Source organism: Mycobacterium gordonae (genome assembly GCF_017086405.1).
Lineage (GTDB): Bacteria > Actinomycetota > Actinomycetes > Mycobacteriales > Mycobacteriaceae > Mycobacterium > Mycobacterium gordonae_D.
This window is the reverse complement of record NZ_CP070973.1, coordinates 4,318,964-4,376,634: the sequence shown is the minus strand read 5'-3', so window position 1 is coordinate 4,376,634 and position 57,671 is coordinate 4,318,964. Positions and strand designations below refer to the sequence as shown.

49 protein-coding genes, 1 other RNA gene and 2 pseudogenes (2 of these 52 running past the window's edge) are annotated in these 57,671 nt (G+C 67.1%); 29 read left to right on the top strand and 23 right to left on the bottom strand.

Annotated elements, in window-relative coordinates:
• The 4 genes from JX552_RS18700 to JX552_RS18685 form a co-directional block, all read right to left on the bottom strand.
• On the bottom strand, positions 1-225 hold the beginning of the coding sequence (locus JX552_RS18700; protein WP_205878538.1) for a nitroreductase. The gene continues 441 nt to the left of window position 1, outside the view; the window shows 225 of its 666 coding nt (coding positions 1-225); the start codon lies at positions 223-225; the stop codon falls past the left edge of the window.
• A gap of 17 nt (positions 226-242) precedes the next feature.
• Complete coding sequence (locus JX552_RS18695) at positions 243-1,001, bottom strand: SDR family oxidoreductase (protein ID WP_205873458.1); 759 nt, start codon at positions 999-1,001, stop codon at positions 243-245.
• A 60-nt stretch (positions 1,002-1,061) separates the two neighbouring features.
• Positions 1,062-1,976 carry an MBL fold metallo-hydrolase gene (locus tag JX552_RS18690; protein WP_205873457.1) on the bottom strand — a complete coding sequence of 305 codons (915 nt, stop codon included), beginning with the start codon at positions 1,974-1,976 and terminating at the stop codon, positions 1,062-1,064.
• Between the two features lie 187 nt (positions 1,977-2,163).
• Positions 2,164-4,797, bottom strand: a complete 2,634-nt coding sequence (locus JX552_RS18685; protein WP_205873456.1) for an FAD/NAD(P)-binding protein — start codon at positions 4,795-4,797, stop codon at positions 2,164-2,166.
• A 375-nt stretch (positions 4,798-5,172) separates the two neighbouring features.
• Between JX552_RS18685 and JX552_RS18680 the strand changes: the two genes are divergently transcribed.
• Together JX552_RS18680 and JX552_RS18675 are read left to right on the top strand one after the other, a co-directional pair.
• Positions 5,173-6,231, top strand: a complete 1,059-nt coding sequence (locus tag JX552_RS18680) for a phosphotransferase family protein (protein ID WP_205873455.1) — start codon at positions 5,173-5,175, stop codon at positions 6,229-6,231.
• Positions 6,232-6,270: 39 nt separating this feature from the next.
• Entirely contained in the window at positions 6,271-7,488 is a 1,218-nt protein-coding gene (locus JX552_RS18675) for an acyl-CoA dehydrogenase family protein (RefSeq protein WP_205873454.1), read from the top strand.
• A 14-nt stretch (positions 7,489-7,502) separates the two neighbouring features.
• Here the strand turns inward: JX552_RS18675 and JX552_RS18670 are convergent, their stop codons facing one another.
• Positions 7,503-10,352, bottom strand: a complete 2,850-nt coding sequence (locus JX552_RS18670; protein WP_205873453.1) for an AMP-binding protein — start codon at positions 10,350-10,352, stop codon at positions 7,503-7,505.
• 686 nt (positions 10,353-11,038) lie between these two features.
• Between JX552_RS18670 and JX552_RS18665 the strand changes: the two genes are divergently transcribed.
• On the top strand, positions 11,039-12,319 hold the full coding sequence (locus JX552_RS18665) for a wax ester/triacylglycerol synthase domain-containing protein (RefSeq protein ID WP_205873452.1): 1,281 nt from the start codon (positions 11,039-11,041) through the stop codon (positions 12,317-12,319).
• Between the two features lie 15 nt (positions 12,320-12,334).
• On the opposite strand, the gene JX552_RS18660 is transcribed toward JX552_RS18665, so the two are convergent.
• Genes JX552_RS18660 through JX552_RS18650 form a run of 3 tightly spaced genes read right to left on the bottom strand, consistent with a single transcriptional unit; the run spans position 12,335 to position 15,173 of the window.
• Positions 12,335-12,868, bottom strand: coding sequence for a NifU family protein (locus tag JX552_RS18660; RefSeq protein ID WP_205873451.1), 534 nt, complete (start codon positions 12,866-12,868; stop codon positions 12,335-12,337).
• 2 nt (positions 12,869-12,870) lie between these two features.
• The gene (gene feoB / locus JX552_RS18655; protein WP_205873450.1) at positions 12,871-14,811 is read right to left on the bottom strand and encodes a ferrous iron transporter B; all 1,941 of its coding nucleotides are present in this window, start codon (positions 14,809-14,811) and stop codon (positions 12,871-12,873) included.
• Positions 14,808-15,173, bottom strand: coding sequence for a FeoA family protein (locus JX552_RS18650; RefSeq protein ID WP_241010614.1), 366 nt, complete (start codon positions 15,171-15,173; stop codon positions 14,808-14,810). The genes feoB and JX552_RS18650 overlap by 4 nt, the downstream gene beginning before the upstream one ends.
• A gap of 93 nt (positions 15,174-15,266) precedes the next feature.
• Here JX552_RS18650 and JX552_RS18645 point away from each other — a divergent pair, with 93 nt between their 5' ends.
• The 3 genes from JX552_RS18645 to JX552_RS18635 all read left to right on the top strand — a co-directional run bounded on the left by JX552_RS18645 (position 15,267) and on the right by JX552_RS18635 (position 17,897).
• Positions 15,267-16,316 carry an esterase/lipase family protein gene (locus JX552_RS18645; RefSeq protein WP_205873449.1) on the top strand — a complete coding sequence of 350 codons (1,050 nt, stop codon included), beginning with the start codon at positions 15,267-15,269 and terminating at the stop codon, positions 16,314-16,316.
• A gap of 251 nt (positions 16,317-16,567) precedes the next feature.
• Positions 16,568-16,762, top strand: a complete 195-nt coding sequence (locus tag JX552_RS18640) for a hypothetical protein (RefSeq protein ID WP_205873448.1) — start codon at positions 16,568-16,570, stop codon at positions 16,760-16,762.
• Between the two features lie 10 nt (positions 16,763-16,772).
• Positions 16,773-17,897, top strand: coding sequence for an epoxide hydrolase family protein (locus tag JX552_RS18635; protein WP_205873447.1), 1,125 nt, complete (start codon positions 16,773-16,775; stop codon positions 17,895-17,897).
• Between the two features lie 85 nt (positions 17,898-17,982).
• Here the strand turns inward: JX552_RS18635 and JX552_RS18630 are convergent.
• Positions 17,983-18,797: pseudogene (locus JX552_RS18630) on the bottom strand (oxygenase MpaB family protein).
• A gap of 79 nt (positions 18,798-18,876) precedes the next feature.
• Between JX552_RS18630 and JX552_RS18625 the strand changes: the two are divergent.
• From JX552_RS18625 to JX552_RS18610, 4 genes are all read left to right on the top strand, one after another.
• Entirely contained in the window at positions 18,877-19,083 is a 207-nt protein-coding gene (locus JX552_RS18625) for a hypothetical protein (RefSeq protein WP_205873445.1), read from the top strand.
• 242 nt (positions 19,084-19,325) lie between these two features.
• Entirely contained in the window at positions 19,326-19,835 is a 510-nt protein-coding gene (locus JX552_RS18620) for a nuclear transport factor 2 family protein (protein ID WP_277395994.1), read from the top strand.
• A gap of 121 nt (positions 19,836-19,956) precedes the next feature.
• Positions 19,957-20,130 (top strand): hypothetical protein, encoded by a 174-nt coding sequence (locus JX552_RS18615; RefSeq protein WP_205873443.1) that lies wholly within the window; start codon positions 19,957-19,959, stop codon positions 20,128-20,130.
• 31 nt (positions 20,131-20,161) lie between these two features.
• Entirely contained in the window at positions 20,162-21,100 is a 939-nt protein-coding gene (locus JX552_RS18610) for a cobalamin biosynthesis protein (RefSeq protein WP_205873442.1), read from the top strand.
• On the opposite strand, the gene JX552_RS18605 is transcribed toward JX552_RS18610, so the two are convergent.
• From JX552_RS18605 to JX552_RS18595, 3 genes are read right to left on the bottom strand one after another with little or no spacing between them, the layout of a single operon-like run.
• Positions 21,082-21,906 (bottom strand): SURF1 family cytochrome oxidase biogenesis protein, encoded by an 825-nt coding sequence (locus tag JX552_RS18605; RefSeq protein ID WP_205878536.1) that lies wholly within the window; start codon positions 21,904-21,906, stop codon positions 21,082-21,084. The two genes, JX552_RS18610 and JX552_RS18605, sit on opposite strands and share 19 nt — an antisense overlap.
• Positions 21,907-21,908: 2 nt before the next feature.
• A complete protein-coding gene (locus JX552_RS18600; RefSeq protein ID WP_205873441.1) occupies positions 21,909-22,403 on the bottom strand; it encodes a low molecular weight protein-tyrosine-phosphatase in 495 nt (164 codons plus the stop codon).
• Complete coding sequence (locus JX552_RS18595; protein WP_205873440.1) at positions 22,396-23,064, bottom strand: HAD-IA family hydrolase; 669 nt, start codon at positions 23,062-23,064, stop codon at positions 22,396-22,398. The genes JX552_RS18600 and JX552_RS18595 overlap by 8 nt, the downstream gene beginning before the upstream one ends.
• 125 nt (positions 23,065-23,189) lie before the next feature.
• On the opposite strand from JX552_RS18595, the gene JX552_RS18590 reads away from it, so the two are divergent.
• From JX552_RS18590 to JX552_RS18570, 5 genes are read left to right on the top strand one after another with little or no spacing between them, the layout of a single operon-like run.
• Positions 23,190-24,851 (top strand): PE family protein, encoded by a 1,662-nt coding sequence (locus JX552_RS18590; RefSeq protein ID WP_205873439.1) that lies wholly within the window; start codon positions 23,190-23,192, stop codon positions 24,849-24,851.
• A 54-nt stretch (positions 24,852-24,905) separates the two neighbouring features.
• Positions 24,906-25,976 (top strand): Rv2231c family histidinol phosphate aminotransferase CobC, encoded by a 1,071-nt coding sequence (gene cobC, locus JX552_RS18585; RefSeq protein WP_205873438.1) that lies wholly within the window; start codon positions 24,906-24,908, stop codon positions 25,974-25,976.
• Positions 25,973-27,094 (top strand): Nif3-like dinuclear metal center hexameric protein, encoded by a 1,122-nt coding sequence (locus JX552_RS18580; protein ID WP_205873437.1) that lies wholly within the window; start codon positions 25,973-25,975, stop codon positions 27,092-27,094. The genes cobC and JX552_RS18580 overlap by 4 nt, the downstream gene beginning before the upstream one ends.
• 22 nt (positions 27,095-27,116) lie before the next feature.
• Positions 27,117-27,854: a zinc ribbon domain-containing protein gene (locus JX552_RS18575; protein WP_205873436.1), complete on the top strand. Its 738-nt coding sequence runs from the start codon at positions 27,117-27,119 to the stop codon at positions 27,852-27,854.
• Positions 27,851-28,981, top strand: a complete 1,131-nt coding sequence (locus tag JX552_RS18570) for a bifunctional RNase H/acid phosphatase (RefSeq protein WP_205873435.1) — start codon at positions 27,851-27,853, stop codon at positions 28,979-28,981. Before JX552_RS18575 ends, JX552_RS18570 begins: the two co-directional genes overlap by 4 nt.
• Here the strand turns inward: JX552_RS18570 and JX552_RS18565 are convergent.
• A complete protein-coding gene (locus JX552_RS18565) occupies positions 28,978-29,397 on the bottom strand; it encodes a DUF1398 family protein (protein WP_205873434.1) in 420 nt (139 codons plus the stop codon). The two genes, JX552_RS18570 and JX552_RS18565, sit on opposite strands and share 4 nt — an antisense overlap.
• A gap of 68 nt (positions 29,398-29,465) precedes the next feature.
• Between JX552_RS18565 and JX552_RS18560 the strand changes: the two genes are divergently transcribed.
• Positions 29,466-29,894, top strand: coding sequence for a MarR family winged helix-turn-helix transcriptional regulator (locus tag JX552_RS18560; RefSeq protein WP_205873433.1), 429 nt, complete (start codon positions 29,466-29,468; stop codon positions 29,892-29,894).
• A 3-nt stretch (positions 29,895-29,897) separates the two neighbouring features.
• Here the strand turns inward: JX552_RS18560 and JX552_RS18555 are convergent, their stop codons facing one another.
• Positions 29,898-30,608: a 2OG-Fe(II) oxygenase gene (locus JX552_RS18555; protein WP_205873432.1), complete on the bottom strand. Its 711-nt coding sequence runs from the start codon at positions 30,606-30,608 to the stop codon at positions 29,898-29,900.
• Between the two features lie 105 nt (positions 30,609-30,713).
• Here JX552_RS18555 and rnpB point away from each other — a divergent pair.
• Positions 30,714-31,131, top strand: an RNA gene (gene rnpB / locus JX552_RS18550) — RNase P RNA component class A.
• 55 nt (positions 31,132-31,186) lie between these two features.
• Here rnpB and JX552_RS33400 read toward each other — a convergent pair.
• The 3 genes from JX552_RS33400 to JX552_RS18535 all read right to left on the bottom strand — a co-directional run bounded on the left by JX552_RS33400 (position 31,187) and on the right by JX552_RS18535 (position 34,845).
• Positions 31,187-32,521 carry a PE family protein gene (locus tag JX552_RS33400; RefSeq protein ID WP_205873431.1) on the bottom strand — a complete coding sequence of 445 codons (1,335 nt, stop codon included), beginning with the start codon at positions 32,519-32,521 and terminating at the stop codon, positions 31,187-31,189.
• Complete coding sequence (locus JX552_RS18540; protein WP_205873430.1) at positions 32,521-32,964, bottom strand: MFS transporter; 444 nt, start codon at positions 32,962-32,964, stop codon at positions 32,521-32,523. Before JX552_RS18540 ends, JX552_RS33400 begins: the two co-directional genes overlap by 1 nt.
• Before the next feature lie 339 nt (positions 32,965-33,303).
• Complete coding sequence (locus JX552_RS18535) at positions 33,304-34,845, bottom strand: CYTH and CHAD domain-containing protein (protein ID WP_205873429.1); 1,542 nt, start codon at positions 34,843-34,845, stop codon at positions 33,304-33,306.
• A 215-nt stretch (positions 34,846-35,060) separates the two neighbouring features.
• Between JX552_RS18535 and JX552_RS18530 the strand changes: the two genes are divergently transcribed.
• Entirely contained in the window at positions 35,061-35,420 is a 360-nt protein-coding gene (locus JX552_RS18530) for a heme-binding protein (protein ID WP_205873428.1), read from the top strand.
• A 177-nt stretch (positions 35,421-35,597) separates the two neighbouring features.
• Here the strand turns inward: JX552_RS18530 and panB are convergent, their stop codons facing one another.
• Positions 35,598-36,443, bottom strand: coding sequence for a 3-methyl-2-oxobutanoate hydroxymethyltransferase (panB, locus tag JX552_RS18525; RefSeq protein ID WP_205873427.1), 846 nt, complete (start codon positions 36,441-36,443; stop codon positions 35,598-35,600).
• 131 nt (positions 36,444-36,574) lie between these two features.
• On the opposite strand from panB, the gene JX552_RS18520 reads away from it, so the two are divergent.
• The 9 genes and pseudogenes from JX552_RS18520 to JX552_RS18485 all read left to right on the top strand — a co-directional run bounded on the left by JX552_RS18520 (position 36,575) and on the right by JX552_RS18485 (position 48,752).
• Positions 36,575-37,966, top strand: coding sequence for a WS/DGAT/MGAT family O-acyltransferase (locus tag JX552_RS18520; protein ID WP_205873426.1), 1,392 nt, complete (start codon positions 36,575-36,577; stop codon positions 37,964-37,966).
• A gap of 302 nt (positions 37,967-38,268) precedes the next feature.
• Positions 38,269-38,610 (top strand): annotated as a pseudogene (locus JX552_RS33750) (PE family protein); the annotation flags it as partial.
• 158 nt (positions 38,611-38,768) lie between these two features.
• Positions 38,769-39,047: a PGRS repeat-containing protein gene (locus JX552_RS33745; protein ID WP_346779282.1), complete on the top strand. Its 279-nt coding sequence runs from the start codon at positions 38,769-38,771 to the stop codon at positions 39,045-39,047.
• 275 nt (positions 39,048-39,322) lie between these two features.
• Complete coding sequence (locus JX552_RS18510) at positions 39,323-40,882, top strand: alpha/beta hydrolase (RefSeq protein WP_205873425.1); 1,560 nt, start codon at positions 39,323-39,325, stop codon at positions 40,880-40,882.
• An 82-nt stretch (positions 40,883-40,964) separates the two neighbouring features.
• Positions 40,965-42,527 (top strand): alpha/beta hydrolase, encoded by a 1,563-nt coding sequence (locus JX552_RS18505; protein ID WP_205878535.1) that lies wholly within the window; start codon positions 40,965-40,967, stop codon positions 42,525-42,527.
• Between the two features lie 78 nt (positions 42,528-42,605).
• Complete coding sequence (locus tag JX552_RS18500) at positions 42,606-43,946, top strand: glutamine synthetase family protein (protein WP_205873424.1); 1,341 nt, start codon at positions 42,606-42,608, stop codon at positions 43,944-43,946.
• A 374-nt stretch (positions 43,947-44,320) separates the two neighbouring features.
• Complete coding sequence (locus tag JX552_RS18495; RefSeq protein WP_241011173.1) at positions 44,321-47,245, top strand: bifunctional [glutamine synthetase] adenylyltransferase/[glutamine synthetase]-adenylyl-L-tyrosine phosphorylase; 2,925 nt, start codon at positions 44,321-44,323, stop codon at positions 47,243-47,245.
• Positions 47,242-47,895: a PaaI family thioesterase gene (locus JX552_RS18490; RefSeq protein WP_205873422.1), complete on the top strand. Its 654-nt coding sequence runs from the start codon at positions 47,242-47,244 to the stop codon at positions 47,893-47,895. Before JX552_RS18495 ends, JX552_RS18490 begins: the two co-directional genes overlap by 4 nt.
• On the top strand, positions 47,892-48,752 hold the full coding sequence (locus tag JX552_RS18485) for a TIGR03619 family F420-dependent LLM class oxidoreductase (RefSeq protein WP_205873421.1): 861 nt from the start codon (positions 47,892-47,894) through the stop codon (positions 48,750-48,752). Before JX552_RS18490 ends, JX552_RS18485 begins: the two co-directional genes overlap by 4 nt.
• Positions 48,753-48,994: 242 nt before the next feature.
• On the opposite strand, the gene JX552_RS18480 is transcribed toward JX552_RS18485, so the two are convergent.
• Entirely contained in the window at positions 48,995-49,888 is an 894-nt protein-coding gene (locus JX552_RS18480; protein ID WP_205873420.1) for a class I SAM-dependent methyltransferase, read from the bottom strand.
• Between the two features lie 80 nt (positions 49,889-49,968).
• Here JX552_RS18480 and pdxR point away from each other — a divergent pair, with 80 nt between their 5' ends.
• Positions 49,969-51,354: a MocR-like pyridoxine biosynthesis transcription factor PdxR gene (gene pdxR / locus JX552_RS18475; RefSeq protein WP_205878534.1), complete on the top strand. Its 1,386-nt coding sequence runs from the start codon at positions 49,969-49,971 to the stop codon at positions 51,352-51,354.
• A gap of 20 nt (positions 51,355-51,374) precedes the next feature.
• Here pdxR and JX552_RS18470 read toward each other — a convergent pair whose 3' ends face one another.
• From JX552_RS18470 to glnA, 3 genes are all read right to left on the bottom strand, one after another.
• Positions 51,375-53,252 (bottom strand): PPE domain-containing protein, encoded by a 1,878-nt coding sequence (locus tag JX552_RS18470; RefSeq protein WP_205873419.1) that lies wholly within the window; start codon positions 53,250-53,252, stop codon positions 51,375-51,377.
• Between the two features lie 108 nt (positions 53,253-53,360).
• Positions 53,361-53,852 carry a DUF2231 domain-containing protein gene (locus JX552_RS18465; RefSeq protein ID WP_205873418.1) on the bottom strand — a complete coding sequence of 164 codons (492 nt, stop codon included), beginning with the start codon at positions 53,850-53,852 and terminating at the stop codon, positions 53,361-53,363.
• Positions 53,853-53,986: 134 nt separating this feature from the next.
• Complete coding sequence (gene glnA / locus JX552_RS18460) at positions 53,987-55,423, bottom strand: type I glutamate--ammonia ligase (RefSeq protein ID WP_205873417.1); 1,437 nt, start codon at positions 55,421-55,423, stop codon at positions 53,987-53,989.
• Between the two features lie 228 nt (positions 55,424-55,651).
• Between glnA and JX552_RS18455 the strand changes: the two genes are divergently transcribed.
• On the top strand, positions 55,652-56,074 hold the full coding sequence (locus JX552_RS18455) for an RDD family protein (RefSeq protein WP_205878533.1): 423 nt from the start codon (positions 55,652-55,654) through the stop codon (positions 56,072-56,074).
• A gap of 3 nt (positions 56,075-56,077) precedes the next feature.
• Here the strand turns inward: JX552_RS18455 and JX552_RS18450 are convergent, their stop codons facing one another.
• Positions 56,078-57,671: the 3' portion of a PE family protein gene (locus JX552_RS18450; RefSeq protein ID WP_205873416.1), read on the bottom strand. The gene runs 743 nt beyond the window's last position; the window shows 1,594 of its 2,337 coding nt (coding positions 744-2,337); its start codon lies off the right edge, out of view — the gene reads right to left on this strand; its stop codon occupies positions 56,078-56,080.

The window sequence follows — 57,671 nt, the reverse complement described above, 5'->3', positions numbered from 1 at the left end:
GCGCTCGTCCCAGGGGTCGCCCGCCCCCACGCGATGCACTGCAAGCATTTTGAGCTGCATCAGCGGAGCACCGGTCAGAACGTAGATGTGCCACGGTTGGAGGTTCGATCCCGACGGGGACCAAGCCGCGGCGGAAAGAACACGCTCCAGCACCTCTGTTGGGACGGGCTGATCGGTGAACCCGCGCACCGCTCGTCGGCTCGTGACCGCCTCGTAAACGTCCATTGTCGACATCGCTTCGGCTATCCTTTCGCGGCCGTTTCGAGAATCCAGTCCTCCAACCTGGTTTCGAACAGATTCGCGCCGTCATCGGGAACAAGCGTGCGCTCTTGGATTTCGGCGTACCAATACCGCGCGGCGGGATCGGCGAGGACTTCGCGAGCATCTCCGTGGGCGGTCAATACCGTCCGAATGAGATCGGGCATGCGATACGCCTGGGGCCCGCCCACTTCGCTGATGCCGTTCATCGGCGCACTGACCGCTGCGATGGCAACCGCTTCGGCGACGTCGGCCGCGGCCATTGGCTGAATAAAGGCCGACGGCAGCCGCACCGTGTTCCCCTCGGTAGCGGAGTCGGCAATGAAGTTGAGAAACTCATAGAACTGCGTTGCGTGCACGATCGAGTAAGGAATCGGCCCCGCAGTGATGAGATCTTCCTGCGCCTGCTTGGCTTGGAAGTAACCGTTCTGCGGCGCAAGACAATCGGTGCCCACCACGGACAGCGCAACATGATGCCTAACACCGGCTTGGGCCTCGGCCGCCAGCAAGTTCGTTGTCGCACTATTGAAGAATTCCATCGCTGCGGCGTCCTCGAACGACGGCGAGTTCGATACGTCGGCGACCACCGATGCGCCGGTCAGCGCATCGGACAAGCCCTCGCCGGTCACGGCGTTCACACCAGTCGATGGAGCTGCAGCGACGGCATCATGACCGCGTTCAGCCAAGGCCTGCACGACTTTTGACCCGATCAGGCCGGTTCCCCCGATTACGACGATTCTCATGGTGACCCTTCCTTGCTGATGCGCGCGGTGAGCATTTTCGCGCAGTTGTTCGACCCGGGGTCAGTACACCCAGACAGCCGGTACGCAGCGAAAAGCGTTGCCGACGGCGGCCACCCGGCAGACGGACGGGAATGGCAGGTGAGTGGCAACCAGAGACTCGCCGGTCGCCGCTATCTCCTGCAAGAGACGAATCCGAACGCGCGCCGCCTCCTCGGGGTCGTGTTCGAAGCCGTTCTGCCACTCTGGTTGGTCGAACCCGACCTGGAACACGGCGTCACCGGCGAACGTCAGTCGGTCGTCGCCGGACGCCAGACGGACCACGCTGTGCCCGGGGGTGTGACCGCCGGTGCGGCAGACGACTACTCCCGGTGCCACCTCGTACTCGGTCTCGAACGGCTGCAGGTGGCTGCGGTATTCGTCCAAGAACCGCGAGGCCGCCGATCGAAGTGCCTCCGGCATCCCCGCCGGCATGGCGGTGCGGGAGAAATCGGGCGCCGTCCAGAACTCGGCCTCGGCGGTCGCGAGGTGGATTCGCAGGTCCGGCCGTAGCCGGGCCTTTAGTCCGTCGGTGAGCAGCCCTCCGATGTGGTCCATGTGCAAGTGGGTTAGCACCACGTCAGTCACGGATGCTGGATCGACACCCGCGGCCTCCAGTCGGTGAACGGTTTGCCCGGCTCGCGGGAAGTCCGGGAATTCCGCTCCCAGCCCAGCGTCGACGAGGATGGTCCGGTCGCCGCTTCGTACCACGACCACGTTCAGCGGCCACTCGAGCAGGTCCGACGGCAAGAACATGTCGTCCAGCCAGCTCGCCAGGTCGGTGGCGTCGGCGTTGGTGGCCATCGTCGCGGTTGGTATCGGTAGCACCCCGTCGCTGATTACCAACACCTCGATGTCGCCGACCTGCACCGCGTAGCGCGACGGAACCAACTCGTCGAGTCCTGGCCTAGCAAGGTTCGAAATGTTGTCCAGGCTCATGTTCTTCTCCTTTGGACCGTTCCCGGATGCGTTTCCGGTCCAGATCAGCCTCGCGGCCCGGACTGCGAGCCGAACCCTTGAAAGTTCGTAGTCCGCAGTTCGTGATCCGTGGCCGATCCCGGCGAAATATTCGAGCCAGGGCCGACGGTCAGCACTCGCAGATCGTTCTGGCCGATGCCCGCGAGGCTCAGTTCACGGCGCCGCGGGTTACCTGCGGACCGGGCGCGGCGCGGTGCCGCGACAACAGGCGCGCTGCCTGACCCGGTGCGCCGAGCTGGAGCATCGCGGCCAGAGCCGTTTCGAGGACCACTTCCTGTTGCACACGGCTGCCGCCGATCGAGGGGAGCCCCGGGAGCGATTCGAGGAGATGGTCAAGCGCGGAGCGCAGCTCACCCCCCGTCAACGCAATCAGGCCTTCACCGATCAGGCGCAACGTCGTCGCCTGTTCCTCGGTCGCGCCGGGGACACTGATCGCGCGGATCGCGGCCGGGTCATTCGCCGCAGCCAAAAGAAGCAGCGCGTGAAACGCGATGAACGGTGTTTTCGGCGCATAGGCAAGGGATCCGACCTCTGCCAGTACCGGCATCGGATCCGGCGGAGTCACCCAGTCCGGGTGCATCCGCGCCCGCCAGGCAAGGGAACCGGCATCAACCAGACAGCGCACGTCGCGGGAGTGGGGCGGCGCGAGAGACGATGCATACCGACGCGCCGCCGCAGCGGCGTTGCCCATTGCCAGTTCGTGCAGCGCGGCGTGCCACTGGAAGTGCGGGAGGTAACGCTGCGTGCTGCCCGACCCGGCGATCCATTCCGTCAGCCACTTCAATCCGGCTCCGTGCGCGTCGGTCTCGTAGTGCACGTGGGACAGCGCGTGCGCGGCGTTGCCGTTGCCTGGATCGAGGTCGAGCGCGGCATCAGCGAGATCGGCTGCGTCGTACCAGAGGCCCTGTTCGGTTCGCCCGAACGCGCGTAACCCCAGATACCACGGCGCCTCGCCGTGCACACCGGTGAACCGCTCGACGTACTGCCACGCGTCCGGCAAGGCATCGCCAGCCCCTGCGAACGCAATCGACGGTGCGAGCACCAGCAATGCGACCGCGTCATCCGGCACGCGGCCGAGATGGTCGATGAGTGCTTCGGTGCCTGCGGCGTTTCCCTTCTCGCACCACGTGGCAATCGCTTCCACGTGGCTGCGGTCCTCGTCGCTGCCATGTGCCAGCGCCGCCCGCGCTCGGGCCAGATGGCCGTTGACAGCGTCGGGACCGCCTGCCCGGTCGGGACGTTCCGTCGCGATCATCGCCAGCGCGACGTGTGCACGCGGGTGCCGCGGATTCTCCGCGATCGCGGCGGCGAAAGCTACCGATGCACCGTCCTGGACGGCCAGCAAGCGACGCACACCCTCGGCGTAAAAGGCATCGGCACCGGTCACTTTCGGGGTGGTCGGGATTTGGCGGGGGGCCCTTATCGGATGGTCGGGCGTATCGTCGGCGAGCAGTTGCGCTACGCCGGCTGCTTGGGCGCGGATCTCGGGGATTGCGGTGGTCTCCCACTCCTCACCCTGGCGGATCGCCCCGATGCACACGACGCCTCGGACCGTGGCGCCGGCCTCGTCGATGAGGTGGCCGTGCGTATCCAGGCGAACGCCGAGTCCGCACGGGTGCATCGAAGCGACACCCGAAGCCAGCAGGTTGCCCCACAGGGCCGAGCGTTGCAGCGATCGCCGATCCCACGCAGTCCCGGTTGCGACCACCACCGCGTCACCGCGTCGACGAACTGATCCTTCGCTTGTCGTGACGACCAGTTCGACGCCACTTCCGCGCAGCGATACATCAGCCACTTCGCCCGCTTCGATGATCAATTGGCCACTGCTGGTCGCGGATTCGATCGCGCCGGCGGTTGTAGGCGGCATGCGGTGGCGCAGGACCTCCCAATGCCGCAAGTCCTCGCGCAGGAAGCGGCGTTGGTCCTCCCAACCCAGCGAGCGCCACAGCCGAGCCGTGCGCGGCCGCACTCCGTCGATCACCTGTCGCCAGTTCAATCCGGCTCCGCGAGCGTGTGCGAGATCCGCACCGAGGGCCGCGCGCACCTGCTCCAGAGTGTTCGCGTCACCGAGCGCATCGAGGTGAGGCACCTCTGTCGGCGGGCCTACGTCGCGGAATCGATGCGGGAGCGCGCCATGGCGGGACAGCATTGTGACCTTGGCGCCGCGAGCGACCAGATGCAGCGCAACGTCGATGCCCGAGAGTCCGGAACCAATTACCAAGACGTTCTGCGGCCGACGCGAACCAAGAGCCGCGAGCGCGCTGGGCGCCCAGGGATCCACCACAACGATGCCGTCAGTGCCGGTGGCCAGCACCGGGGCGAAGGCGCGTTCCAACGAATCGGGCAGGCCACCTTCGGGGCGACCGGACGCGAGCACTACGGCGTCCGCCGATACCGAACGTCCATCCTTCAGCTTCACCTGTGCTGACTGGCCGGGTACCAATCCGACCACCTCGGCAGTCTCGATCCGGACATCGGCGCCCGCCAGTTGATCCCGCAGGTAGCGGCCGTACGCAAGACGCGGCGCGAAGCTCTCCGCCGGCGTGACAGCTCGCTCGTCCAGCCAACGGCAGAAGTGGTCGGGATCCTCCGGCCAGGCCGACATGCGATGCGCGGGAACATTCAGCAAGTGGGTCGGGTCGCTGGTGCCATAGGCTGCGCCGGTGCCGGGACGGCCGGACGCGTCGATCAGCGTGATCTGCGCTTCTGGTTTTTTCCGGCGCAGATGTACCGCGGCGAGCACCCCCGCAGCGCCCCCACCCACGATCGCGACGCGGGTCATAGCGGAAGGGTATCCCTTCGCGGTCGGTTGGGGGACCACATTCAGGCGACGCATGAGCATGGTGCGCTCCAAGGTCCTCGGGGCGACGACAGCGCCGCCATCGCCGCGCCAGGGGAAGCATTGGGAGGCAAAGGCTTTGGGGATACCGACTCGGCGTCGCTGATCACCGTCGTCTTCGCGGGTGCGGTTGGCCCAACAGGCGGGCCACTGTCACCGACACCCAAACTTCGTCGAACTGGCTGAGCGTCTCGCCTCGGCGAGCGCTGAACGCCTCGGGCGGCGTGTCAGCCCGATCGGCGTCGTACGTAGTGTCCCTATGACGTGACCTGCCTCGAAGGAGCCCGATGACCGTACGCCAGGATCAGAGTGTCGCCGGTGCCGCGCTTTAAGGAGCAGAACTTCCGCGCCGACTGCTCACCCCAGAACTGGCGAGCGTTGAGCGTCTGGCTGGGTGGCCGCGGGATGGTGCTCGACGCCGATGAGCCCCGCCAGTTCGCAAACGGTCTGGCCAATCTGAATTACCTCATCTCGGTCGACGGACGACCCGTGGTGTTACGGCGGCCACCGGGTGGGCAACTGGCCGAGGGCGCCAGTGACATGGCGCGCGAATTCCGGGTACTGAGTCGACTGCACGCGTATTACCGCCGCGCGCCCCGAGCAATTGCCTTCTGTGACGACGCCTCAGTATTGGGCAGCCCCTTTCAGCTGATCGAATACCGGCCCGGCGCAGTGGTGTCCGACACCGTCCCCGAGCAACTTGCCGGCGTTCCCAACGGCCGGCTTGCCGACGAGTTCGTGACCGCCCTCGCAGAGCTGCACTCGATCGACCTCGAGACCCATCCCGACCTCGGCGAGCTCGGCCGGCCCGGCGGATTCATCGCGCGACAGATCGCCGGCTGGAACCGGCGGGCACACAACGCGTTCGGCGGGTCACCGCCGGCGACGGCCGATCACATCGTCACCTGGCTGGGCACCGCTGCACCGGAACCGTCGATCAAACCCACTGTGCTGCACTCCGATTTCAAGTTCGACAACGTGATCTTCGATGCGACGGGCGCGGCTGCCGCTGTGATCGATTGGGACATGTCGACGCTGGGCGACCCTCTCTTCGATCTCGGCGTCACCCTGTCGTACTGGGCGCAAGCAGACGACGCGGACGTCATTCGCGACCTCGGCTTGGCTCCGTCATTGGAGCCGGGTTTCCCGGACCGAAAAGCGCTTGCGGCGAAGTACTTCGCCGCGGCAGGACGCAAACCGGTGCCGGTGGGTTTCTACCTGGCATTGGGCCGGCTCCGGCTCGCGATCGCCTGGCAGCAGTTGTTCGTTCTGCATCAAAGCGGGGCGCTCGTCGGTCCGAAGTACGCCGCCTTCAACCGCGTTGCGACGTCGGTCTTAACGGTGACCGCGGATTCCCTTTCGACAGAAGACATTTGATTTTCCAGCACCCACTATCCAGAGGAAGAGGACGGCTCCGTGATCGATTTCTCCGTACCCCCGGAACTGACCGCACTCGGCGAGCGAGTCCGCAGATTCGTCATCGACACGATCGTCCCCTACGAGCGCGATCCGCGCCTCACTCAGCACGGCCCCAACGACGACTTGCGGCAGGAGCTCATCGAGTTGGCCCGCAAAGAAGGGCTGCTGACCCCGCAGGCGTCGCCGCGATTCGGGGGTAGAGGCATCTCTCACATCGAGCAGTCGGTGATCTACGAGGCGGCCGGGTGGTCCACGCTCGGACCCGTCGCGATGAACTGCGCCGCGCCGGACGAGGGCAACATGTTCCTGCTCGGCAAACTGACGACCGACGAGCAGGCCGACGTCTTCCTGAAACCCGTACTCGACGGCGCGGTCCGATCGGTGTTCGCGATGACCGAGCCCGGCGGGGCCGGCTCGGACCCGTCGCAACTTCTCACCGAGGCGCGACGCGACGGGGATTCATATGTCATCAGCGGCCGGAAGTGGCTCATCACGGGCGCCAACGGGGCAGGCACGTGGATTGTCATGGCGAACGTGGTAGGCGACGAAAGCCGTTCCGGACCAACGTTGTTCCTGGCCAAGGGCGACGACCCCGGCTCTGCAGGCATCGTCATCGAGCGGGTGATGAACTCCATGGACCGCAACTACGTCGAAGGACACGGCGTGGTCGTCTTCGACGACCTGCGGGTACCCGCGGCGAACGTGCTCGGCGAAGTCGGCGAGGCGATGCGGTACGCGCAGATGCGCTTGGCCCCGGCGCGTCTGACCCATGCCATGCGCTGGTTGGGTGCCGCCTCACGTGCCCAGCACATCGCCCTGGAGCATGCGAAGACCCGAACGGCGTTCGGCGCCCCGATCGTCGACCACCAGGGTGTCGGATTCCTGTTGGCGGACAACGAAATCGCGCTTACGCAGTGCCGTTTGGCGATCTGGTACACGGCCTGGGTTCTCGACCAGGGGCACAAGGGGCGACACGAGAGTTCGATCAGCAAGGCCTTCGTGTCGGAGGAGCTGTTCAAGGTCGTGGACCGTTGCATCCAGGTCATGGGTGGAATCGGCGTCACCGACGAAACACCGATCGCGATGATCTTCCGGGATATTCGTGGATTCCGGCTCTACGACGGGCCCACGGAGGTCCACAAGTACGCAATCATCCGGCGAATGCGCCACGTCGGGTCGGAGGCGGCGCGGGTGCCGGGATCTGACACCGTATGAGTTCGGACAATGGCTCATGCGCGAAGCCGGCGTCCCCAGCTCATCAGGCGTGTCGCCGGCGAATCCTTGACCACCGGCCTCTTTAGGCCGCGCGTGTCGACCAGCGGCTCCCCGGCGGCCGCGGCGATCACGTGCCGGACCGTGGTCCGCGCCGCGGCCAGCGCCGCCAGATCGGTTGGATCGCAATCGAGCCGGACCGCGGGCAGTACCTCGACCTCCAAGGCGGCGGGCCGGTAGGGCCGACCACCCATCACCTTGCGCGGGCCCCGCAGCGCCAGCGGGATGATCGGAACCCCTGTCGTGGCGGCCAGCTTGAAGGCGCCCAGCCGGAACGGATAGATGCCGGGTGTGTCACGGCGTTCGCCCTCCGGGAAAAGGTGGATCGATGCCCCCTCCGCCAACAACTCCGCCATGCGGTCGTATGACGTCAGTGACGACTCGGCCGAGCCCGGCTCGACGGCTATCACGCCCAACCGCCTGGCCAACACGCCCAACGGGCCGCCGAGCAGTCGCGCCTTGGCCGTCATCGTGACCGGCCGGTCGAGCGCCATGATCAGCAGCAGTGGGTCCAACTCCGTTGGATGATTGCTGACGTAGAGCGCCTGCCCGTCCGGCAGCCGGACCCCCTTGCGCCGAAACGAAATTCCGGTCGCAGCGAACAACAGCGCCAGCATCCGTCGGGTGATTCGCCAGGCGGTGGCCTGGCCGCGAAGGGGTGCCGTCACGACGGTGGTGATCAGCACGACCAACATCGTCATCACCGTGATGTAGGCACCGACGAGCACCTCCCGGCACCGGCCGGCCCGGCGCCAGCCCCGTGCAACCGCTCGCGCCGGCGTTGTGGTCAACGCGGTCAGGCTGCCGTCCAGATACGCCTGCCGGGTTTCCTGCCGCCGTAGCTTCCCGCTTGATGTCTTGAGCATGCTGCCGCGTCGGATCAGCACCACGTCGTCGAGCGAGGTACCGGTCGTCTCGACCACCGCAGCGCGGACCGATGCCTTCAGGCCGTGGCACCAGGTGAAATCGGTTGTGGTTTCGGTGGTTTCCAGGACCACCACAATCCCTTCGCCGGCGTCCCGCGACGGCACGCCGAACGCGATCACACACCCCTTGCGAACTCCGGTCAGTCGGCCCACCGCGTGCTCGATGTCCTGGGGGTGAAAGTTGCGCCCCGCCTTGATGATCAGATCCTTCACACGACCGGTGATGAACAGCTCCCCGTCGGCGAAGTAACCCAAATCTCCGGTGTCCAGCCAGCCGTCTATCAGCACAGCCGCCGTCGCTTCGGGTCTGCCGAAGTATCCGGACATCACCGATCTGCCCCGGACCAGGATGCGGCCCTCCCAGCGCTCGGGCAGCGGCCGTCGGTGCGCCGCGTCGACCACCCGGATCTGTTGCCCGCGGATCGGCACGCCAACGGACACGATGCTGCGCGCGGGCCGCCCGCGCTCGGCGGGCAGCGCGCAGCCCTCGGCCGCCAGCCGGGCGGCGTCGACGTGATCGACCCGCGGACCGTGCCGGCCGCCATGGGACAGGGCCACGCCGACGCACGACTCGGCGAGTCCATAGGCGGGCGCGATGGCGCTGCGGCGAAAACCGTACGGCTCGAAGCGTCGGCAGAATTCGTCGACGGAATTCGCGCGGATCGGCTCGGCTCCCAGGAACGCCAACTTGAGACTCGAAAGGTCAAGGCCGGCAACGTGATCGTCGGGGACACGCCGCGTCACGTGGTTGAGCGCGAAGGGGGTGGTCGCCACCGCCGCCGCCCGGAACCGGTCGATGGCCCACAGCCAGAGTGCCGGCTTGGTGAGAAAATCGACGGGCGAGATCAGAACGACCGACACTCCGGTGAACAGTCCCAGACCCATCCAGGTCCCGATGAGCCCGAAATCGTGATAAAGGGGCATCCAGGACACCACGGCGTCCGACGGGCGAAGGCCGGCGCGCACAACCGCGTCGCCGATCGCCTCGGTGTTCGCGATCAGGTTGGCGTGGGTCAGCGCGACGCCCTTGGGATCGCCGGTGCTACCCGAGGTGTACTGAATGAGCGCGAGTTCGGCGAGTGAGTCGACGCAGAACGGCTCCCGGCCTCGGCTGAGCGCAGACACTGCGGTGCAGCGGCGAATCGATGGTGTGGCCGCGCACAGCAGGTTCGCCGCGGCGGTGAACAGCGGGTCTGAGATGATGAGCGCCGTCCCGGCGCTGTGCAGAATCCGGCTCTGCCGGTTGACGTAGCCGTCCAGGTCGTCCAGACGGACGGGCGGATAGATCGGCACCGGGATCCCGCCCGCGCACAACGTCGCAACGAAGGCGACGAAGAAGTCGGGCCCGGTGAGCGCGAGAATCGCGACCCGCTCGCCGTGCACCAGGCCGAGCTCAGCCAATCCCGCGGCCGCGATTCCGGCTCGGTCCCAGAGCTCGGCGTAGGTCAGGGTCTGAACCTGTCCGTCCGGCCGGAGGAACCTCAGATGCGGGTGCGAGCCGTCCCGCTCGGCGCGCACTCGCAGGAGGTCAAGCAGTGTCGACGGCGCTGGCCGCAGCTCGGCCAGGCTCGTGATTGCCGGGGCGGGATTCGCCGGTCCGGGTGCCTGAGTGATCGGCACGCGGTCGATGAACGCTCCGGGCGCGTACTCGATGGCCTCGAGCAGGTCACGCGGCCGGCGACATCTGCCGATCGCATCGGAGGGCAGCTCGACCGCGTAGGCCCGGCTGACCCGTAGGAGCAGGTCGGCGAGTTCGATACTGCCGAGCCCGAGTCGCTCGGTGAAGTCGAAATCGAGGATGTCAGGGTCGTCGATCGGATCCAGCCCCGCGTCCCTGAGCACCCCGGCGAGCTCCTCGCGCAGACATTGGTCCGACCGCATCTTTTCGCACTCCTTTTTCGCGCGTTCTCAGCGCCGCAGAAGTATAAGGAGCGAACGCTGAATCGCGCGACGTCGCACTGCTAATAGAGCCATTATGATGTTGAAACTTTTCGAAGCGATGCCGCCGTTTCAGTTCCGTTTTCCGGGCCGGGCGCGGTGCGCCGATTGTCTCTTCCATGAAGTGATCCGATACCTGGTGCGCCATCCGATCGGGGGCGGTTTCAAAGCTGCAGAGGCGTTACCATTCAGAGTTCTTACCTGCGATTACTCGTTTTCATCCGGCTTCGCAGCGGCGGGCGCCGCGCCTCGGCGGAACGTGCTTTCATCGCAGGAAAGGGCTGCCATCGCGGTGCTGGCACGCCTGGTCGACCAGCCGACAAGGCGGCCAGCCTTGCGTCGAATGTCACACATTGTCACGAATTCTGTACATAAGACGTGACTGCTCACCTGACGAAACCATGCTCGGCGGCTAGGCTCCCGAGCAATCTGGCCATTGTGTAGCCATATTCGAACAGCGTAATACCCATTTATCGTTTGGGTCGTCATTACGAAGGATGAGGATGCAGACTCGGCGCGGACGCAACGCACGCCAGCGCAGTGGTAGGCCCGACTACCTCAATGCACGCGACGCCTTCGCCGTTTCCCGTCGCGGTCCGACCCAGAGTCTGCTGATTTCGACCCTCTTCATGGACCCAATCGCTGACGACTCGGTGTCTGCCTTCGAGCAGCTACGGGAACGGGTCCGCGCCCGGGCGCCACAGATTCCCCGGCTGACACAGCGCATTGTCACCACTCCCGGGGCCCTGGCCCCGCCCGCCTGGTTCGACGCGGAACTTTTCCATCTCGAGTACCACATACAGGCCAGACGAGTGGCCGGTGGCGGCATGTCAGAGTTGCTGCACGCGATCGAACATGCAACGCAACCGCTGGACCTGAGACTCCCGCCGTGGCGGATCCACGTCGTCGAAGGGTTCGACGACGGCAAGTGGGCCATCATCGTCCAGGTTCATCACGCTGTGGGCGACGGCACCGCCTGCATCGCGCTGTTCGGTGCGCTACTGTTGGACCTCGATTTCCTTGCGCCGCCAGAAGCGTTGCAGCCCAAAGTCTTTGCTCCACCAGCGCTGAGACTGCTGCGGCCGGGTCTGGCATGGCGGGGCCGTAGCCTCACGCAGCGCTCCAGATGCGCGCTGAACGTGATCCGCTCCCGTTCCAGTGCCCGGGGTGCGGCGCGCGATGTCGCGCGGTTGGCGACGCTCCTCTGGCGGGAATCGCGAAACAAATACCGGCCGGCGGGGATCAACGTGCGGCCAAGTGGTGACTGGGTGTGCCGTTTGACGTCCCGCCCGCTCGACGAGGTTCGCCTGCTGGCCCGTAGCATCCCGGGAGCGACGGTGAACACGGTGTATCTCGCGGCGGTGGCTCACGCGATCGACGGTGCGCTGCGCGCCGAAGGCATGCCGCTGCAAGCGCCACTGAAGATCGGGGTGCCGAAGAATCTGCGTCAGGACACCGCCCGGGTTTTCGTTGACTCATCAACGCAGACAGGGAATCTGGTTGTCACCGCACCCTGGTCACAGGACGACCCGCTGCAACTTCTCGGCGCGATCACCGATCGACTGCGCCACGCCTTGGCCTGCGATGAACCCGGCACCCGGGCAATGCTGGGCAAGGGTGGGGCGGTGCAGAAGTGGCCGCTGAAATGGAATGTCACCGCAACGCTCATGCACGGACCGCCCTGTGCTCCCGACAGCCTCGGCGGCCGCGTTGATCGACTGTTGCTCACCGCTCTGCCCGGCGGCACGAAAGGCATTGGGCTGATCGGGATCGTCTACGCCGACGTGCTGTCGATCTTTGTGGTGGCGGACAGGTCGCTGGCCGCGGTGGCCGACGGGGTGTGCAAAGGTGCGCAAGAGTGGTTCGACGCGCTGGCCAAGGCGGTCGCAGAAGTGGGTGCGCCGGTATGACGCGGGACGGCGTCGTTACTGCCCGCTGGATTTCCTGGACAGAGACAGCCACGTGCGCCGCGGCTTCGTCGCCTTGACCTCGCGGATCTGTGGGAAGCGGTCCTGCACGCTGCGGGTCACCAAGTCGCCCAGCGTGCGACCGCTCAGCGGGCAGCCCAGGCAGGCTCCGGTCAGTTCCACCGTGAGAACCCCGTCGCGCACCGAATGCACCTTGATCGCGCCCCCGTGGGCGGCGGCGATCGGCGACACATCCCGAGCCAGAATCTCCTCGATCTCGTCGCGCAACTCCTGTTGGCTCACGTCGGCGCCCTGAGCAGAAAGCGCATCGAACAGCGCCGAGCGCACCCGAGGTCCGTCGACCTGCCAGGATCGGTTGACGCCCAACCACGTTCGTACCTCGCCTGGGCCGACCTCGGCCCGCTCCAGCACACCCTGATCGATCAGCGCACCCAATTGCGGCGGAACGTCGGACAGTTGCCGGGTGCCAGTCAGCCACCGCACCAGACGTGGGTCGTCGGTGGCTTGCGGGTGCAGCAACGGAACCGACACGCTCAACCTGTCAACCACAGGGTGACGTGCCGGGCGGCGAACGCCGCCACCCACGCGAGCACGAACATGTATCCCCACGCCACCAGCGGCCACCGCCACGAATTGGTCTCGCGTCGCAGCGTGGCGATGGTGGACATGCATTGCAGGGCGTAGGCGAAGAACACCAGCAGTGCGATGATCGTCGGCGTCGTGAACACCAGCTCACCGTGGTGCGCGCCGGAGGTGAACACTGCCGAATGGGTGGCCGCGATCAGGTCACCAGAGGCGCCGGTGGCGAAGATCTGCCCCAGCGTTGCCACGAACACCTCGCGGGCGGCCATCGCCCCGATCAGGCCGACGCAGACGCGCCAGTCGAAACCCAGTGGCGCGAAGATGGGTTCGAGGATCCTGCCCAGGCCGGCGGCGAAGGAATGGTTGACGACGTAGGCCGTGGCCGCGGCCTGGTCCATGCCCGCGGTCTGTGCGGTGCGCACCGGCAGGTTGAGCAGAAACCACAGCACGACCGAGGTGCCCAGAATGATGGTTCCGGCCTTGCGCAGGAACACCTTTGCCGAATCCCACACGGTCATCACCACCGATTTGGCGGAGGGGAACCGATAGGGCGGCATCTCCATGTAGAAGGGCAGCAGATCGCCGCCGAGCACCACCGATTTGAACAGCCACGCGGTGAGCATCGCCGAGACGCCCCCCAGCAGGTACATGCCGAACATCACCACGCCCTGCATCGAGACCGGACCCCACCGGTCCTGCGGGCTGACCAGCATCCCGATCAACAGGATGTACACCGGCAGGCGCGCCGAACAGGTCATCAGTGGGGCTGCCATGCACGTGGCGAGCCGGTCTCGCGACGACGGAATGGTGCGGGTGGCCATGATCGCGGGCACCGCGCACGCCAGCGACGACAGCATGGCCACGAAGGCCCGGCCATCCAGGCCGGTGGTGGCCATGACGCGGTCCACCAGGAAAGCGGCGCGCGTCATGTAGCCAATGTTCTCCAGCAGCGAGATCAGCAAAAACATCAGCACGATCTGCGGAATGAACACCAGCACGGCGCCGACCCCGCCGATCAACCCGTGGCCGAGCAGGCCGGCGACCGCGGTATTGGTGACATTGTGGTCCACCACGGTGCCCAGCCAGCTGAAGGACTCCGCGATCGCGTCCTGCAGCGGTGCCGCCAACGTGAAGACGATCTGGAAGAACCCGAACATCACCGCGATGAAGAACACCGATCCCCAGACGGGGTGCAACAGCACGCGGTCGATTCGCGCGCTGCGGCGGTCGGGTTCGGGTGCCCGATAGCGGCCGGCATCCAGGATCGAGGCAATCCAGCCGTGGTACTCGGCGTCGTCCAATGGTGGTGGGATGGCGACGCGCTGCCAGCTCTGCGGCTCGGCCAGCAGCGCCCGCAGCGGCTCGAACCCTTTGCCTCGGCTGCCGATGACACCGACCACCGGAACTCCCAGTGCCGCGGCGAACCGCTCGGTGTCCAGCTGCCCGCCGCGGGCCGACAGTTCGTCTCCCATGGTGAGGATGACCATCGTGGGCTTACCCAGCGCCAGTACCTGGGAGACCAGCGACAGTGACCGCTCGAGGACCGTGACGTCGACCACCACGGCCAGGGCGTCGGGTGCGGGGATGTCTGGCAACTTCCCGTCCAGCAGGTCGGCGACCACCTGTTCGTCGGGGCTGACCGGGTGCAGGCTGTAACAGCCCGGGACGTCTTCGACGATGAACGTCTTGGTTTCGTGGTCGGTGCGCACCCGTCCGGTGCCGACCCGACGGGCGACGGTGACACCGGGATAGTTGCCGGTGCGCGCCCGCATCCCGGTCAGGTGGTTGAACACGGTGGTCTTGCCCGCGTTGGGGCTGCCGATCAGGGCGGTCCGGGTCAGACCGGGTGGCGCGGCGACCGTACCGCCTTCGTCATGGCAGGACGCGGTCATGGCGGTCCGGCGATCTCGATCTGGGCCGCTTCATGGCGGCGCAGGCAGGTGTCATAGCCCAACAGTCGATACACGGACGGGTCACCCAAGGGAGCGGTGCGCAGCTTGGTGACCCGAGTTCCAGGGCGAAAACCTAAGTGGCGCAAACGATTCGCCACATCCTCCGGGATAGTCGGATCGAACGCGACGATTTCGGCGCCGGCCCCGGGCGCCAGGTCGGCCAGCGTGCACCGTCCTTCCCGACCGGGTCGGGTTTCCGCCGCCGATCGCTCCAACCGGCTGTTAGGCATCGTGGGTACCTCCGGACTGCCGACACTGGCCAGGCGCTGGTGGTGGCAGTGATGAAGCAAGACTACCGACACTTAGGCTACCCTCACCAAGAAAGGGCCGGGTTGGCCTTGCCCGCGCAGCCGGAACTTCGGTCGGGGGCCGTCGCGGGTCTAGCATTCAGTCGCGTGCGACGAGTTCTGGTGCTGATCGCGGTAGTGGTGGCCGCCATGCTCGCGGGCTGCGGCAGCAAGAACGAGGCAACCGGCAAACGCCCGGCCGCACAAGCCGTGGTGATCGTGTCCGGCGGAGATGCGACCAGCCCGTTCACCACCCCCGACCAGGCGTGCGCGACCGGACTGGCCGCCGGCAACACCGACACCGCAATCCGCGAGTATCTGCTCAAGCAGGGTTACACCGTCTACACATCGCCGGCGATGGCCGGCCGTGGACAGGTGGTCGACCAAACCGGCTTCGGCCCGTTCGGGATCTGCCCGGTCACGCTTCCGGAGAACATGACCGTCGACTCCACCGGCAGCATCGACACCGCCGGTGAGCACCTCGCCCGGTTCCTCAACTACCTGCACACCGACAAGGGAGTCAACGACGTCGACTTCGTCGCCCACTCGATGGGCGGGCTGTATTCGCGCGCCGCGATCCGGGTGCTGGCGACCACCAGCGCGCCGGTGCACGTCCGCTCGCTGACCACGATCGGCACACCGTGGCAAGGGTCTTACCTTTCCGATTACGCCAACGGCATCGTTCCGTTGACCGACTGCCTGGGCGACACCTTCTGCGAGAACGCGATGAAGGGGTTCAAGGACGAAGTGCTGCGGCTGATGGCCGGTTCCGGCCGTGAGGTCAATCAGGCGTTCCTGATGGGCAAGAACGGGTGGAACCAGTTCCAGTCCGGTGTGCTGGACAAGATCCCGGTGGTGCTGATCGGCGGCAACAAATTCACCACGCCCGGCCCGGCGAACCCCGCGGTGTGGCCCAACGACGGTCTGGTGGCGCTACCAAGCGCGTTGGGCAAGGACGTCAGCGACCCGGTACTGCCACATCGGCGCTGTTACACCTTCGACGACACCCACAGCATCTATGTCTCCAACCAAGCCGGACTGGACTGGAATGCCGCGCTGACCTGGGACCCTCGTGTGTTGGACGTGGTGCGCAAAGCGATCGACGACGCGCCCAAGGCGCTCGACGCAGCCAATCGTGAAGGCTGCCCGGCTAGTTGAGGTTGACCGCCGATGACCGGCCCGGCACGGCGGAAGAGCCCTCTGTTTCGCGTGGCATTCGACGTGCTGCCCAGTCCCTGGCGGCGTGGCGAACCCGCGGGTGGCCGACGCGTCGGCACCGCCGCAGATTCGCGCCGATAGGGATGCGCCGTCGATCATGATCGGTGAAACGGTGCACCGACTTGCTGCCGGCGACCCGCTAGAAGCTCCCCTTTTGGACGTGTTTGCCCGGGTATGGCACGCTCGACACCGTGGGTGACCTACCGGGTTCTCAGAGCGACAGCGCAGCACGACAGACATCGGGGCCGCCGGTGCGACCGTTGTCGTCGGACCAGCAGCCGGCAACAAAGGCCGACCTGTATGCAGCGGTGGACGCGATGCGCGCCGACATGCGTGAACTCCTCGAGCAGATCAGCACGCTGATCAAGGACGCGACGCAAAAGTAGGGTCGAGCGGGTGAAGCCGTTTCGCATCGACATCTCCGCGGACGTCCTCGACGACCTGCACGCGCGACTGACGCGCACCCGGTGGCCGGAAGCTGAATGTGTCGACGACTGGAGCCAGGGCATTCCGCTGCGCTACACCCAGGATCTGGCCGCCTACTGGGCCGACTCCTACGACTGGCGGGTCCGCGAGGCGGCGCTGAACCGCTTCGACCACTTCGTAGACCAGTTCGACGGGCTCGACATCCATTTCATCCATCAGCGCTCGCCCCACGACGACGCCTTTCCGCTGTTGATCACCCACGGCTGGCCGGGCTCGATCGTGGAGTTCCACAAGGTGATCGAGCCGCTGACCAACCCCTCCGCCCACGGCGGACGCGCCGAGGACGCCTTCCACGTGGTGTGTCCGTCGCTGCCGGGTTACGGGTTCTCCGGCAAGCCCGGCCGCACCGGGTGGGGCGTGGAGAAGATAGCGCTGGTGTGGGAAGAGCTGATGACACGCCTCGGGTACGACCGCTACGGCGCCCAGGGCGGTGACTGGGGGGCGGCCGTGACCAGCCAGATCGGTCGCAATGGGGGCAACTGCGCGGCCATCCATCTGAACATGCCGCTGGGTATGCCCACAGCCGAGACGATGGCCGATCCCACCCCCGAAGAGCAAGCGACACTGGCGACGCTGGCCGAGCACCGCAAGAACGGCACCGGGTACTCCAAGCAGCAGTCGACGCGGCCGCAAACGGTGGGTTACGGACTGGTCGATTCCCCGGTGGGCCAACTGGCCTGGATCGTCGAGAAGTTTCAGGCATGGATGGACTGCGACGGGCACCCCGAGAACGTGCTGACCCGAGATGAATTGCTGGACAACGTGATGATGTACTGGGCGACCGGAACCGCGGCGTCCTCAGCGCGGTTGTACTGGGAGAGTTTCAAGAAGTGGGGCGACACCACCCGGGTCGAAATACCTACGGGCGTCGCGTCTTTCCCCAAGGAGATCCTGCGCGCGCCGCGTCGCTGGTGTGAGCCGAACTTCAACATCACCCACTGGACGACGATGCCGCGCGGCGGCCACTTCGCCGCGTTCGAGCAACCCGAGCTGTTCGTGGCGGACCTGAGGAAGTTCTTCGCGACGGTGCGCTGACTTGCCTTGGCGCCGAGGGGGAATCCGACTACGCGACACGGCGCGCGGGAGTCGTGAATGTCACGCTCGGCGGCACGGACGCCCGCTAGACCACACGCCAGCCGCGGCGTGCGCGAAACCTCATGTCCCACAGGTAAATCTGATAAACGAGGATCCAGGCGCGGTGTGGTATCAGCCGATCGGCCACCCGCAGCGCCGAGAGTAACAACTCGAACCGGACCTGCTGGGACTCCGACCAATCCAGCCGCATCATCGCCCGGAACTCCGGGCCCAGAAACCCAGTCGTCGCAAACAGGTTGAAAGGTCCGGCCAGCGTCCGCAACGGCCAGGGCAGAAACGCCATCGAGGCCACCCCGTGCAGGTGCTCCCGCACCGGCGGGTCGATCTGCAGTTCGTCCAACGAGCGCTTCCAGTACTCGTCGAACGCGACCCGGTCGGCCGGCCACATTCGTTCCGGCACCTGCAGGGTGGTACCCAGTCGCTTGGCGTCCTGGTAGACCGCGTCCGCGGCCGCATCGGGCAGCGGCCCGTAGAGGTACTCGTGCTGCTCCACGAAGTAGCGATACAAGCAGGCGGCGACCCACAGCTGCAACGCGGGATCGAAGGCGTGGTAGGCCACCGGGCTCGACGGCGTCGAGCGGACCTGGCGGTGGGCGACGCCTACCGCTTTCCGCATCAATGTGCGGTCGGATTCCGTACCGATGGTGGCCACCGCGAGGTAGGTACCCGTGGTGCGGGCCCGCTTGAACGGATGCTTGTAGACGTTGCCGCTGTCCACCGGGCTTTCCAGGACTCCGTACCCGACCCCGGGCCGGGCCAGCTGCATGATGACGTTGGCCGCCGGCAGCAACATCGCCGCGGGTTCAGCAGGTCGGCGACCCTGGTGACCCGCCGCTTCATTGCGGATCCTGGCTCATGCCATCGAGATTATCGGCGCTCGGCGCGGTTAGACCAGCCCGCAGTGGGCATCTCTGCGCGGATGAGTACCGATCCCGCACACCACGGCGGAACGCCGCCACCCCCTGACGGACCCAATCTCTCCCGCCAAGGCAAGTGGGGAGTCGCCCCGTCGACCAGCCCGCTGATGAGCCGGCCGCACAAGTTCAACCCGCGGCACACGATCGTGGGAATCTCGGTGGCCGTCCTCGTGGTCGTCGCACTGATAGTCCTGCTCGCGGTGTTCTAGCAGCGCCAAGCAGCGGAGCAGGTCACCCGCGCGGGCGCTGACACGGGTCTGAAAGCTCTGTGGCCGTCGTGGTCTCAGCGCGCAGGTATGCGCTACCCACGGTGGCGCGCCGCTCTAGACGCGTATTCGACAACTAAAGTTGACAGTAGGCAGCGCGGCCGCCTAACGTGATTAGGTCAATTTTGGTTGACGAAATATGCGACTGAGGGACTGTTTGGGCCCCTTGAGGGGACAGGGCGGACATGTTCGACGGACGACTGGCAGCAGGCGGCATCGATGCCGGCGATGCACACTTCGATGTCGCAGATCGACTCGCGGTCGCAAACTTGATGGGCGCCTACGCCTACACCTACGACCAGGATCGACTCGACGACTTTCGCGCACTGTTCACGGAATCACCGAAATTGGCGCTGTTGCATGAAGGGCGGGTGTTGTCGGAAGACATCAACATTGTGATGGCATTGCTGGCGGCCAGGAAATCAGCGTTCCGGGCCGAACGCAATAAAAGACGCCACGCGTTGAACTCGTTCTGGATTACCGGCCAAACCGCCAGCGAAGTGACGGGGCACTGCTACGTGCAAGTATTTGCGATTCGCGATGGGGGCCCGCCGGTAGCTGATCTGACGGGCAGCTATGAGTTCACGGCCGTCAAGCAGCAGGGTGTATGGCGGCTCGACCGGTGGGTTGTCACCGTGGACCAATTCACGGCCGGGCTGCCGGACGGTCGGAACTCCAGCAAGGGCAGCGCCTAGTGGACGACGAAATTTGAATCCATTTTCGCCGCCTCAATGCTCAAGCTGAGCCTTTCGGTCCATGTGATCGACTTCACCGCCAATTCCGATTAGGACGGGGCAAAAAGGGCACTTTGCACACATGTCGATCGAATCGCGGCCAGGGGGCCCCGACGCGCCGGCGGCCAGCCTGCCGAACCTGTTCCAGATCAGGCGCTCGCGGGCCGCGGTCGACTACGTCCCCGAGATGTGGTGGATGCTGGCGGCGCAGTTTCTCGTGCTGATCGCACTGCTCGTCGTCGTGGTGGTGCTCTAGCCGCCTGCCGCCGGTGTGAGACGCTGCCGGGGTGTCTGCACGGGATGCTCGGGTCGCGGGCGTCGTCGCCGGTTACCTGTTCGACCTCGTGGTGGCCGACCCCAGTCGGGGTCATCCGGTCGCATTGTTCGGTGCCGGGGCCGCAACGTTGGAGCGGATCAGCTACCGAGACAACCGGGTCGCCGGGGTGGCTCATGTGGGCCTGTTGGTGGGCGGCGTCTGTCTGCTCGGTGCGGCCGTCCGGCGTCGCACCGGTTCGGCGTTGGCAACCGCGCTGGCAACCTGGGTGTCGCTGGGCGGAAACTCGCTGACCCGCACTGGCAGCCGGATGGCCGAGTTGCTGCAGGGCGGTGACGTCGACGCAGCGCGGCTTTTGCTCCCGTCGTTGTGCGGGCGTGACCCGGCTGCGCTGGACGAGATCGGTCTGACCCGCGCGGCGCTGGAGTCGGTCGCCGAGAACACTTCCGACGCCCAGGTGGCGGCACTGCTGTGGGCCGCGATCGGGGGGGCGCCTGCGGTGTTGGGGTATCGCGCGATCAACACCCTGGACGCGATGGTGGGATACCGGTCGCCGCGATACCTCCGATTCGGCTGGGCCGCAGCGCGATTGGACGATCTGGCGAATTATCTCGGCGCGCGCGTGACGGCCGGTCTAGTAGTGATGTGTGCTCCGTTGGTCGACGGATCGCCCGGTGCCGCAATGCTTGCCTGGCGACGCGACGCACAACGGCATCCCAGTCCCAATGCCGGCGTGGTCGAGGCCGCGTTCGCGGGCGCGCTCGGCGTGCGACTCGGCGGTCCTACCCAGTACCGGCAAGAGTTGCAGATCCGGCCGACGTTGGGCCACGGCCGGCAACCCACGGTTGCCGATCTGCTTCGCGCGGTGCGGCTTTCGCGGATGGTGCAGGCCAGTGCGGCGGTGGGAGCGGCTGGGCTGGCGTGGTGGGCGGGTCAGCGCCGGCGACCGTAACGGTCGGCGAGCTTGTCCTCCACGGACGGGGGACCGGCAGGCTGCGCGACCGCCGGCGATCCCTGCTTGTCGCGGCGCCGCGCCCGAACCTCGGAATACACGAAATAACCCAAGGCGATGGGCGCCAGGACGCCGAACAACACCCACTGGATGCCGTAGGAGAGGTACGGCCCGGCATCGAGGTGCGGGACCCCGATGACACCCAGTCCACCGGGCTGGTTCTCTACCAACTGCAGATAAGACCCGGCGAGCGGCACCCCCGTCAACGCCGCTACCTGGCCGGTGCTCACCGAATACACCTGTTGGTAGCCGTCTCTGGTGAACGGGTCCTTGCCGGCCACCGTGGGCTCGGAGTCGCGAAGACGTGCCGTGATGGTCACCGGCTGGGTGGGTGGGGTCGGAATCTTCGGCACGTGCGAGCCCTCCTCGGGCCGCACCCAGCCGCGGTCGACCAGGACGGTCGGACCGTCGTCGACGGTGAACGGCATCAGCACCTCGAACGCCTGCTCACCGTCCACGACCCTCAGCCGCGCCAGCACCCGAACCTCCGCCAGGTAGTGCCCGGTGGCGGTGACCTGGCGCCACTGCGCTCCGGGTGCCGACGAATCTTGTTGAGGGAGAAGCGTTTGCAATGGCACCGGCGGGGTGTTAAGGGAATCGGTGATCTGCTGATTTTCCCGCGAGGTCCGGGTGTTCTTGCCCAATTGCCAGGGCGCCAGCACCGTGAAACACAGATACGTGAACGCGATGCACACCAGAATCAGCGCCACCCAGCCCGGGCGCACCAAAAACCCCAACCGCCGCAGCATCACCCGTACCCGTTCTGCGCGAGCTTCTCATCGACCCAGTCGTGCAGACCCGGTAGCGCGGCCTCGATGACAACGAACGCCGTCTCGAAGTCGCGGTGGCCTCCGTAGTAGGGATCCTCGACGTCGGGGGTGTGGGCCCCAGAGCGAGGGTCGAACGAGCGCAACATCCGCAGCCGGCAGTCCTCGACCCCTAGTTGCCGCAATAGTCGTTGATGGTTGCGCCCTAGGGCCACTACCAGATCCGCCGAAAGGTGGTCGTCGTCCACCTGAGCCGCGCGGTGGGCGGTGGGGTAGCCATGGTCGCGCAGCACCCGCTTGGCCCGCGTGTCGGCGCCTTCGCCGGCGTGCCAATTGCCGGTGCCGGCGCTGGTGACGCGTACGACGTCGCCGAGCCCGCGTTCGGCGATCTGGTGGGCGAACATCTTCTCGGCCATCGGCGAACGGCAGATGTTGCCCGAGCACACGAACGTCACGTGCAACAGCGGATCAGACACCCAACGCCCTCCGCAGTTCGTCGACCGTCTCCACGTGGGTCACGCCGGTCAGTCTGATCGGTTCGGCGAAGTCACCCCGCCCATAGCCCCAGCCGACCACTACCGTGTCGATGCCGTGCGCAGCCGCCCCGTGCACGTCGTGGCTGCGGTCACCGACCATGAGGACACGCTCGGGCAGCGGTTCCAGCTGCCCCAGCGCGTGCGCCAGAACGTCGGTCTTGGACTTGCGGGTGCCGTCCGGGCTGGCTCCGGCGATGACCTCGAAATGCTGGTCGAGCTCGAAGTGGGCCAGGATGCGGCGCGCCGTGGGCTCCAGCTTGGAGGTCGCCACCGCCAACCGCACCCCGGCCGCCCGCAAGTCGGCCAGCAGCGGCGCAATGCCGTCGAACAGGCTGTTCATCGCCCAGCCGCGGCTGCCGTACTCGGCCCGGAACGCTGCAAACGCCTCGTCGGCGCGCCCGTCGAGTTCCATGGCGTGGAATGTCTCGTCCATCGGCGGCCCGACGATCCGGGCGGCCAGATCGCCCTCGGGAATCGCGGCCCCGATGTGGGTGAGCGCGTGCCGAAAACTGGCCACGATGCCGACCGCCGAATCCGTCAGGGTGCCGTCGAGATCGAAGATCACCAATTGCGCGTTGCCACCGCCTGTCACGGTGTCCATTGTCGTCGATCGCGCCGAGCCACCGACGATGAGGCGACCCGACGCAAAACTAGGCGCCCAGGGGTATCTGTTTGCCACAATCGGTGTCGCAACATGCGGGGGCCGGGTTGTGGAGGTTCGCTGCAATGACACTTGTGAACGCGCAGCCGCAGCTGATGGCCGCGGCCACGGCCGAAGTGGCCGCAGTCGGCTCGGCGATCGGCGAAATCAGGGCACTGGTGGCCGGTCCCACCACCGAACTGGCCGCCGCGGCGGCCGACGAGGTGTCTGTGGCCGCCGCGGAGCTGTTCGGCTGCTACGCCCGCGAATCGCAGGCTGTCCTCGCTTGGACGGCGGCATTCGGTGAACGATTCGCCGTCGCGCTGGGCGCCGCCGCGCGCACGTACCTTGATGCCGAGGCGGCCAACGCCGTCGCGGTATCGGGCTTGTTCAGCGGGTTGCCGGCCGGCGGCGCGAGTCAGGCACCGGGCGGACCCACCGCCCCGTTACCGGCACCGGCCCAGCCGTTGGTGGCGCTGATCATGGGCGGCACCGGCGACCCGAATCCGACGAGCTCCTACGTCAACGCCGTCAGCACGCTGTTCATCCGGCAGAACGGTGCCATCCCGCAGGTGCTGTTCACGCCCGAGCAGCTATACCCACTGACCGGCGTGCGAAGCCTGCCGTTCGACACCTCGGTGCAGCAGGGTGTGGCGATTCTGCACAATGCGGTCATCCAGCAGCTCGGCAGCGGCAACCACGTCACCGTGTTCGGCTACTCCCAAAGCGCGGAAATAGCCTCGCTGGAGATGCGACAACTGGCGGCGCTGGGCGCAGGTGCCCCGAGTCCCGCGGATCTGGACTTCGTGCTGATCGGTAACCCGATGAACCCCAACGGCGGCCTACTGCAGCGCTTCGTCGGATTAAGCCTGCCGTCGGTCGGATTGACCATGTACGGGGCGACGCCGGACAACCTATACCCGACCACCATCTACACCCGCGAATACGACGGGCTGGCCGACTTTCCGCGGTATCCGCTCAACATCGTCGCCGACCTGAACGCCTTCTTCGGCATCGGCGCGGTGCACTTCGGCTACCCGCATCTGACGACCGAGCAGGTCGATTCGGCAGTCACCCTGAGCACCGAGGGCCCGACGATGACCACCTACAAGATGATTCCGACCCCGAATCTGCCGCTGTTGGATCCGCTGCGCGTGATTCCGGTTTTCGGCAAACCGGTGGCCGACCTGCTCCAGCCCGGTCTGCGTGTCATCGTCAATCTCGGCTACGGCGATCCGACCTACGGCTGGTCCACGACCGCGGCCAACGTGCCGACCCCGTTCGGGCTGTTTCCGGAGGTGAATCCGGGTGTGGTTCTCCATGCCCTCGCAGTGGGCGCACAGCAGGGTGTACACGACTTCCTGGTGGATCTGGAGACCATCGTCTCGAATCCCTCCCCGTCGGTGCCCCTGTGGCCCGACCTGTTGCCAGCGCTGCTCGGGCCGCCGCCGGGACCGGTGGCGCCGACGCCGGCGAACATCGTCAACACGGTGGCGAAGATCATCTCGACGGACTATGCGGTCCTGCTTCCGACCGCCGACATCGTCACCGCCGCCACGCTAAGCCTGCCGGTATACGACGCCAGCTTGTTCGTGAGCGGGATCGAGCGCGGCAGCCTGATTCATGCGATCGGAGACCCGATCGCGGCCACCACCGCAATGCTGACCATGGCGGCCCTTATGGAAGCGCTCACGATCGTGGAAGCGGGATATCTCAATCTGATGGATATCCAGAGTCTGCTGCGCTGACGGCAACCGGTGGTCGGCGATCATGGCATGGCTGAGCGCACTAGTGTTTCTGTGATGGCAGACCTTGGTCCGCGCACGTCGAGTCGTGTTGCGCGCGCGCGTTATCACGGTGATCAGGAGGTCGTGCCGGGCATGCTGGATTTCGCTGTCAACATTCGTCGTCCCCACCCACCGTCGTGGCTGGTGCAGACGTTGAGGGCACGAATTCCGGACCTGGCCCGCTACCCGAGCGCCGCAGACGTCGTGCAGGCGCAGGACGCGGTGGCCGCACGGCACCGCCGCACCCGCGACGAAGTGTTGCCGTTGGCCGGCGCCGCCGAGGGTTTCGCGTTGCTGAGCAACCTGCGCCCACGTCGCGCGGCGATACTTGCGCCCTCCTTCACCGAACCCGAGGCCGCGCTGAGCGCGGCCGGGATTGCGGTGCACCATGTCGTCCTGCAACCCCCGTTCACCCTGGACGCTGCCACTGGAACCGGTGCCGTGCCCGAGGATGCGGATTTGGTGGTGATAGGGAACCCGACCAATCCGACGTCGGTGCTGCATACGCGCGAGCAACTGCTCTCGCTTCGCCGGCCCGGACGGATACTCGTCGTCGACGAAGCGTTCGCCGACTCGATACCCGGCGAGCCGCACTCGCTTGCGGGTGACGCACTGCCGGACGTGCTGGTGCTGCGCAGCCTGACCAAGACGTGGGGTCTGGCCGGTTTGCGGGTGGGTTACGCACTCGGGGCGCCGGACCTACTGGCCCGGTTGACCGCTGAGCGCCCCCACTGGCCGGTGGGCACCCTGCAGCTGGCCGCGATCACCGCGTGCTGCGCCCCGCACGCTGTCGCCGAAGCCGCCGCGGATGCAGGACGGTCGGTGGCGACGCGCGCGGCCATGGTCGCGGGTCTGGAATCGGTGGGATTCCAGGTCGTCGCGGGCCGGGCCCCCTTCGTGCTGTTCTGCAGCCCGGACGCTGTCGGAATTCGAAAGCGGCTGCGTGACAAGGGCATTGCGGTAAGGCGCTGCGATACATTCGTCGGCCTGGACGAGCGCTATTTGCGGGCAGCGGTGCGTCCGGAGTGGCCCGAATTGGTCGAGTCGATCGCGCCGGCAGGTGTACCCGGCGGGAGCTGCCGATGAGTGTGCGACTGGCTGACGTCATCGAGGTGCTGGACGCCGCGTACCCTCCGCGATTGGCGGAATCATGGGATTCGGTGGGTCTGGTGTGTGGTGACCCCGAGGACGAGGTCGGATCGGTCACCGTCGCGATCGATGCGACAGCCGAAGTGGCCGCCGAGGTGCCCGACAACGGGCTGCTGCTGGCCCACCATCCGTTGCTGTTGCGTGGCGTCGACACCGTCGCCGCCAGCACGCCCAAAGGTGCGCTGATTCACCGCCTGATCCGCTCCGGCCGCTCGTTGTTCACCGCGCACACCAACGCCGACTCAGCGTCCCCGGGGGTGTCCGACGCGCTGGCGGAGACCCTCGGCCTGACCGTCGAGGCCGTTCTGGACAGCTCGCCGAGCGTTTCCCAGCTGGATAAATGGGTCGTCTACGTCCCTGTGGAGAACGCAGAAGCGGTGCGGGAAGCGGTCTTTGCCGCCGGCGCCGGCCACATTGGTGACTACTCGCATTGCAGTTGGAGCGTCACCGGCACCGGCCAGTTCCTGCCGCACGAAGGCGCCGCGCCGGCGATCGGCAGCGTCGGGGCCGTCGAGCACGTCACCGAGGACCGGGTCGAAGTCATCGCGCCCACCCGGGCGCGGGCCGCCGTCCTGGCGGCGATGCGTGCCGCGCATCCGTACGAAGAGCCGGCGTTCGACATCCTGGCGTTGCAGCCGCCTCCGTCCGGGACCGGGCTGGGCCGCATCGGGGTGCTGCCGGCGCCCGAGCCGTTACGGAATTTCGTCGCCCGCGTCGGCGCGGCTCTGCCTAAGACGTCCTGGGGGGTGCGCGCCGCGGGCGACCCGGATCTGCCGGTGTCGCGGGTGGCGGTGTGCGGCGGCGCTGGGGACTCGTTCCTGAGTGCGGTAGCCGCGGCGGACGTCCAGGCTTATGTCACCTCCGACCTGCGGCATCATCCCGCTGACGAGCATTGCCGGGCCTCGCCGGTGGCGTTGATCGACGTCGCACACTGGGCCAGTGAATTCCCGTGGTGTGCCCAGGCGGCCGAGGTGTTGCGGTCCCGATTCGGATCGCTACCCGTGCGGGTATCCACCGTCCGCACCGACCCGTGGAACCTGAGAACACCGTGCTGACAAAGAGACCGGGAGTGCAGCGATGAAGGCCGATGTAGCACAGCAGCGTTCGCTACTGGAATTGGCGAAGTTGGATGCTGAGCTGTCCCGGCTCGCGCATCGGAGCGCTCATCTGGCCGAGCGCGCCGAGTACGACCGGGTGCGCAAGGAGCACACCGCGGCCAGCGACCGGCTGGGCACCATGCGAATTGCGTTGGAAGACCTGGATGCTCAAATAACACGCTTCGAGGCCGAGATCGACGCGGTGCGCAAGCGCGAAGACCGCGACCGTGCGTTGCTCAGTGCGGGGGCGACCGACGCCAAACGCCAGGCCGACCTGCAGCACGAGCTGGAAACGTTGCAGCGCCGACAGGTCAGCCTCGAGGACTCGCTGCTAGAAGTGATGGAGCGCCGCGAGGAATTGCAGGCGCAACAGGCCGTCGAGTCGGGGGCCACCGACGCGTTGCAGGCCGAGTTGACCAGTGCCCGGCAGGCTCTGGATGCCGCATTGGCTGAACTGGAAAACATCCGGACCGAACACGGGTCGCGACGCGACGCGTTGAGCGCCGGTCTGAATCCCGACCTGTCGGCGCTGTACGAGCGGTTGCGCGCCGGGGGAGGGCCGGGGGCCGGGCCATTGCAGGGACACCGCTGCGGTGCGTGCCGGATCGAGATCGGCCGCGGCGAGTTGGCCCGCATCACCGCCGCCGCCGAGGACGAGGTGCTGCGGTGTCCGGAGTGTGGCGCGATCTTATTGCGCGTCAAGGGTTTTGATCAATGAAGGTGGTCATCGAGGCCGACGGGGGGTCGCGCGGGAACCCGGGTCCCGCCGGGTACGGAGCCGTGGTGTGGAGCGCGGATCGCCGGACCGTGTTGGCCGAGACCAAACAGGCCATCGGACGCGCCACCAACAACGTCGCCGAATATCGCGGTCTGATCGCCGGGCTGGATGACGCCCTGAACCTGGGTGCCGGCGAGGTCCAGGTGCTGATGGACTCCAAGCTGGTGATCGAGCAGATGTCGGGACGCTGGCGCGTCAAGCATCCCGACCTGGTGGAGCTGCACGGCCAGGCGCGGTCACTCGCGGCGCAGTTTCGCCGGATCAGTTTTTCCTGGATTCCGCGCGAGCACAACGCCTACGCCGACCGGCTGGCCAACGAGGCGATGGACGCTGCCGCCCAGACGGATCGCCGGGTGGACAAGGTCGCGGTGCCGGTCACCGACTCCGCACGCAAGGCCGCGGGCGAGGAGGGTTCGTCCGATGAGAACAAGGGCCCCGGCTGGACCGGAGCCCGCGGCACGCCCACCCGGTTGCTGTTGTTGCGGCACGGGCAGACCGAGTTTTCGGCGCAGCGCCGCTACTCCGGTAGAGGCAACCCCCCGTTAAATGAAATCGGTTGGCGACAAGCAGGTTTGGCCGCGCGTTACCTGACTCAGCGCCGCGGTATCGCGGCGGTGATCTCCTCGCCACTGCAGCGGGCTTACGACACCGCGACGACGGCGGCACGCGCGCTGGGCCTGGACGTCACCCTCGACGAGGACCTGATCGAGACCGATTTCGGCGCGTGGGAAGGCCTCACCTTCACCGAGGCTGCTACCCGCGACCCGGAATTGCACCGTCGCTGGTTGTATGACACCGGTGCGCTGCCGCCGGGCGGGGAGAGCTTCGATGATGTGTTGCGACGGGTCCGCCGTGGCCGCGACCGGATCATCGCCGAGCACCCGGGCGCCAACGTGCTGGTGGTCTCCCACGTCACACCGATCAAGTCGATGTTGCGGATGGCGCTGGACGCCGGGTCGGGCATTCTGTACCGGCTGCATCTGGATCTGGCGTCGTTGAGCATCGCCGAGTTCTATCCCGATGGCGCGTCGTCGGTACGCCTGGTCAATCAGACGGGATATCTCTAACCGGCGAGCTCGACCTGCGGATAGGACTCGACGTACTGCTCGCCGGCCACACCCGAGTACGTGCAGGTGCGGCGTTGCAGGTCGACGTCGTAGTGCACCACGCCGGCCTCCCAGCACGACCGGGCGAACTGCGGATAGCTGCTGCTGCCGGACTGGTCGGTGCGGATCGCGGCGACCAGGGCGTCCTCGTTCCACGACGCCACGTCGGCCATGCCGTGCACGACCGGATCCGCCTGCATGACGACCGGGCCGGCCTCGGTCACATAGAAGGTGGTACCCGACGGGATCGAGTGGTGGTACGTGCTCACCCCGGCCTGACGCAACACCTCGGCGAGGTAGGGAAAGCCGTGTGCTCTGGGCCGGCCGGCTGCCGCCCGTTGGTGCGCGGCCTGAAGATTAGCGATTGCGCTACTCACGATCTGTGCTCCAATCTAATGTCGACATCATATTGCTAAACTGACAACGTATTGTCAAAAGGAGCTCGATGGCCGACGACATCGCCCTGTTGGTTGCCGACATCTACGAAGCTGCCGGAGCGCTGCGCAAGTCCGGAGACGCCGTCGCGAAAACGCAAGGACAGACGCAGGCCCGCTGGCAGTTGCTCAGCGTGCTTTCCGGCGATGCGACGTCAGTGCCCCGCGCCGCCCGTCGACTCGGTGTTTCTCGGCAGGGCGTGCAGCGCATCGCCAACAACCTGGTGGACGACGGTCTGGCGCAGTGGACATCCAACCCCGACCACCGCTCCTCGCCGCTGTTGACGCTGACCGCCGCCGGGGAACGTGCCTTGGCGGCCATCACGGCCCGGGCTTCGGCCGCGCACCGGGAATTCACTGCCGACCTCGCGGCGGCGGATATCCAGATCGCGCGAAATGTGTTGCAGCGCTTGACTGCTGCTGTTCGACGGGTTGAGTGAACGCTAGCCGGCGTCGTGAAAGATCAGGCCCAGCGCGTAGCGCTCGCCGGAACGAACGGTCGAGATGCCGTGGCGCACGGGGGCGGCTGACCATCCCCGGCTGGAGGGCACCGGCCGGTCGCGGGTGGTGAACACGTAGCCGTGCCCTTGGGGCAGTTGCGTCGCGGTGCCGCGCGATTGCGCCCGAAACCGCTGCTCGATGAGCAGGAACTCCCCTCCGGTGTAGTGAACGCCAGGCTCGCTCAGGTTGATCACCACCTGCAGCGGAAAGACCAGATCGCCATAGAGATCCTGATGCAGCGCGTTCCAGTCGCCGGCCCCGTATCGCAACATCAACGCCGTCGAGCGAGTCTGTCCCGCGCGGTGGCAGGTCGTCAGCCACTCGTCGAGGCTATCCGGCCAGGGGGTCGATCGGCCCAGCTTGGTCCACCAATCGCGGGCGATCGGCAGTAGCCGGGGGTAGAGCACCTGTTTGAGTTGTTCGACCGCCTCGGGATACGGGGCATGAAAGTAGCGGTACTGCCCGGCGCCGTAGCGTTTCGGTGCCATGTTGATCGTCTTCCGGAACAGGCTGTCGTCGCTGTAGAGCGCACACAGCCGGGCGGCCTCGGCGGTCGTCACCAACCGGGGCAGCAGCGCCCCGCCGTACTCGTCGACCTCGGCGGCGATGGCCTCCCAGTCTCCGGAGCCGACGCGGGTCTCCCACCGGGACATTCGGCCGCCCTCCCGTCGTTGCCTGCATCGTCAAACCGCGCTGTCCACGATAGGAGACCGGACCTGGCTTGTGCCCTATTCAGCGGGTACCGTGTTCGACGCGGACGAGTTGGCTGGACGGCCGCGGCACGCGTCGGTCCGAGAGGTGCCGACTTGGGTCGAGGAAAGTCCGGACTTCACAGAGCAGGGTGATTGCTAACGGCAATCCGAGGCGACTCGCGGGACAGTGCCACAGAAAGCAGACCGCCACCCACGGGTGGTAAGGGTGAAACGGTGCGGTAAGAGCGCACCAGCATCCCGGGTGACCGGGGTGGCTAGGCAAACCCCACCCGAAGCAAGGCCAAGAAGGCCGCACCGAAAGTGCGGCCGCGCAGACGCTTGAGGGCTGCTCGCCCGAGTTTGCGGGTAGGCCGCTCGAGGCACCCGGCAACGGTGTGTCCAGATGGATGGTCGTCGCCGTGCCGCCGTGGATGAAAGCCGCGGCGGTGGGGAACAGAATCCGGCTTACAGGCCAACTCGTCCGCCTCCTCGCTTACGAGCCCGCCGCGTCGAGCTGCACGTGCTGAGCGCCGTCATGGCTAGCCGCTTTGGCCCTGGACGCCATCGGATCCGTTGGGTCCGTCGTCGCCGACCAACAGCCCCGCTTGCCCGCCGGGGCCGCCGGGGGCGCCGTTGCCGCCGTCGCCGGTGGCGCTGTTGCCGCCGTTGCCGCCGGCGCCACCGGGGCCGCCGTTGCCGATCGACCCGCCAGCGCCCCCGCTGCCGCCCGATGCGCCATTACCGCCGAGCCCGCTGACAGTGTTGCCGCCGTTGCCGCCTGCTCCCGCCGGCCCGCCATTGCCGTAGAAAAGACCGGCGAACCCACCGCTTCCGCCGGCCGCTCCGTTGCCACCGCTACCGTTGCCGCCGTTGCCGCCGTTGCCGCCGTTGCCTGCCGGTCCGCCGTGTCCGATCAGCAGGCCAGCGTTCGCGCCGGATCCACCTGCCGCGCCATGTCCGCCGGTCTGTCCATTTCCGCCGTTGCCGCCCGCTCCGGCGGCACCCCCGTTGCCGATCCACCCGGTGCCCCCACCGTTGCCGCCGGGTGCGCCGTTGCCTCCGGTTCCGTTTGCAGCGTTGCCGCCATTGCCGCCGGCTCCTGCGGGGCCGCCGTTGCCGTATAAGAGTCCGGCATGTCCGCCGTTGCCACCGGGTGCGCCATCGCCACCGCTAGTCAGTGCGTTCGCGCCGTTGCCGCCGGATCCCGCCGGCCCGCCGTTGCCGATCAACCCGGCGTCACCACCGCGGCCGCCGAACCCGGCGATGCCGCTGGCGGTGGAAGACCCGCCGGAGCCACCCGCCCCGCCGTTGCCGAACAGCAGCCCACCGTGGCCGCCCTGGCCGCCGCTTCCGGTGTCGGCTCCGGCGCCGCCGGGTCCACCGTTGCCGATCAGCCCGGCAGATCCCCCACGGCCGCCCGCCGGGTGCTGGGTGGTGCCAGAACCGCCCGCACCCCCATTGCCGTATAACAGGCCCCCGTCGCCTCCGTCCTGGCCCGGCGCTCCGTTGGCCCCATTGCCGATGAGCGGCCGGCCAAGGAGCGCCCGCGCCTGGGCGTCCAGCGCGTTGAGCGGGCTCTCAAGGATCGACCTGCCCATTGATTCGGTGTGGGAATACGACGCAGCACTTGCGCTCAATGCCTGAACAAACTGCCCGTGGAACCAGTCCACTTGGGCGCTGACAGCCTGATAGTTGCGGCCAATCGACGCGAACAATGCCGCGACGGCAGCGGATACCTCGTCGGCACCCGCTGCCGCGACTTCGGTGGTCGGGATGGCAACTGTCGCATTGGCCGCACTGAGCGCCGATCCCAGATCGGCCAGTTGCGTTGCCGCTGCAGACATGGTCTCGGGTGCCGTGCTGACGAAAGACATCACATTACTCCGCTGAACTCACTGGCAAAACCGGTCCAGATTCCGACGGCGCGTCCTTTGTGGTCGGGGTGAACCACGCCCGTGATGGTCGACAACGTGCTGGGCATGATGAACGCCGCTCCGATGTCCATGACGACCCGCGCGATGATGATGGCGGACGGTGATCCCGCTGCTGCGGCGACGGCATTGGCTAGCCCAAACACCAACGTGCCGCCTATCAGTGTCCGTCGGCGGCCGAAGTCCCCCCCGATGGCGCCGGCCGGTAGCACTAGCGCCGCCAACGCGACGGTGTAGGCGTCGGCGATCCAGGTGAGGTCGGTCGCACTTGCGCCACGGTCTACGGCGATGTCAGGCAGTGCGACGCTGACACCGGCGACCGCGGACATAACCACCACTAACGCGCCGCAGCAGGCGAGCACGACACCGCGGGGATCGGTACGCATCCTGAGCTCCTTTGGGGTGGCGCAACTACAACTGGCTGACGCAATTGCTCAAGTGATGACATGTTCACTCTAGAACTGATAGTCAGTCAACACCTCTTGAGGAAGTTTGACACGGGATGGCCATGAACCGCCCGCCGGAAGGAACGAGCTGGAAGGAAACAAGTCCGCAACCCGCTCGCACGGACCTGTCGGCAAGTGCCGAATCAAGGCCGGCGCCAGCAGGGCTGGTCAATTGCGGTCTTGTGGGCCAGGGTTGCTCAACTCCAGAGCAGCCACGCCGCTCGTGCCGACCACGAGGTCGGAATCGTGGTCCGTCTGGTGCCAGCAGGCTCGCCTACTTCAGCGCCGACTCTTGTGTACCGCCTTGTCGAGCTCGCGCAGCGCCGAATCGAGTTGTTTGCGACTGCCCTCGGCGATCTCGCTCTCCTGCTGGTAGAGCAGGCCGTAGGTGAAGGTGTCTTCCCCCGCCAGGTGCGCCGCGTGGGCCTGGGCCAGCAGGTGTTCGCGGCTGACCACGCTGTCCTGATGGTCACCGAGCAACGTCTGGATGGCCTTGGCCTGCTGGGCCACCCGGTCGGCCCCGGTGGCCGCGGCCGTGTAACGCAGCCGCTTGGCGCGTTTGCGGATTACGTGCAGCGTCTCGTCCGCGTCGTCGGCGTGCGCGGCTTCGGCCGCCTTGGCAGCCTTGACGGCTTTGCTGACGCGCTTGTACGCGGCATCGATGGTGACCGGTCGTGGCTTCTCGCCAAACGCGGTGACCGACGGCGCGGTGACCATCGACTCGAGGGCGTCGAGCAGGCGGAAGTACCGCTTGGACCGCATAGCGGCCAGCGAGCGTCGATGCCCGAGCTGATATCGGCGCCGGGCTCCGCTGACGAGACGCTCGGTCACCGGCCCGCGCACCAACTCCGGGTCCAGCCGACCCAACTCGCGCTCGTAGCGCTCGGCCAGGACTTCGGCGTCACGCGCCACGCCCAGGATCCCAGCGAGCTCGCGCAATTCGTCGAGAACCCATGCGCCGGCGGCCAATCCGAAGGAATCCTGGGAGTCCTTGAGCAGGCTGCGCATCTTGCGGATGGTGACTCGCATCTGGTGTACGGAGTCGTGCGCGTCGGCGCGCACGGCACGGTCCCACACCAGCAACTCCTCGACCTGCTGTGCCACCGCGCGATGTACCGGGTCCGTCGGGGGCGGGGTGGCCGCGGTCTGTTGGGCCGGGTCGGCCGCCTCCAGCACGCGGCTGAGCTTTGAGCCGTGTCCGGCTGGGGAGGCGCCGGCGTCCAGCAGCCGGTTGCTCAGCCGGTTCAGCAGTTCATGGCCGGCGGCGCGCTTGGTGTCGGAGTCGGTACCCAGGACCTCGAGTTCCCACTCGCGCCAGCGCTGCTCGGCAGGCCCGGCGTCAGAGCCGTTGGACGCCGCCCATGCGGTGACGTGGTCATTGGCGAACTCGGCGAGCGCGGTGCCCGCGGCGTCGTAGAGGACCTGGGCTTCGCGCCGGGTGGTGATGCGCGCGACCGGCTCGACAGGGCGGTCCCGGACGATCGCGAGTACCACGTCCAGCAACGCGGTCGGCACCGTTTCGGCGTCGTCGGAGGCGTCGATCGGCGCGTGAACCTCGGTGCGGGTGTCAGCCCCGGCAGGCAGTTTCAGGTGCCAGCCGGAGTCCTGTCCGCCGGTGCGGCGCCGCAGGGTGATCCGATTACGCGCCAGGTCCTGGGCCGGGGTGTCGAAGTACACCGCGTCCAGCTCCTGAATGGGAAAGGTGTCGACCCGGGCCACGGCGGCGATGCCCTCGAACGAGGGTGACACCGTCGACTCGACCACATCGAACTTGCGCTCGACCTCCAGATGTCGCGCCGTCTTTGGCGCTTTAGCAGGCATGTCTTCTCCGTGAGAACGCGTCGCTGCAGATCAGGGTGGTCCGCAGGCGTCGATCAGGGATCGAGGGGTTCTCATAGCGTGCCACACCGGGGTTACGGTGCTGCCTACGGCATGATCTTGTCGACGGGCCGGCCGCACCACATATCGTGAGCGATGCTGTGCTTGTTCTCGGGACACCGGTCGGGATTGTGGTCGGGATTGTGAAGGAGCTGTCCATGTGGAATTCCCGCGTGATCGCCGGCGCGATCGCTATCGGCGCGGCAAGTGGCGCAATGCTTTTCGGCGCCTCCGGATCTGCCTGGGCGGACCCCGACCCGGCGCCGCCCAACTGTACGGCGGCCGACCTGGCCGGGGTGTCGGCGGGCGTGGCCGCGGCTACTTCCGCTTACCTCTTCGCCCACCCCGACGTCAACGACTTCTTCACCAGCCTGAAGGGGCTTTCCCGGGAAGAGATGCGCGACCGGCTGCAGCAGTACATGGACGCCAATCCGCAGACGCACGCCGATCTGCAGGGAATTCGCCAGCCGGTGACGGACTTCAGGGCTCGCTGCGGGGCGCCGGCGCCGACGTCCTAGGCCCGATCGCCGCTGGATCGATGGCGGCGACCCGCTGCGCCCGGCTGCGCCGGGCTGGCGATCGCCGCTGGATCGATGGCGGCGACCCGCTGCGCCCGGCTGCGCCGGGCTGGCGATCGCCGCTGGATCGATGGCGGCGACCCGCTGCGCCCGGCTGCGCCGGGCTGGCGATCGCCGCTAAAAGCAGTGCTCTTCGGCCGGAAACGCCCCGGTCGCCACTTCATCGGCGTATTGCCTTGCCGCACGGCCTAATTCGGCGCCCACATCGGCGAACCGCTTGACGAAGCGGGCGGACTTGCCGCCACTCATCCCCGCCATGTCCTGCCACACCAGAACCTGGCCGTCACAGCTCGGCCCGGCGCCGATCCCGATCGTCGGGATGGTGAGCTTGCCGGTGATCTGGGTAGCCAATTCGGCCGGCACCATCTCCATCACCACGGAGAACGCGCCGGCTTCGGCGACGGCGATGGCGTCGGCGATGGTCTGTTCGGCGGCGTCGCCACGACCCTGAACCTTGAAGCCCCCGAGGGTGTTGACGCTCTGCGGGGTGAAGCCGATGTGAGCCATGACCGGGATGCCGGCCGTGCTCAGGCAAGCGATCTGGTCCGCGACCCGCTCGCCGCCTTCCAGCTTGACGGCGTGGGCGCCGCCTTCCTTCATGAACCGAGTGGCGGAAGCCAACGCCGCCGCGGGCCCCGCCTCGTAGCTGCCGAACGGCAGGTCGGCGACCACCAGCGCGTGCGGGGCGCCCCGGACCACGCCGCGGACCAGCGGGATCAGCTCATCGATCGAGATCGGCACCGTGGTGTCGTAGCCGTAGACGACGTTGGCCGCCGAGTCGCCGACCAGCAGCACCGGAATGCCTGCCTCGTCGAACACGCGCGCGGTCGAATAGTCGTAGGCCGTCAGCATGCCCCACTTGTGGCCTTCGGCCTTCCACTTCTGTAGGTGATGGGTGCGGATTTTGGGCCGCGGCGCCGATCCGGCGGCAGGGCTCGAACCATAGACGTTCTCAGACATCATTGTCCCTTGGTGATGGTCGGGTCGATCCTCGTGGCCCGCAGCGGGGTCCCCGGGTTCGTCTGACTTATCCAGTCTGCCATCTTGTCCACTCGGATGCACCGTGTGGTGCGCCACGGACATACCATCTCCGGATGCAGCGGCTCAGTGGCCTCGACGCCAGCTTCCTGTACCTGGAGACCGATTCCCAGCCGATGCATGTTTGCTCGATCATGGAGCTGGACACGTCCACGATGCCTGGTGGCTACACCTTTGACCGGCTGCGCGACGCCCTGTCGCAGCGGTTGGCCGCGATGCCGGAGTTTCGGGAGAAGCTTGCTGACAGCCCACTGAACCTCGACCACCCGGTCTGGGTGGACGACAAGAACTTCAGCATCGACCGCCACGTGCACCGCATCGGGTTGCCGCCGCCGGGTGGGCGCGCCGAACTCTCGGAGATCTGCGGGCACATCGCGTCCTTGCCGCTGGACCGCCGGCGGCCGCTGTGGGAGATGTGGGTCATCGAAGGGGTTGCAGGCACCGACTGCCACCGGGCCGGATGCCTGGCGGTGATGATCAAGGTCCACCACGCCGGCGTGGACGGGGTCACCGGTGCCAGCCTGTTGTCGCAGTTGTGCACCACCGAGGCCGATGCCCCGGCTCCCGAACCGGTGCGCGGGGTCGGCGATGCCAGCGGGTGGCAGATCGCGGTCGGGGGATTGCTCCGGTTCGCCAGCAGGCCGCTGCAGTTGGCCAACGTGGTTCCCGACACGGTGAACTCGGTGCTCGACACGCTGCAGCGGGCGCGCGACGGGCTGACTATGGCCCGCCCGTTCGCCGCGCCACGCACGGTCTTCAACGCCACCATCAGCGGGCGTCGCAACATCGCTTACGCCGAGCTGAATCTCGACGACGTCAAGAACGTCAAGGACCACCTCGGCATCAAGGTCAACGATGTGGTGATGGCGTTGGTGTCCGGGGTGCTGCGGCAATATCTGGCCGATCGCAATGTGTTGCCGGAGACGTCGCTGGTGGCGTCGGTACCGGTGTCCGTACACGGCAAGTCCCCCCGTGAAGGGCGCAATCAGGTTTCGGCGATGTTTGCCAGCCTGCACACCGAGATCGCCGACCCGCTGCACCGGCTGAAGGCAATTGCGGAAGCCAATTCTGTTGCCAAGCAACATAGTTCGGCCATCGGTGCGACGCTGCTGCAAGACTGGTCACAGTTCGCCGCGCCGGCGGTCTTCGGCGCCGCGATGCGTGTCTATGCGATGACCCGGCTGACCGAGACCCTGCCCGTGCACAATCTCGTCGTCTCCAACGTTCCGGGCCCGCAGATTCCGCTGTACCTGTTGGGCAGTGAAGTCAAGGCCATGTATCCGTTGGGGCCGATCTTTCACGGCTCGGGGTTGAACATCACGGTGATGTCGTTGAGCGGCAAGCTGTGTATCGGGCTCATCGGGTGCCCGGAACTGGTGCCGGATCTATGGGAGTTGGCCGACGAATTCGGTGTCGTGATGGCGGAAATGCTGGCCACCGTCGGTTAGCCGCCTTTAGAAGATTTGTTGACGTGTGCGCGATGTTCGACGTGGGGCGTCGTGGATATTGCGGTGTCCCCGAATTTCGCCTTGCAGGCCTCTCCGTTAGCGGTGGCCGGCCGGGAAGGTCGCTGTCGGCCTCGTCTCGGCTCATGGCTGTGAAAAGAGTTGCGGGATAGAGGTTTCCATGCCTTCGGGGGGCGGTCCGAAGAGGCGAGGAGGCCGTGCTAGCCGGGGCGGCGGCGGAGCTCTCGTCATCGCGGAATTGGGCCTGGATCAGACACTGACTGAACAAATTTCGTTCAGTCGCAATGGTTGGAAACGAAAGGAGAGTAGGACGAAGATTCCGAACCGCCGGGCCTGCAGCGCCCGACCCGGTTGAGAATATGGTCGGCCGTCGCGCTGAGCCTCATGAAGGGATGCTCCAGACGGCGTCCTTCGTATCGGTGGTGCCGGGGGAGATGAGCGCAGCATCCGTAGATCTGAACCGCCTTGCGGCGGCGTTACGGCAGGCGAACGCGGTGGCCGCACTGCCGACGACACAGATTGCGGCGGCCGCCCAGGACGAGGTGTCGGCTGCAATGGCGGCGTTGTTCGATCGGGTGGGTGCCGACTTTCAGACGCTCAGTCTGCAGACGACGCTGTTTCATCAACGGTTTGCCCAAGCGGTCAATGCGGCGGGCCTGGCCTACGCGGGCGCCGAGGCTGCCGCCACGTCGCCGCAGCAGACGCTTGAGGAAGGCATTCTGGCGGCGATCGATGCGCCGACCAACCTGCTGCTCGGTCGTCCGTTGATCGGCGACGGCACCAATTGTGGACCGGGGCAGGCTGGTGGGGCAGGCGGCTTGCTCTGGGTAACGGCGGCACTGGCGGAGCGGGTGCGACAGCCGGTCAGGCGGGCGGGGCAGGGGGCGTGGCAGGGCTGTTCGGCAACGGTGGAGCGGGCGGGACCGGTGGTGTCGGCGCGAACGGCGGTTCCGGCGGATCCGCCCTGCTGTTCGGCAGTGGTGGTGCCGGCGGCGTCGTGCGGCCGGTGGTGTCGGCGGGGCCGGCGGCGCTGGGGGAGCCGGCGGATAGCTGGGCGGCTTAGGGGGAGCCGGCGGTCTCGGTACGGACCCGACGGGCGCCGGAGGTACCGGTGGAGCCAGCGGCACCGGTGGCGCCAGCCGGGCGCTGTTCGGTTGGGGCGGCGGCGCCGGGCCAGCGCGGTCAAAGTGTCGTCTCAGCAGGAGGGAACGGCCACTACGGGCGGCCCTGACACCACGTGGGCTCCGCAGCCGCAGCGCACTTACCGTGACGCGGATCGCGGCACGGTAAACGGGCGCTAACCTGCGTCTGAGGTCCGCTCTGGCAGCATATGGTGCCATGTGCCTGACTCGCCGCGACAAGTTCGCGCGCATGTTGCTGATCTGGACCGCGCTGTCCGCCGTGGTGCTGGTCCTGGCGGGCTGTGTGCGCGTCGTCGCCGGCAAGGCGCACATGGCCGAGCCGCGCCTGGGTCAGCCGGTGGTGTGGACACCGTGCCGTAGCTCGAATCCGAATGCAAAGATTCCCGGGCATGCCATGTGCGGCAAGCTCGCCGTGCCGGTCGACTACGACCATCCCGACGGTGACGTGGCGTCGCTGGCGCTGATCAGGTTCCCGGCCAGCGGCGAGAAGATCGGCTCGCTGGTCATCAATCCCGGGGGCCCCGGCGAGTCCGGCATCGAGGCCGCCCTCGGCGTATTCCAGAGCCTGCCTAAGCGGGTGCACGAGCGGTTCGACCTGGTCGGGTTCGACCCGCGCGGTGTCTCGAGCTCCCGGCCGGCGATCTGGTGCAACTCCGACGCCGACAACGACCGCCTGCGTGCCGAACCCCAGGTCGACTACAGCCAGGCCGGCGTCGCCCGGATGGAAAACGAGACCAAGCAGTTCGTGCAGCGCTGCGTGGACAAGATGGGCAAGAATTTCCTGGCCAATGTCGGAACCGTCAACGTTGCCAAGGACCTCGACGCCATCCGCAAGGCCCTGGGTGACGCGAAACTGACCTACCTGGGGTACTCGTACGGAACCCGCATCGGCTCGGCCTACGCCGAGGCTTTCCCGCAGAACGTGCGGTCGATGATCCTGGACGGTGCGGTGGACCCCAACGCCGACCCGATCGAGGCTGACTTGCGGCAGGCCAAGGGATTTCAGGACGCGTTCAACGACTATGCCGCTGACTGCGCCAAGGATTCGAGCTGCCCGCTGGGTGACGATCCGAACAAGGCCGTTGAGGCCTACCACAACCTGGTCGACCCGCTCGTCGACCCGGACAATCTGGCCGTGAGTAGGCCGGCGAAAACCAAGGATCCGCGCGGTCTGAGTTACAGCGACGCCATTGTCGGCACCATCATGGCGCTGTACTCACCGAACCTCTGGAATCACCTGACCGACGGTCTCAAGGAACTGGCCGACGAGCACCGCGGAGACACGATGCTCGCGCTGGCCGACATGTACATGCGCCGCGACTCCAAGGGGCACTACAACAACTCCACCGACGCCCGCGTGGCGATCAACTGCGTCGACCAGCCACCGGTCACCGATCGCGCCAAGGTCATCGACGAGGACCGCCGATCCCGCGAGTTGGCGCCGTTCATGAGCTACGGCAAGTTCACCGGCGACGCGCCGCTGGGAACCTGCGCGTTCTGGCCGGTGCCACCGACCAGTCGGCCGCACACCGTCTCCGCGCCGGGACTGGCGCCGACCGTCGTCGTGTCGACCACCCACGATCCGGCGACGCCGTATAAGGCGGGAGTGGACCTGGCCACTGAGCTGAAGGGCTCACTGCTCACCTACAACGGAACCCAGCACACGGTGGTGTTCCAGGGCGACAACTGCGTCGACGACTACATCACGTCGTACCTGATCAACGGGACCACGCCACCCAGCGGCGCAACCTGCTGACCCGACACGACGCGCCGCCCGTATCGATTAGTGACCAAGGCGTAATCGTTCCGCGTCCAACCCGGCAATTTGAAGTGAGACGATTTCGGCCATGTTGCGCCTGAGACTGGTGAGCTCGGCGCTGTTGTCGTCCGGACTGGTGCTCATGCAGTCAGCGGCACTCCCGCTCGCCGCCGCGACCCCCGAACCCGACACCGGCACCGGTCAGACCCAGGTCCCCGTGGCCGCCGTGACGCCACAAACGTGGGGTTCCTGCAACGGCTTCGTCGGCGACACCGCCGACATTCCCACCGCCCGCTGCACCACGGTGTCGGTACCCGTGGACTATGACAAACCCACTGGAGCACAGGCGAAGTTGGCGGTGATCCGCGTTCCGGCCTCCGGTCAGCGGATCGGCTCGCTACTGTTCAACCCGGGCGGGCCGGGCGCGTCGGCGGTCGACATGGTGGCCGGAATAGCCCCCGATCTGAAGAATTCCGAAATCGGCCAGCATTTCGACCTCGTCGGATTCGACCCCAGGGGCGTCGGGCATTCGACACCGTCATTGCGGTGCCGCTCTGACGCGGAATTCGACGCCTACCGCCGCGACCCGATGGTCGACTACAGCCCGACCGGGGTGGCCCGCATCGAACAGGTGTATCGGGAGATCGCCCAGCACTGCGCCGAACGGATGGGGCTGCCGTTCCTGGCCAACACCGGCACCGCGTCGGCCGCCCGCGACATGGACATGATCCGGCAGGCGCTGGGCGACGAACAGATCAACTACCTCGGGTACAGCTACGGCACCGAGCTGGGCACCGCCTATATGGAGCGGTTCGCGCCCCACGTGCGCGCCATGGTGCTCGACGGGGCCATCGACCCGACGATCGGACCGATCGACGAGACGGTCAACCAGATGGCCGGGTTTCAGACCGCTTTCAACGACTATGCGGCCGACTGCGCCAAGTCGACGGCCTGCCCGCTGGGCACCGACCCGGCCCAGTGGGTCACCCGTTACCACGCCCTGATCGACCCGCTGGCGGCCCGACCGGGCAAGACGTCCGACCCCCGCGGCCTGGGTTATGCCGACGCCACCACCGGCACCATCAACGCGCTCTACACGCCGCAGCACTGGAAATACCTGACTAGCGGACTGCTCGGACTGCAGCGGGGGACCGACGCGGGGGACCTGTTGTTGCTGGCCGACGACTACAACGGACGTGACAAACAGGGCCATTACGACAACGGTCAGGATGCGTTCAACGCGATCCGATGTGTCGACGCGCCGACGCCGACGGACGCCGCGGCGTGGGTTTCGGCCGATCAGCGGGTCCGGCAGGTGGCTCCCTTCCTGAGCTACGGGCAGTTCACCGGCGCTGCCCCCCGCGACATCTGCGCGCTGTGGCCGGTGCCGGCCACCTCGACGCCGCACGCCGCGTCGCCGGCCCCGCCGGGGAAGGTCGTCGTGGTCTCTACGACTCACGATCCGGCCACTCCCTACCAGGCCGGGGTGGATCTGGCCCGCCAACTGGGCGGCTCGCTGGTCTCCTTCGACGGCACCCAGCACACGGTCACGTTCGATGGCAACCAGTGCGTGGACACCGCGATCGTGCGCTACTTCGTGGATTTGACGTTGCCGCCGCCGAACCTGCGGTGCCAGGCCTGAGCATCCGCAACGTGCCTGGCCCCAACCTGGCTAAGCATCGGTAACACGGATTTAACAGATCGTGCCTAGTGTGCGGGTATGGATCGGCAGAAGGAATTCGTCCTCCGCACGCTGGAAGAGCGCGACATCCGTTTCGTCCGGCTGTGGTTCACGGATGTGCTCGGATTCCTCAAGTCGGTCGCGATAGCGCCGGCTGAACTCGAGGGCGCGTTCGAAGAGGGCATCGGCTTCGACGGGTCGTCCATCGAGGGCTTCGCGCGGGTGTCGGAGTCCGACACCGTCGCCCATCCTGACCCGTCGACGTTCCAGGTGCTGCCCTGGGCCACCAGGGCCGGCCACCACCACTCCGCGCGGATGTTCTGCGATATCACCATGCCGGACGGCTCGCCCTCGTGGGCGGATCCGCGCCATGTGCTGAGGCGTCAACTGCAGAAGGCTAACGACCTCGGCTTCTCCTGCTACGTGCACCCCGAGATCGAGTTCTTCTTGCTCAAGCCGGGTGAGCAGGACGGTACCGAGCCCGTTCCGATCGACAACGCCGGCTACTTCGACCAGGCGGTGCACGAGTCGGCCTCCAAGTTCCGCCGCCACGCCATCGAGGCGCTGGAGTTCATGGGGATCTCGGTGGAGTTCAGCCACCACGAGGGTGCACCCGGTCAGCAGGAGATCGACCTGCGGTTCGCCGACGCGCTGTCGATGGCCGACAACGTGATGACATTCCGGTACATCATGAAGGAGGTCGCGCTGGAGGAAGGGGTGCGGGCCACGTTCATGCCCAAGCCGTTCGGCCAGCACCCAGGTTCGGCGATGCACACCCACATGAGCCTGTTCGAAGGCGACGTCAACGCCTTCCATAGCGACGACGACCCGTTGCAGCTCTCCGAAGTCGGCAAGTCGTTCATCGCCGGGATCCTCGAGCACGCGTCGGAGATCAGCGCCGTCACCAACCAGTGGGTCAACTCCTACAAGCGGCTCGTCCACGGCGGCGAGGCGCCCACCGCCGCGTCCTGGGGCGCGGCCAACCGCTCGGCACTGGTGCGGGTGCCGATGTACACGCCGCACAAGACGTCCTCACGGCGGATCGAGGTGCGCAGCCCCGACTCGGCGTGTAACCCCTACCTGACCTTCGCGGTACTGCTGGCGGCCGGATTGCGTGGGGTGGAGAAGGGCTACGTGCTGGGCCCGCAGGCCGAGGACAACGTCTGGGACCTGACCCCCGAGGAACGCCGCACGATGGGCTATCGCGAGTTGCCGTCGAGTCTGGACAACGCGCTGCGAGCCATGGAGGTTTCGGAGCTGGTCGCGGAGGCGTTGGGGGAGCACGTCTTTGACTTCTTCCTGCGCAACAAGCGCACCGAATGGGAGAACTACCGCAGCCACGTCACGCCTTTCGAGCTGCGCTCCTACCTGTCGCTGTAGCCCGGGCGGCCAGCGCGCCGGAGCGGTTGCGCTACCGTCAGTATCGTGGGCGCCACTCCTCCTCATCGCTTCGCGATGCATCGTCGTCGGCGCGGCCTCGTGGGCGCCACTCCTCCTCATCGCTTCGCGATGCATCGTCGTCGGCGCGGCCTCGTGGGCGCCACTCCTCCTCATCGCTTCGCGATGCATCGTCGTCGGCGCGGCCTCGTGGGCGCCACTCGCCCCCGCAAGCGGGAGGTGCCCCCACCTCATCGCTTCGCCCCCTTCGCCGCTGCGCGGCTGGGGGTGTCCCCACTGCATTCTCGTCGGCGCGTGTCGTGACCAAACCCGCGACGCAGCGACCCAAGTTGCCCAGCGTCGGCCGGCTCGGATTGATGGATCCGCCGGCCGGCGACCGGCTGGCACAGCTGGGTTGGGATCGACATGACGACCAGGCGCACGTCGACATGCTCTGGTCGCTGTCGCGCGCTCCCGACGCCGACGCCGCACTGCGCGCGCTGGTCCGGCTCTCCGAGAATCCCGACACCGGCTGGGCGGAGCTGAACGCCGCGCTGCTCACCGAGCGCAGCCTGCGCGGGCGCTTGTTCGCCGTACTGGGTTCCTCGCTGGCGCTGGGCGACCACCTGATCGCCCACCCCCAGTCCTGGAAGTTGCTGCGCGGCAAGGTAAAGCTGCCCACTCGCGAACAGCTGCAACAGACCTTCACGCAGTGTGTGGAGGAATGCTCGGGCGCGCCGGGCACCATCGTGCACCGGTTGCGCGCGGTGTACCGCGACCAGTTGCTGGTGCTGGCGGCCCTGGATCTGGCTCCGACGGTCGAGGACGAGCCAGTGCTGCCGTTCGCTACGGTCGGCGCCCAGCTGGCCGACACCGCGGACGCCGCGCTGGTGGCGGCATTGCGGGTGGCCGAGAACTCGGTGTGCGGCGACCGCACGCCGCCCCGGCTGGCGATCATCGCGATGGGCAAATGCGGTGCCCGCGAACTGAACTACGTCAGCGACGTCGACGTGATCTTCGTCGGCGAGCGCGCCGACGCGATCACCACCCGGGTGGCCAGCGAAATGATGCGGCTGGCGTCGTCGGCGTTCTTCGAGGTGGACGCGGCGCTGCGCCCGGAGGGCCGACATGGCGAGCTGGTTCGCACGGTGGAATCACACGTTGCCTACTACCAGCGGTGGGCGAAAACGTGGGAGTTCCAGGCGCTGATGAAAGCGCGGGCCGCGGTCGGTGACGCCGAGCTCGGGCGGCGCTACCTCGAGGCATTGACGCCGATGGTCTGGACCGCGTGCGAGCGCGAGGATTTCGTGACCGAGGTGCAGGCCATGCGGCGCCGGGTCGAGCAGCTGGTGCCCGCTGACATCCGCGGGCGCGAACTCAAACTCGGTAGCGGTGGCCTGCGTGATGTGGAGTTCGCCGCGCAGCTGCTGCAGCTCGTGCACGGCCGCGGTGACGAGTCGCTACACGTCGCATCGACGGTGGACGCGCTCGCCGCGTTGGGCGAGGGCGGCTATATCGGGCGCGAGGACGCGGCGAATATGATCGCCTCCTACGAGTTCCTGCGTCTACTCGAGCATCGACTGCAGCTGCAGCGCCTCAAGCGCACCCACCTGCTGCCCGAGCCCGACGACGAAGAGGCGGTGCGCTGGCTGGCGCGCGCCGCGCACATCCGTCCGGACGGTCGCCACGACGCGGCCGGGGTGTTGCGGGAGGAACTCAAGCACCAGAACGTCCGGGTGTCCCGCCTGCACTCCAAGCTGTTTTATCAGCCGCTGCTGGAGTCGGTCGGCCCCGCTGGACTGCAGATCGTCGGCGGCCGCATGACGCCGGAGGCGGCGGAGCGGCAGCTGGCCGCGCTGGGGTACGAAGGCCCGCAGACTGCGCTGAAGCACATGGCGGCGCTGGTCAACCACAGCGGCCGGCGTGGCCGCGTGCAGGCGGTGCTGCTGCCGCGGCTGCTGGACTGGCTGTCCTACGCCCCCGATCCCGACACCGGGCTGCTTGCCTACCGCCGACTCAGCGAAGCCCTGTCCGCGCAGAGCTGGTACCTGGCTACGCTGCGCGACCAGCCGACCGTGGCCAAGCGACTCATGCACGTGCTGGGCACCTCGGCCTACGTGCCGGACCTGCTGATGCGGGCACCCGAGGTCATCCAGAACTACGGCGACCGGCCGTCCGGGCCTATGTTGCTGGAGGCCGAACCCGCCGCGGTGGCCCGGGCGCTGGTCGCGTCGGCCGGGCGTCACGCCGATCCGGTCCGGGCCATTGCCGCGGCGCGGACCCTGCGTCGTCGCGAACTGGCGCGGGTGGGGTCTGCGGATCTGCTGGGCATGCTCGAGCTCACTGACGTCTGTGCGGCGCTGACCTCCATCTGGGTGGCCGTATTGCAGGCCGCACTGGACGTAACCATCCGGGCCAATCTTCCGGAGGACGGGCGCGCCCCGGCGGAGATCGCGGTGATCGGTATGGGCCGCCTTGGAGGCGCCGAGCTGGGCTACGGCTCGGACGCCGACGTGATGTTCGTCTGCGAGACTGCGAACGGCGCCGACGACGCCCACGCGGTCAAATGGGCGAACACCATCGCCGAGCAGGTCAGAAAGCAATTGGGCCAGCCCAGCGTCGACCCGCCGCTAGAGGTCGACGCCAACCTGCGGCCGGAGGGGCGTAACGGTCCACTGGTTCGGACGCTGGCCTCTTATGAGGCGTATTACGCGCAATGGGCGCAGCCTTGGGAGATCCAGGCCCTACTGCGTGCGCACGCGGTGGCCGGCGACCCGGTGCTGGGTGAGCGCTTCCTGTTGATGGTCGACAAGACCCGTTACCCGCCCAACGGTGTCTCGGCCGAGGCCGTGCACGAGATCCGCCGCATCAAGGCGCGAATCGAATCCGAGCGGCTCCCGCGCGGCGCCGACCCCAACACCCATACCAAGCTGGGCCGTGGGGGACTGGCCGACATCGAATGGACCGTGCAGTTGCTGCAGTTGCGGCACGCCCACGAGATTGAGGCCCTGCACAACACCTCGACGCTGCAGTCCCTGGACGTCATCGCGGAAACGGGTCTGGTGGACCAGGAGGAGGTCGACCTGCTACGCCAGGCTTGGCTGACCGCCACCCGGGCCCGCAACGCCCTGGTCCTGGTCCGCGGTAAGCCGACCGACCAGTTACCCGGTCCGGGGCGTCAACTCAACGCGGTCGCGGTCGCCGCGGGCTGGCACAACGACGACGGCGGGGAGTTCCTGGACAATTATCTTCGGGTGACGAGGCGGGCAAAAGCGGTGGTGCGCAAGGTGTTCGGAAGTTGACCCAGGATGCCGGTGCGCTGGGCGCCCAGTTCGAGGTGTTGAGCGCCGTCGATGCCGATCGGGTGACCGCGCTTTACGCGCCGCTGGCCGACGCCGTCCGCGATCTCATCGACGCGACCGTCCGCACCGAGGTCGACGACGACACCGTTGCGTACGCGCGAGGCGCGATCGAGCAGGTTACTCAGGCGCTGCGGCAGCGCACCCGGCCGGTTGGGATGAGCTACCGAGTCGACGACCGTCCCCTGCCGCTCGGCAACGCGGTCGTCGGCGCATGCAATCCCGTCGCCCCACCGTTGGTCGTGCACCACGACGGCGGAGGGCGGTGCTGGGCCGACTTCGTGCTCGGCTCGGCCTATGAGGGGCCGCCGAAGCTGGTGCACGGCGGCGTCAGTGCGCTCGTGCTCGACCACATGCTGGGCGAGGCGGCCAGCGAGGCGCTGTCCAGGGCGCGGTTCACCGGGACGATCACGGTCAAGTATCTGCGTGGCACGCCCCTGGGTCCGCTGCGCTCGGAAGCCTGGATAGACCGCAGGGAGGGCGTCAAAGTGTTTGCACGCGGCTTCATTTCGGATGCTCGCGGGATCACCGTGGAATCCGAAGGGGTTTTCATCGAGCCCTCCTGGGTGCGGGAGGGTGGGAACGGGCGGTGAAGTTCTACGTCAGCAGCGCCTTCCTGAACACCCGGGAGATCATCGAGATCGCCAAGGCGGCAGACGTACTCGGTTACGACGGGCTCGGGATACCAGACCACGTCGTCAACCTGGAGACGCTGCAGACGCCTTACCCGTACACCAAGGACGGGTCGCGTCGGTGGCAGCCGTTCACCGACTGGCCCGATCCGTGGGTGCTCGTCGGTGCGCTGGCACAGGTCACTACGCGGCTCAAGTTCGTCACCACGGTCTACATTCCGGCTATGCGCAATCCTTATTCAGCGGCGAAAGCGATTGGCACCGCTGCTTTTTTGGCGTCGGGCCGGATCGAGCTCGGCATCGGCGTGGGGTGGTGCCGCGAGGAGTTCGAGCTGATGGGGGAGCAGTTTGCGGCTCGCGGCAAGCGCACTGAGGAAATGATCGACCTGATGCGGAAGCTGTGGTCACCGGGCTGGACCGAATTCGACGGCGCCTTCTATCAGGCGCCGCGCCTGGAGATGCAGCCCACGCCGCCACCGATTCCGGTCTACGTGGGTGGGCTCAGTGACATCGCACTGCGCCGCGCGGCCCGCTACGACGGCTGGATCGGGGACCTGATCAAGACCGAGCACGCGATCGAGGCGGTCGCTAAGCTTCGGCAGTTGCGCGCCGAAAAGGGCTTGTCCATGGAAGATTTCACCGTCCTGACGCCGCTGACCGACGCGTTCACCAGCGCGGACTATCGGCGTGCCGAGGAGGCGGGCATCACCGGCATCATCACCATGCCGTGGATGTTCTACGCCGGGCCGGATGCGACCCTGGCCGAGAAGATCGACGGGCTGCGGCGCTTCCGCAAGGACCTCGCGCTCGACGGCTGAGGTCGTACGCGATACAGCCCGCACGGCGTTCACGGTCGTTCTCACTGTTAGAGAAGCGCGCGACTACCGTGCGCTCGACGCTCGGAGTGACCGGTGCCGGCGTCTTGATCATTTCGATGAAGCGGGAAGGCCTCAGCGCGCGCTTCGTGGGCCTCGGGCGCCTGGTCGGATCGCCGAGGTGGTCGACGGGACATTGGTGCGGACGTTGCGCTGTCTCATCGCACATCGCCAGGATGCGGAAGTCAGCGCCGATAGGCGGTCGCCACCGCCAACCAGTCGTCGGCGGCCAGCTTGCTCTTGTCGGTCGGGTCGTAGCGACTCAACAGTGCGGCGACGCCCAGGTGTTCGGCAGGCTGAAAACCATGGGCCACCAGGACGGCATCGAGTTCGCGCTCGGTGAAGTCGCTGCGATAGGGCTCTCCGCGTCGGGCCACCAGCCGGGTGATGCGGTTGGCGCCCGGCCACGGTGCCCGGACCGCGACCACACCGTCGCGGATGTAGTCGACCACCAGTCGGCTTCCCGGCGCGCAAAGTTGCGTGAGGTCGCTCAGCGTCGCGTCGATGGCGTCGTGGGTGAGGTACATGCTGACGCCGAGCCAGCTGATGAGACTGGGCCGGGCCGGGTCGAATCCGGCATCGAGCAGCCGGTCGTACAACCTGTCGCGCTCGAAGTCGCATGGCACCCAGACGGTTTGGGCATGTGATGCGAGCCGCTCGACCACCGGGCGTTTGTGCGCCTGAGTAGCGGGCGCATCCACCTCGAACACCGTCAGTGCCGCATCGGCGATGCGCAGGCTGGAGGTGTCGAAGCCGGCGCCGAGCAGCACCAGTTGGTCGACACCCGCTTGGATGGCTGCGGCGTAGGCATCGTCCGCATAGCGCACCCGCAGCGCGATGTGAGCGTGCAGCCCACCCCAGACTCGGTCGAAGACCCGCAGCGCGGCATCGGCCGACCACGGGTGAGACAGGACGGCCCGCAGTGCGGGGTGTTCGACGAAGTAGCGAGACTGTGGGTCGTCGATGAGTCGGCGGTCGGGTGGGCGCATGGATTCTGCGGCGCGCTGCGCCGCGTTGACCTGTGCCGTCAGACTTGCCGTCTGGTCGAGACGCCTGTGCGTTGCGGTGGGGACCGTCATGGTTCCGACTTTACGAAGAAATCAGTTCATCGATAAGGTCCAATTCGATGGCTGTTTCATGGACCAGTGAGCCCGGCGGGCTGGATCTCCACCTGGAGCTCCCGCCCGGCCGGGGACGCCGGGTCGCACTGGAAAGTGCTTTGCGACAAGCTATCCGGGAAGGACGGCTGGCTGCTGGGCAGTGCTTGCCGTCATCGCGGGCGCTGGCCGCGCAATTCGAGCTGGCCCGCGGAACCGTCGTGGAGGTGTACTCGCAGCTCGTGGCCGAGGGCTATCTGCGGACCCGGCCGGGCGCGGCAACCGAGGTGGCGCAGGGGCCCTCGACGCCGGCCCGGGTCAACGCCCCCCGGGCCGCACCGCGCGTCGTCGCCGACTTCCGGCTGGGCCGTCCCGACCTGAGCATGTTCCCCCGCCAGGAATGGCTGCGTGCGCTGCGGCGGGCTCTGCACGTCACCGCACACGCCGAACTCGGCCCGGCCGACCCGCGCGGGTCGCCGCGGCTGCGCACGGTGCTCGCCGACTATCTGGGCCGGGTACGCGGCGTGCTCACCAGCAGTGAACACATCGTGATCTGTGGTGGCTTCACCCAAGGCATGCGGCTGATGTGCGACGTGCTGGCCGCCGGCGCGGCTGGATCGATCGCGCTGGAAAACCCGTGCCTTCCCGACCACCGGGCCATCGCCGAATCGGCCGGGCTCAGCGTCCATCCGCTGGATGTCGACAGCGGCGGCGCCCAGCCGGACCGATGGCCGGCACCGGCGGCCGCGGCACTGCTCACCCCGGCGCATCAAGCGCCATTGGGGATGACATTGGATGCCCAGCGCCGCACCGCATTCACCCGGGTCGCTGCGGCACGGGCCGGGTATCTGATCGAAGATGACTACGACGGGGAGTTTCGGTACGACCGCCATCCCGTTGGCGCGCTACAGGGCTTGGCGCCCGAGCAGGTCGTCTATGCGGGCAGTGCCAGCAAGAGCCTGGCTCCCGGTTTGCGGCTGGGCTGGCTGGCCCTGCCCACCGATTTGGTCGAGCGGGTGATCGAAGCCAAGCGGCGGGCCGACCGGGGCACGGATGTGTTGGCGCAGTTGGCATTTGCAGAGCTGATCGAGTCGGGGGCCTTGGACCGGCAGGTCCGACGGATGCGGCGCCGCTACCGCGACCGCCGCGACGCGCTGGTGGAAACGCTGGATCGTTGTGCGCCGGGCGTTTCGGTTCAAGGGGTTTCTGCCGGACTACACGCCGTGGTCTCGTTGCCTGGGGACCGTACTGAGGCCGATGTTGTGGAGCTGGCCCGCCAACGCAAGATCGCCCTGACCGGTCTGGCCCCGTTCTGGCACGGAACAGGCCCGCGCACGAACGGGATCGTGGTCGGTTACGGGACACCGGCAGAGCAAGAATACCCAAGAGCATTAGCCCATTTCGGCCAATTCATGAAAGCTGCGACGCAAAGCGTCTGGCCGGATTAGAGGGTATCAGCGCGGGGTTGCTACGGGACGAATCTGTGGAAGAAGCCGGAGTGTCCGAAATCAGCGATACCGAACTCACTGACGTTTCCGACGCCGGAATTGCGGATACCGATGTTGAAGAATCCAGAGTTCTGGAAGCCCACACCGTTGTTGTCGCCGTTGAAGAATCCCGAGCCCCTATCGCTGGAATTCCAGAATCCCGACCCTCCGAAGCCCGAATTCTCAATACCCGAGGTATCCGGCGCACTGTTGCGCGCGCCTGACGTCTCGTCACCGGCATTGGCAAAGCCAGAGGCGCTGTTGCCCTGATTGAAGAAGCCAGACGTCCCGCTGCCGGTGTTGCCGAAACCGGAGCTGAGACCGGGTCCGTTGACTGAGCTGCCGAAACCGGTATTGAGATTGCCCGAGCTGAAGCCGCCGGTGTTCACGTCACCCGAGTTCGCGAACCCGGTGTTGAAGGAGCCGGCATTGAAGAATCCCGTGTTGCCGCGACCGGAATTGAAGAAGCCGGTGTCGGCTCGCCCGGAGTTGAACATGCCGGTGGACTGGTTTCCCGAGTTGAAGAAACCGGTGCTGAATCGGCCCGAGTTGAACGCACCCGTCACTTCGCTGCCGGAATTGCCGAACCCGGTGTCCTCGAGTCCGGTGTTCCAGAAGCCCGTGCCGGTGCCGCCCGAGTTTTGGAATCCGGTGTTGTTCGTTCCCGAGTTTTCGAAGCCCACGTTGGCGAAGCCGGAATTGAAGAAGCCCACATTGTTGGTGCCGGAGTTGAAGAAGCCGATGTTGCCGGTGCCCGAGTTGCCGAAGCCGATATTGCCGCTGCCGGTGTTCAGGGCGCCAAAGCCGATCTGGTTGTTGCCGGTAAGGCCGATGCCGATGTTGCCATTGCCGGTATTGCCGAAGCCGACGTTGCCGTTGCCGGTGTTCGCGAATCCCCAGTTGCCGTCGCCGGTATTTGCCAAGCCCCGGTTGAAGCTGCCGGTGTTGCCGCTACCGATATTGCCGATGCCATCGGGATTGGTGATTCCCGTATTCGCGAACCCGAGATTGCCTTCGCCTCTGTTGCCGGCACCGACATTCCCTCGGCCGATGTTGGCGAAGCCGACATTCTGATTGCCTTCATTGCCGGCGCCCACGTTGAGGTCACCGTGGTTCCCGCCGCCGAGGTTCGAATTGCCGCGGTTGCCGGCGCCCATGTTCCCATCGCCGATGTTTCCGCTGCCCACGTTGGCATTGCCGGTGTTTCCGCTGCCCGGGTTGGAGCTACCGACGTTGCCGCTGCCCATGTTGCCGCTGCCGGTATTGCCGCTGCCCACGTTGCCAGTGCCCCTGTTGCCGATACCCAGACCGCCGAATCCGGTGTTCCGGAGCAGGTCTTGGAGCGACTCCGGCCAGGGCAACAGTTGTGCGACCGCGGCGGCGGCCGCACTGTGGTATCCGGACATCGCGGCGACATCCTGGGCCCACATCTCCTCGTAGCTGTTCTCGATCGCCGCGATTGCCGGCGCGTTTTGCCCGAACAGATTCGTCAATGCCAGCAAAACGATCTGAGAACGGTTGGCAATCACCGTCATTGGGGCCACGGTGGCCGTCCGTGCCGCCTCGAATATGCCTGCGATCGCCTGCGCCTGACCTGCGGCCCGGGTCGCCGCAGCCGCCGAAACCTCGAGCCACGCGCTGTAAGGACCTGCGGCCGCAGCCATCGCCGCCGCCGCCGCACCCTGCCAACCACCCGCTGTCAAACCTGTGGTCACCGCGGAGAATGAGGCGGCTGACAAACCCAGTTCCTCGCCGAGCGACCGCCACGCCTCGGCAGCCGCCACCAGCGGCGCTGATCCTGCACCGGCGAACATGAGTCCGGAGTTGATTTCGGGCGGAAGTATGGCGAAATTGGTCATTATCGGTCTCCATTGACACGCCGCCACCACTACTCCATGTGGCTCAGTCCAAATTAGCGCAAATTCTCTCCTCGGAGCCGAAGAAGATTCCAGCGAAACCGATCAGGGCTACTTGTTCGGGACCTGTTCGAGATGTGAAATTTCGTTGCCCCAGACCGACCGGGCGCCCGTGTCACCGACACGGTAGATCTGAATCATCGACGCGGCTCCCACCACCACCGTAAGCACGGCGACGACGGCTTTGGCGACCCACCGGGGCTTGTCGGAGCGGCGCTCGACAAGGTGCAGCACTGCCAGCGCGACGGCGACCACCAGCAGGGCCACGGCGAAGTAGACCATCCAGCCGCCTCGCTCCGCGTGTTGTTGCAGGATCGGGTCGGGGTTGCGGCGCAAATCGTAGAGCCACGCGCCGGCTTCGACGGTGATCGGCGCCAACACCATGGTCGCGGTCGCCAGCGCCAGCGTGAGCCACACTATCTGCCCGCGGCGCACGGCCGGCCAGAGCGCGCAGAGGATTTCGAGACCCGCGGTCAGCGGGACGAGGACTACCAGGAAGTGAACGAGGAGGACGTGCGTCGGCAACCCGCTGAAGACGGTCATGGGACTCCTGGCACTTGGTGTGGCTGCCTTTCGATCCTGGCAGTAGTCGCTAAGTGGAACCTGCCCGACACCCGAAACGAAACCACCCGCGCAGCAATCGGATTACCGCGCGGGTGGTGTCGTCTACTCAGCCTTTAGACGTCGTAGTACAGCGCGAACTCGTAGGGGGTGGGCCGGATCTGGACAGGCAGGATCTCGTTCTCCCGCTTGAAGTTGATCCACGTCTCGATCAGGTCGGGAGTGAACACGCCACCCTCGGTGAGGTACTCGTGGTCCTCCTCGAGCTTGTCGATCACCGCCGACAGCTGGGTGGGAGCCTGCGGGATGTTCGCAGCCTCCTCCGGCGGCAGCTCGTAGAGGTCCTTGTCGACCGGCGCCTGCGGCTCGATCTTGTTCTTGATGCCGTCCAGGCCGGCCATCAGCATCGCCGCGAACGCCAGGTAGGGGTTACCCGAGGAGTCGGGGCAGCGGAACTCCAGCCGCTTGGCCTTCGGGTTGCTGCCGGTGATGGGGATGCGCACGCACGCCGACCGGTTGCGCTGGCTGTAGACCAGGTTGATCGGGGCCTCGTAACCGGGCACCAGCCGCTTGTAGGAGTTCACCGTCGGGTTGGTGAACGCCAGCAGCGACGGCGCGTGGTGCAGCAGGCCACCGATGTAGTGGCGGGCAGTGTCCGACAGGCCGGCATACCCGGTCTCGTCGTACATCAGCGGGCTGCCGTCTTTCCACAGCGACTGGTGGGTGTGCATGCCCGAACCGTTGTCACCGAACAGCGGCTTGGGCATGAAGGTGACGGTCTTGCCGTTGGCCCACGCGGTGTTCTTGACGATGTACTTGTACAGCTGCATGTCGTCGGCAGCGTGCAGCAGCGTGTTGAACTTGTAGTTGATCTCGGCCTGGCCACCGGTGCCCACCTCGTGGTGGCCCTTCTCCAGGCTGAAGCCCGCCGCGATCAGGTTCTGCAACATCTTGCTGCGCAGGTCGACGTAGTGGTCGACGGGGGCCACCGGGAAGTAGCCGCCCTTGGGGCGGACCTTGTATCCGCGGTTGGGGCTGCCGTCGGCCTCGGTCGCCGAACCCGTGTTCCACCAGCCGGAGATCGCGTCGACCTCGTAGAACGATCCGTTGGTGCGCGAGTCGAAGGCCACCGAGTCGAAGATGTAGAACTCGGCCTCGGCACCGAAGTACGCGGTGTCGGCGATGCCGGTGCTGATCAGGTAGTTCTCAGCCTTGCGGGCGACGTTGCGCGGGTCGCGGGAGTAAGGCTCAAGAGTGAACGGGTCGTGCACGAAAAAGTTCAGGTTCAGCGTCTTGGCCTGGGTGAACAGGTCGACCTGCGCGGTTTCCGGGTCCGGCAGCAGCAGCATGTCGGACTCGTGGATCGACTGGAAACCACGGATCGACGAGCCGTCGAAGGCCAGGCCGTCTTCGAACACGCTTTCGTCGAAGAACGAGATCGGAATGGTGAAGTGCTGCATGATGCCGGGCAGGTCACAGAAACGGACGTCGACAAACTCGACGTTTTCGTCTTTGGCAAGTTTGAAGACGTCGTCGGGCGTCTTATCCGTCACAGAAGGCTCCTTTACTTGGTGATTCGCGGCCGACGCTAGAAAGCTCTTGTTGCCCGTCGGTCAACCCCGTGTTGCGCAGAGGTTACGTACCACAGCTGCTGCAACAGCACCCGGTTGACCACCGGGCCCTATTGTGAAGACCATGGCCCGCAAGATCGTAACTGGTCGACCGCCGACGCTGAATGGCCGATGCCCACGGCGGGCGCCCGCGGTGACCGGACATCGCCGATGACGCCGCAATCACCAGCCGGTTACCCCGGCGAAACCCTCGGCCTACCGCGGACCGGGCCCCGCTCAATGGCGCCGATGGGACGCCGCCTGTTGGCGCTGCTGGTCGACTGGTTGATCGCGGGCGGGCTCGCGCTGCTGGCGCTGACGCTCGGCGCAATCTCGGACACGTTGTTGTCCACGGTGCAAGCGGTGGTGTGGCTGGTCATCGGCGCGGTGTCGGTGCGACTGTTCGGCTTCACACCGGGGCAACTGGCATTGCGTATCCAGGTGGCGGCGACCGACGGCCGATTGCCGATCGGCATCGGCCGCGCCCTGGCCCGCGGATTGCTGATCTTCCTGGTGGTCCCGCCGTTGTTCACCGATTCGGACGGGCGAGGTTTGCAGGACCGGTTGACCAGGACCGCGGTGCTACGCCGCTGAAGCTCAGCCGTTGGCGCCGGCGCTGCCGGCTGTGCCGGGCAGCGTGCTGCCCTGCCCGCCGGTGCCGCCGGTGCCGCCGCCGGCGCCCTGGTTGAGGCCACCACTGCCGCCGTTACCGCCGAAGCCGATCCCGGTGGCGGCGCGACCGCCGCTTCCGCCGTTACCGCCCTTGATGACGCCGGCGTCGCCGGCATATCCGTCGCCACCAGCGCCGCCGTTGCCGAGCAGCATTCCGGCGTTGCCGCCACTACCGCCGGCACCGCCCAGCTGGCCGCCGCTGCCACCGTCACCGCCATTGCCCCACAGCGCTCCGCCGTTGCCGCCGTTGCCGCCTTGCGAGCCGCCGGTGAAGCCGAATCCGCCGAGTCCGCCGTTGCCGCCGTTTCCGATGAGCCCGACGGCACTGCCGCCGTTGCCGCCGATCCCGCCGACTCCGCCTGCGCCGCCGCCGATCCCGCCGAGTCCGCCGTTGCCGCCGAAGCCGAACAGTTGACCGCTGGCGCCACCGTTGCCGCCGGACCCGCCGCTGCCGAACACGCCGTAGCCGCCCACCCCACCGGCTCCGCCGTTACCGACCAGGGAGGCTGCGTTGCCGCCGGTGCCACCAGCCCCGCCGGTGCCCCCGGGGCTGGTGGCGGTGCCGCCGTTGCCGGCCAGTCCGCCGTTGCCGAACAGGCGCCCGCTGGCGCCTCCGCCGCCGCCGCTGCCGCCGGTGCCGTTCGTGGTGGCCCCGCCGGCGCCGCCGGCCCCGCCGTCGCCGACGAGTCCCAGCACGCTGCCGCCGCGACCGCCGACGCCACCCGCGCCGCCCAGCGTGTTGTCGCCGCCGGAGGCTCCGGCGCCGCCGTTGCCGAACAGCAGGCCGCCGGTGCCGCCGCTGCCGCCGGCCGCCGCCTGAGCGAGCGCGGAAGCGCTCTGCCCGCCGACGCCGCCGGCTCCGCCGTCGCCGACCAGACCGATCGCATTGCCGCCGCTGCCCCCGGCTCCGCCGATCCCTGCGGCACCGAGGCCGCCCGCTCCGCCGTTACCGCCGAAGCCGATCACCAGGCCGCCGTTACCGCCGCTGCCGCCGTTGCCGCCGCCGCCCGCTAAACCGTTGCCGCCGAGACCGCCGGCCCCGCCGTTGCCGATTACGGTGAGCGCGCTGCCGCCGGCGCCGCCGGCCCCGCCGGTGCCTACGGCGCCGACCGCCATGCCACCATGGCCGCCGATCCCGCCGTTACCCAAGAGGTGACCGCTACCGCCGCCGGCACCTCCGGCCCCGGCAACCCCGGTGGTGGTGTGCCCGCCGGCGCCACCGGCCCCACCGTCTCCGATCAGCCCGAGTACGTTGCCGCCGGCGCCGCCGGCGCCACCTGTGCCGCCGAAGATGTTGTATCCGCCGGCGCCGCCGGCGCCGCCGTTTCCGAATAGCCAGCCGCCGGTGCCGCCGTTACCACCAGCGGGCGCCACGGCGAGCGGGTCGCCGGTTTGTCCGCCGAGGCCACCCGCCCCGCCGTTGCCGACGAGCCCGAAGACGTTGCCGCCGTTTCCGCCGGCTCCGCCGACGCCAGCGGCGCCGACGCCGCCGGCGCCGCCGTTGCCCCCGACTCCGAAG

What these genes read in the sequence shown, in the direction of transcription:
- JX552_RS18590 (WP_205873439.1), top strand. Translation starts at nt 23,190, where the DNA reads ATGACACTTGTGAACGCGCAGCCGCAGCTGATGGCCGCGGCCACGGCC.
- cobC (WP_205873438.1), top strand. Translation starts at nt 24,906, where the DNA reads ATGGCAGACCTTGGTCCGCGCACGTCGAGTCGTGTTGCGCGCGCGCGT.
- panB (WP_205873427.1), bottom strand. Translation starts at nt 36,443, where the DNA reads ATGATGTCTGAGAACGTCTATGGTTCGAGCCCTGCCGCCGGATCGGCG.
- JX552_RS18575 (WP_205873436.1), top strand. Translation starts at nt 27,117, where the DNA reads ATGAAGGCCGATGTAGCACAGCAGCGTTCGCTACTGGAATTGGCGAAG.
- JX552_RS18510 (WP_205873425.1), top strand. Translation starts at nt 39,323, where the DNA reads ATGTGCCTGACTCGCCGCGACAAGTTCGCGCGCATGTTGCTGATCTGG.
- JX552_RS18520 (WP_205873426.1), top strand. Translation starts at nt 36,575, where the DNA reads ATGCAGCGGCTCAGTGGCCTCGACGCCAGCTTCCTGTACCTGGAGACC.
- JX552_RS33400 (WP_205873431.1), bottom strand. Translation starts at nt 32,521, where the DNA reads ATGTCTTTCGTCAGCACGGCACCCGAGACCATGTCTGCAGCGGCAACG.
- JX552_RS18470 (WP_205873419.1), bottom strand. Translation starts at nt 53,252, where the DNA reads ATGACCAATTTCGCCATACTTCCGCCCGAAATCAACTCCGGACTCATG.
- JX552_RS18480 (WP_205873420.1), bottom strand. Translation starts at nt 49,888, where the DNA reads ATGACGGTCCCCACCGCAACGCACAGGCGTCTCGACCAGACGGCAAGT.
- JX552_RS18620 (WP_277395994.1), top strand. Translation starts at nt 19,326, where the DNA reads ATGTTCGACGGACGACTGGCAGCAGGCGGCATCGATGCCGGCGATGCA.
- JX552_RS18670 (WP_205873453.1), bottom strand. Translation starts at nt 10,352, where the DNA reads ATGCGGTCGGACCAATGTCTGCGCGAGGAGCTCGCCGGGGTGCTCAGG.
- JX552_RS18540 (WP_205873430.1), bottom strand. Translation starts at nt 32,964, where the DNA reads ATGCGTACCGATCCCCGCGGTGTCGTGCTCGCCTGCTGCGGCGCGTTA.
- JX552_RS18560 (WP_205873433.1), top strand. Translation starts at nt 29,466, where the DNA reads ATGGCCGACGACATCGCCCTGTTGGTTGCCGACATCTACGAAGCTGCC.
- JX552_RS18495 (WP_241011173.1), top strand. Translation starts at nt 44,321, where the DNA reads ATGGATCCGCCGGCCGGCGACCGGCTGGCACAGCTGGGTTGGGATCGA.
- JX552_RS18500 (WP_205873424.1), top strand. Translation starts at nt 42,606, where the DNA reads ATGGATCGGCAGAAGGAATTCGTCCTCCGCACGCTGGAAGAGCGCGAC.
- feoB (WP_205873450.1), bottom strand. Translation starts at nt 14,811, where the DNA reads ATGACCGCGTCCTGCCATGACGAAGGCGGTACGGTCGCCGCGCCACCC.
- JX552_RS18465 (WP_205873418.1), bottom strand. Translation starts at nt 53,852, where the DNA reads ATGACCGTCTTCAGCGGGTTGCCGACGCACGTCCTCCTCGTTCACTTC.
- JX552_RS18555 (WP_205873432.1), bottom strand. Translation starts at nt 30,608, where the DNA reads ATGTCCCGGTGGGAGACCCGCGTCGGCTCCGGAGACTGGGAGGCCATC.
- JX552_RS18595 (WP_205873440.1), bottom strand. Translation starts at nt 23,064, where the DNA reads ATGGACACCGTGACAGGCGGTGGCAACGCGCAATTGGTGATCTTCGAT.
- JX552_RS18690 (WP_205873457.1), bottom strand. Translation starts at nt 1,976, where the DNA reads ATGAGCCTGGACAACATTTCGAACCTTGCTAGGCCAGGACTCGACGAG.
- JX552_RS18625 (WP_205873445.1), top strand. Translation starts at nt 18,877, where the DNA reads ATGAGTACCGATCCCGCACACCACGGCGGAACGCCGCCACCCCCTGAC.
- JX552_RS18615 (WP_205873443.1), top strand. Translation starts at nt 19,957, where the DNA reads ATGTCGATCGAATCGCGGCCAGGGGGCCCCGACGCGCCGGCGGCCAGC.
- JX552_RS18455 (WP_205878533.1), top strand. Translation starts at nt 55,652, where the DNA reads ATGACGCCGCAATCACCAGCCGGTTACCCCGGCGAAACCCTCGGCCTA.
- JX552_RS18580 (WP_205873437.1), top strand. Translation starts at nt 25,973, where the DNA reads ATGAGTGTGCGACTGGCTGACGTCATCGAGGTGCTGGACGCCGCGTAC.
- JX552_RS18685 (WP_205873456.1), bottom strand. Translation starts at nt 4,797, where the DNA reads ATGACCCGCGTCGCGATCGTGGGTGGGGGCGCTGCGGGGGTGCTCGCC.
- JX552_RS18570 (WP_205873435.1), top strand. Translation starts at nt 27,851, where the DNA reads ATGAAGGTGGTCATCGAGGCCGACGGGGGGTCGCGCGGGAACCCGGGT.
- JX552_RS18695 (WP_205873458.1), bottom strand. Translation starts at nt 1,001, where the DNA reads ATGAGAATCGTCGTAATCGGGGGAACCGGCCTGATCGGGTCAAAAGTC.
- JX552_RS18530 (WP_205873428.1), top strand. Translation starts at nt 35,061, where the DNA reads ATGTGGAATTCCCGCGTGATCGCCGGCGCGATCGCTATCGGCGCGGCA.
- JX552_RS18665 (WP_205873452.1), top strand. Translation starts at nt 11,039, where the DNA reads ATGGACCCAATCGCTGACGACTCGGTGTCTGCCTTCGAGCAGCTACGG.
- JX552_RS18535 (WP_205873429.1), bottom strand. Translation starts at nt 34,845, where the DNA reads ATGCCTGCTAAAGCGCCAAAGACGGCGCGACATCTGGAGGTCGAGCGC.